57 protein-coding genes, 1 tRNA gene and 1 pseudogene (2 of these 59 cut by a window edge) are annotated in these 54979 nt (G+C 66.4%); 22 read left to right on the top strand and 37 right to left on the bottom strand.

What is annotated here, in order from left to right:
* Positions 1-674, top strand: the 3' portion of a protein-coding gene (locus tag QF040_RS26450) for a citrate synthase (RefSeq protein ID WP_429613471.1). Its footprint begins 496 nt before the window's first position; only the last 674 of its 1170 coding nucleotides appear in the window; its start codon lies beyond the left edge, outside the window; its stop codon occupies positions 672-674.
* A gap of 15 nt (positions 675-689) precedes the next feature.
* Here the strand turns inward: QF040_RS26450 and QF040_RS26445 are convergent, their stop codons facing one another.
* Entirely contained in the window at positions 690-1262 is a 573-nt protein-coding gene (locus QF040_RS26445) for a type 1 glutamine amidotransferase domain-containing protein (protein ID WP_429613470.1), read from the bottom strand.
* A gap of 420 nt (positions 1263-1682) precedes the next feature.
* On the opposite strand from QF040_RS26445, the gene QF040_RS26440 reads away from it, so the two are divergent.
* Positions 1683-2657 carry a tripartite tricarboxylate transporter substrate-binding protein gene (locus QF040_RS26440; protein WP_307612861.1) on the top strand — a complete coding sequence of 325 codons (975 nt, stop codon included), beginning with the start codon at positions 1683-1685 and terminating at the stop codon, positions 2655-2657.
* Between the two features lie 252 nt (positions 2658-2909).
* On the opposite strand, the gene QF040_RS26435 is transcribed toward QF040_RS26440, so the two are convergent.
* A complete protein-coding gene (locus QF040_RS26435; RefSeq protein ID WP_429613469.1) occupies positions 2910-5018 on the bottom strand; it encodes a PQQ-dependent dehydrogenase, methanol/ethanol family in 2109 nt (702 codons plus the stop codon).
* 133 nt (positions 5019-5151) lie between these two features.
* Between QF040_RS26435 and QF040_RS26430 the strand changes: the two genes are divergently transcribed.
* Entirely contained in the window at positions 5152-6411 is a 1260-nt protein-coding gene (locus tag QF040_RS26430; protein WP_429613468.1) for a helix-turn-helix domain-containing protein, read from the top strand.
* Positions 6412-6450: 39 nt separating this feature from the next.
* Here QF040_RS26430 and QF040_RS26425 read toward each other — a convergent pair whose 3' ends face one another.
* The gene (locus tag QF040_RS26425) at positions 6451-7209 is read right to left on the bottom strand and encodes an IclR family transcriptional regulator (RefSeq protein WP_429613467.1); all 759 of its coding nucleotides are present in this window, start codon (positions 7207-7209) and stop codon (positions 6451-6453) included.
* Positions 7210-7425: 216 nt separating this feature from the next.
* Here QF040_RS26425 and QF040_RS26420 point away from each other — a divergent pair, with 216 nt between their 5' ends.
* The 4 genes from QF040_RS26420 to QF040_RS26405 all read left to right on the top strand — a co-directional run bounded on the left by QF040_RS26420 (position 7426) and on the right by QF040_RS26405 (position 11201).
* Entirely contained in the window at positions 7426-8697 is a 1272-nt protein-coding gene (locus QF040_RS26420) for a 3-isopropylmalate dehydratase large subunit (RefSeq protein WP_429613466.1), read from the top strand.
* Positions 8694-9200: a 3-isopropylmalate dehydratase gene (locus QF040_RS26415; RefSeq protein WP_429613465.1), complete on the top strand. Its 507-nt coding sequence runs from the start codon at positions 8694-8696 to the stop codon at positions 9198-9200. The genes QF040_RS26420 and QF040_RS26415 overlap by 4 nt, the downstream gene beginning before the upstream one ends.
* 68 nt (positions 9201-9268) lie before the next feature.
* Positions 9269-10150, top strand: a complete 882-nt coding sequence (locus QF040_RS26410; protein ID WP_429613464.1) for an isocitrate lyase/PEP mutase family protein — start codon at positions 9269-9271, stop codon at positions 10148-10150.
* Between the two features lie 49 nt (positions 10151-10199).
* Entirely contained in the window at positions 10200-11201 is a 1002-nt protein-coding gene (locus QF040_RS26405; RefSeq protein ID WP_429613463.1) for a Bug family tripartite tricarboxylate transporter substrate binding protein, read from the top strand.
* A 28-nt stretch (positions 11202-11229) separates the two neighbouring features.
* On the opposite strand, the pseudogene QF040_RS26400 reads toward QF040_RS26405, so the two are convergent.
* The 6 genes and pseudogenes from QF040_RS26400 to QF040_RS26375 form a co-directional block, all read right to left on the bottom strand.
* Positions 11230-13708, bottom strand: a pseudogene (locus QF040_RS26400) (glucose/quinate/shikimate family membrane-bound PQQ-dependent dehydrogenase).
* A gap of 70 nt (positions 13709-13778) precedes the next feature.
* Positions 13779-14936 carry an ROK family transcriptional regulator gene (locus QF040_RS26395; RefSeq protein ID WP_429613462.1) on the bottom strand — a complete coding sequence of 386 codons (1158 nt, stop codon included), beginning with the start codon at positions 14934-14936 and terminating at the stop codon, positions 13779-13781.
* A gap of 16 nt (positions 14937-14952) precedes the next feature.
* A complete protein-coding gene (locus QF040_RS26390; RefSeq protein ID WP_429613461.1) occupies positions 14953-15759 on the bottom strand; it encodes an ATP-binding cassette domain-containing protein in 807 nt (268 codons plus the stop codon).
* A 144-nt stretch (positions 15760-15903) separates the two neighbouring features.
* Positions 15904-17094 (bottom strand): sugar ABC transporter permease, encoded by a 1191-nt coding sequence (locus QF040_RS26385; protein ID WP_013544085.1) that lies wholly within the window; start codon positions 17092-17094, stop codon positions 15904-15906.
* 113 nt (positions 17095-17207) lie between these two features.
* Complete coding sequence (gene xylF / locus QF040_RS26380; RefSeq protein WP_306882083.1) at positions 17208-18230, bottom strand: D-xylose ABC transporter substrate-binding protein; 1023 nt, start codon at positions 18228-18230, stop codon at positions 17208-17210.
* A gap of 113 nt (positions 18231-18343) precedes the next feature.
* Entirely contained in the window at positions 18344-18967 is a 624-nt protein-coding gene (locus QF040_RS26375) for a CHAP domain-containing protein (protein WP_429613460.1), read from the bottom strand.
* 133 nt (positions 18968-19100) lie between these two features.
* Between QF040_RS26375 and QF040_RS26370 the strand changes: the two genes are divergently transcribed.
* Positions 19101-20123 (top strand): thiamine pyrophosphate-dependent dehydrogenase E1 component subunit alpha, encoded by a 1023-nt coding sequence (locus QF040_RS26370; RefSeq protein WP_429613459.1) that lies wholly within the window; start codon positions 19101-19103, stop codon positions 20121-20123.
* Positions 20114-21082 (top strand): alpha-ketoacid dehydrogenase subunit beta, encoded by a 969-nt coding sequence (locus QF040_RS26365; protein WP_429613458.1) that lies wholly within the window; start codon positions 20114-20116, stop codon positions 21080-21082. The genes QF040_RS26370 and QF040_RS26365 overlap by 10 nt, the downstream gene beginning before the upstream one ends.
* Positions 21083-21098: 16 nt before the next feature.
* On the opposite strand, the gene QF040_RS26360 is transcribed toward QF040_RS26365, so the two are convergent.
* Positions 21099-21869 carry an SDR family oxidoreductase gene (locus tag QF040_RS26360; RefSeq protein WP_307602932.1) on the bottom strand — a complete coding sequence of 257 codons (771 nt, stop codon included), beginning with the start codon at positions 21867-21869 and terminating at the stop codon, positions 21099-21101.
* A 123-nt stretch (positions 21870-21992) separates the two neighbouring features.
* Between QF040_RS26360 and QF040_RS26355 the strand changes: the two genes are divergently transcribed.
* Positions 21993-22919: a LysR family transcriptional regulator gene (locus QF040_RS26355; protein ID WP_306882088.1), complete on the top strand. Its 927-nt coding sequence runs from the start codon at positions 21993-21995 to the stop codon at positions 22917-22919.
* 64 nt (positions 22920-22983) lie between these two features.
* A complete protein-coding gene (locus QF040_RS26350; protein ID WP_429613457.1) occupies positions 22984-24003 on the top strand; it encodes a Bug family tripartite tricarboxylate transporter substrate binding protein in 1020 nt (339 codons plus the stop codon).
* Between the two features lie 12 nt (positions 24004-24015).
* Here the strand turns inward: QF040_RS26350 and QF040_RS26345 are convergent, their stop codons facing one another.
* On the bottom strand, positions 24016-24339 hold the full coding sequence (locus QF040_RS26345; RefSeq protein ID WP_013544093.1) for a DUF1840 domain-containing protein: 324 nt from the start codon (positions 24337-24339) through the stop codon (positions 24016-24018).
* A gap of 12 nt (positions 24340-24351) precedes the next feature.
* On the bottom strand, positions 24352-25626 hold the full coding sequence (locus QF040_RS26340) for a class I SAM-dependent methyltransferase (RefSeq protein ID WP_429613456.1): 1275 nt from the start codon (positions 25624-25626) through the stop codon (positions 24352-24354).
* Positions 25627-25753: 127 nt separating this feature from the next.
* Between QF040_RS26340 and QF040_RS26335 the strand changes: the two genes are divergently transcribed.
* From QF040_RS26335 to QF040_RS26310, 6 genes are read left to right on the top strand one after another with little or no spacing between them, the layout of a single operon-like run.
* Complete coding sequence (locus tag QF040_RS26335) at positions 25754-28138, top strand: bifunctional salicylyl-CoA 5-hydroxylase/oxidoreductase (protein WP_429613455.1); 2385 nt, start codon at positions 25754-25756, stop codon at positions 28136-28138.
* 1 nt (position 28139) lies between these two features.
* Positions 28140-28619 carry a MarR family winged helix-turn-helix transcriptional regulator gene (locus QF040_RS26330; RefSeq protein ID WP_013544096.1) on the top strand — a complete coding sequence of 160 codons (480 nt, stop codon included), beginning with the start codon at positions 28140-28142 and terminating at the stop codon, positions 28617-28619.
* Entirely contained in the window at positions 28616-29470 is an 855-nt protein-coding gene (locus QF040_RS26325; RefSeq protein WP_429613454.1) for an enoyl-CoA hydratase family protein, read from the top strand. The genes QF040_RS26330 and QF040_RS26325 overlap by 4 nt, the downstream gene beginning before the upstream one ends.
* A gap of 4 nt (positions 29471-29474) precedes the next feature.
* Positions 29475-30668 (top strand): acyl-CoA dehydrogenase family protein, encoded by a 1194-nt coding sequence (locus QF040_RS26320; RefSeq protein WP_429613453.1) that lies wholly within the window; start codon positions 29475-29477, stop codon positions 30666-30668.
* Positions 30669-30673: 5 nt separating this feature from the next.
* Complete coding sequence (locus QF040_RS26315) at positions 30674-32296, top strand: AMP-binding protein (protein WP_429613452.1); 1623 nt, start codon at positions 30674-30676, stop codon at positions 32294-32296.
* Positions 32293-32691, top strand: coding sequence for a RidA family protein (locus QF040_RS26310; protein WP_125950506.1), 399 nt, complete (start codon positions 32293-32295; stop codon positions 32689-32691). The genes QF040_RS26315 and QF040_RS26310 overlap by 4 nt, the downstream gene beginning before the upstream one ends.
* 20 nt (positions 32692-32711) lie before the next feature.
* Here the strand turns inward: QF040_RS26310 and QF040_RS26305 are convergent, their stop codons facing one another.
* Positions 32712-33689, bottom strand: coding sequence for a GlxA family transcriptional regulator (locus tag QF040_RS26305; protein ID WP_429613451.1), 978 nt, complete (start codon positions 33687-33689; stop codon positions 32712-32714).
* Positions 33690-33804: 115 nt separating this feature from the next.
* On the opposite strand from QF040_RS26305, the gene QF040_RS26300 reads away from it, so the two are divergent.
* Positions 33805-34452, top strand: a complete 648-nt coding sequence (locus QF040_RS26300) for an HD domain-containing protein (RefSeq protein ID WP_429613450.1) — start codon at positions 33805-33807, stop codon at positions 34450-34452.
* A gap of 110 nt (positions 34453-34562) precedes the next feature.
* Here QF040_RS26300 and QF040_RS26295 read toward each other — a convergent pair.
* The 18 genes from QF040_RS26295 to rplN all read right to left on the bottom strand — a co-directional run bounded on the left by QF040_RS26295 (position 34563) and on the right by rplN (position 43486).
* Positions 34563-34639, bottom strand: a tRNA-Met gene (locus QF040_RS26295).
* An 18-nt stretch (positions 34640-34657) separates the two neighbouring features.
* Complete coding sequence (gene rplQ, locus QF040_RS26290) at positions 34658-35056, bottom strand: 50S ribosomal protein L17 (protein ID WP_013544103.1); 399 nt, start codon at positions 35054-35056, stop codon at positions 34658-34660.
* Positions 35057-35145: 89 nt separating this feature from the next.
* Positions 35146-36135 carry a DNA-directed RNA polymerase subunit alpha gene (locus QF040_RS26285; RefSeq protein ID WP_009124827.1) on the bottom strand — a complete coding sequence of 330 codons (990 nt, stop codon included), beginning with the start codon at positions 36133-36135 and terminating at the stop codon, positions 35146-35148.
* Between the two features lie 139 nt (positions 36136-36274).
* Positions 36275-36898, bottom strand: coding sequence for a 30S ribosomal protein S4 (gene rpsD, locus QF040_RS26280; RefSeq protein ID WP_013544104.1), 624 nt, complete (start codon positions 36896-36898; stop codon positions 36275-36277).
* Positions 36899-37026: 128 nt separating this feature from the next.
* Entirely contained in the window at positions 37027-37431 is a 405-nt protein-coding gene (gene rpsK, locus QF040_RS26275; RefSeq protein WP_009124825.1) for a 30S ribosomal protein S11, read from the bottom strand.
* A gap of 12 nt (positions 37432-37443) precedes the next feature.
* Complete coding sequence (rpsM, locus tag QF040_RS26270; protein ID WP_013544105.1) at positions 37444-37809, bottom strand: 30S ribosomal protein S13; 366 nt, start codon at positions 37807-37809, stop codon at positions 37444-37446.
* A gap of 23 nt (positions 37810-37832) precedes the next feature.
* Complete coding sequence (gene rpmJ, locus QF040_RS26265) at positions 37833-37946, bottom strand: 50S ribosomal protein L36 (protein WP_013544106.1); 114 nt, start codon at positions 37944-37946, stop codon at positions 37833-37835.
* A gap of 75 nt (positions 37947-38021) precedes the next feature.
* The gene (secY, locus tag QF040_RS26260) at positions 38022-39335 is read right to left on the bottom strand and encodes a preprotein translocase subunit SecY (protein WP_013544107.1); all 1314 of its coding nucleotides are present in this window, start codon (positions 39333-39335) and stop codon (positions 38022-38024) included.
* Positions 39336-39362: 27 nt separating this feature from the next.
* Positions 39363-39794, bottom strand: coding sequence for a 50S ribosomal protein L15 (gene rplO, locus QF040_RS26255; protein ID WP_042577479.1), 432 nt, complete (start codon positions 39792-39794; stop codon positions 39363-39365).
* An 11-nt stretch (positions 39795-39805) separates the two neighbouring features.
* The gene (gene rpmD / locus QF040_RS26250) at positions 39806-39991 is read right to left on the bottom strand and encodes a 50S ribosomal protein L30 (protein ID WP_009124818.1); all 186 of its coding nucleotides are present in this window, start codon (positions 39989-39991) and stop codon (positions 39806-39808) included.
* 25 nt (positions 39992-40016) lie between these two features.
* Complete coding sequence (rpsE, locus tag QF040_RS26245; RefSeq protein ID WP_013544109.1) at positions 40017-40535, bottom strand: 30S ribosomal protein S5; 519 nt, start codon at positions 40533-40535, stop codon at positions 40017-40019.
* 18 nt (positions 40536-40553) lie between these two features.
* Entirely contained in the window at positions 40554-40919 is a 366-nt protein-coding gene (rplR, locus tag QF040_RS26240; RefSeq protein WP_041944073.1) for a 50S ribosomal protein L18, read from the bottom strand.
* 14 nt (positions 40920-40933) lie between these two features.
* On the bottom strand, positions 40934-41467 hold the full coding sequence (gene rplF, locus QF040_RS26235; RefSeq protein WP_429613449.1) for a 50S ribosomal protein L6: 534 nt from the start codon (positions 41465-41467) through the stop codon (positions 40934-40936).
* A 24-nt stretch (positions 41468-41491) separates the two neighbouring features.
* On the bottom strand, positions 41492-41887 hold the full coding sequence (gene rpsH, locus QF040_RS26230; protein ID WP_429613448.1) for a 30S ribosomal protein S8: 396 nt from the start codon (positions 41885-41887) through the stop codon (positions 41492-41494).
* 20 nt (positions 41888-41907) lie between these two features.
* Positions 41908-42213: a 30S ribosomal protein S14 gene (gene rpsN / locus QF040_RS26225; RefSeq protein WP_013544113.1), complete on the bottom strand. Its 306-nt coding sequence runs from the start codon at positions 42211-42213 to the stop codon at positions 41908-41910.
* Between the two features lie 7 nt (positions 42214-42220).
* Positions 42221-42760: a 50S ribosomal protein L5 gene (gene rplE / locus QF040_RS26220; RefSeq protein WP_013544114.1), complete on the bottom strand. Its 540-nt coding sequence runs from the start codon at positions 42758-42760 to the stop codon at positions 42221-42223.
* 11 nt (positions 42761-42771) lie between these two features.
* A complete protein-coding gene (gene rplX / locus QF040_RS26215) occupies positions 42772-43104 on the bottom strand; it encodes a 50S ribosomal protein L24 (RefSeq protein WP_013544115.1) in 333 nt (110 codons plus the stop codon).
* Positions 43105-43117: 13 nt separating this feature from the next.
* Positions 43118-43486, bottom strand: a complete 369-nt coding sequence (rplN, locus tag QF040_RS26210) for a 50S ribosomal protein L14 (RefSeq protein ID WP_013544116.1) — start codon at positions 43484-43486, stop codon at positions 43118-43120.
* Between the two features lie 272 nt (positions 43487-43758).
* On the opposite strand from rplN, the gene QF040_RS26205 reads away from it, so the two are divergent.
* Both QF040_RS26205 and proC read left to right on the top strand, forming a co-directional pair.
* A complete protein-coding gene (locus QF040_RS26205; RefSeq protein WP_429614697.1) occupies positions 43759-44871 on the top strand; it encodes an esterase-like activity of phytase family protein in 1113 nt (370 codons plus the stop codon).
* Positions 44868-45725, top strand: coding sequence for a pyrroline-5-carboxylate reductase (gene proC, locus QF040_RS26200; RefSeq protein WP_429613447.1), 858 nt, complete (start codon positions 44868-44870; stop codon positions 45723-45725). The genes QF040_RS26205 and proC overlap by 4 nt, the downstream gene beginning before the upstream one ends.
* 6 nt (positions 45726-45731) lie before the next feature.
* On the opposite strand, the gene QF040_RS26195 is transcribed toward proC, so the two are convergent.
* The 5 genes from QF040_RS26195 to QF040_RS26175 form a co-directional block, all read right to left on the bottom strand.
* Positions 45732-46199: a MaoC/PaaZ C-terminal domain-containing protein gene (locus QF040_RS26195; RefSeq protein WP_429613446.1), complete on the bottom strand. Its 468-nt coding sequence runs from the start codon at positions 46197-46199 to the stop codon at positions 45732-45734.
* Positions 46200-46210: 11 nt separating this feature from the next.
* Positions 46211-47071 carry a 4-hydroxybenzoate octaprenyltransferase gene (gene ubiA / locus QF040_RS26190; protein WP_429613445.1) on the bottom strand — a complete coding sequence of 287 codons (861 nt, stop codon included), beginning with the start codon at positions 47069-47071 and terminating at the stop codon, positions 46211-46213.
* 81 nt (positions 47072-47152) lie between these two features.
* Positions 47153-47734: a Dps family protein gene (locus tag QF040_RS26185; RefSeq protein WP_429613444.1), complete on the bottom strand. Its 582-nt coding sequence runs from the start codon at positions 47732-47734 to the stop codon at positions 47153-47155.
* A gap of 142 nt (positions 47735-47876) precedes the next feature.
* Entirely contained in the window at positions 47877-48842 is a 966-nt protein-coding gene (locus QF040_RS26180; protein ID WP_013544122.1) for a LysR substrate-binding domain-containing protein, read from the bottom strand.
* An 84-nt stretch (positions 48843-48926) separates the two neighbouring features.
* Positions 48927-49664 carry a hypothetical protein gene (locus QF040_RS26175; RefSeq protein ID WP_429613443.1) on the bottom strand — a complete coding sequence of 246 codons (738 nt, stop codon included), beginning with the start codon at positions 49662-49664 and terminating at the stop codon, positions 48927-48929.
* A 40-nt stretch (positions 49665-49704) separates the two neighbouring features.
* On the opposite strand from QF040_RS26175, the gene QF040_RS26170 reads away from it, so the two are divergent.
* The gene (locus QF040_RS26170; RefSeq protein ID WP_429613442.1) at positions 49705-51078 is read left to right on the top strand and encodes a chloride channel protein; all 1374 of its coding nucleotides are present in this window, start codon (positions 49705-49707) and stop codon (positions 51076-51078) included.
* Positions 51079-51345: 267 nt separating this feature from the next.
* Here the strand turns inward: QF040_RS26170 and QF040_RS26165 are convergent, their stop codons facing one another.
* Positions 51346-54390 carry an autotransporter outer membrane beta-barrel domain-containing protein gene (locus QF040_RS26165; RefSeq protein ID WP_429613441.1) on the bottom strand — a complete coding sequence of 1015 codons (3045 nt, stop codon included), beginning with the start codon at positions 54388-54390 and terminating at the stop codon, positions 51346-51348.
* A 334-nt stretch (positions 54391-54724) separates the two neighbouring features.
* On the opposite strand from QF040_RS26165, the gene QF040_RS26160 reads away from it, so the two are divergent.
* Positions 54725-54979: the 5' end (the start) of a LysE family translocator gene (locus QF040_RS26160; protein WP_429613440.1), read on the top strand. Its footprint extends 378 nt past the window's final position; 255 of the gene's 633 nt are visible here — the first part of the coding sequence; its start codon is at positions 54725-54727; its stop codon lies off the right edge, out of view.

Below are 54979 nucleotides of genomic sequence, written 5' to 3'. Positions count from 1 at the left end.
AGACCGAAGCCGCGGATGTGATCGGCACGCTCGCCGATGCGCTGCTCGGTCCGTCGACTTCTCCTAAAGCGGCGCACCTGCATACGCGGCTCGCTGCCGCCTGGCGCCGGCCGCGCGCAGCCGATGTGCTGCGCCGCGCACTGGTGCTGATGGCCGACCACGAACTCAACGCATCGACTTTCGCCGCGCGCGTGACGGCCTCCACGGGTGCATCGCTCGCGGCCTGCCTGCTCACGGGCTTGTCTACGCTGACCGGCCCTTTGCACGGTGGTGCGGCGGCCGCCGTGCAGGCCCTGATGCGCAGCGTCTCGACGCTCGGCAGCGAAGCCGCGGTGCGCGAATGGCTGGCGCATGACCGCCCGCTCGCGGCCTTCGGGCATCCGCTCTATCCGGCGGGCGATGCGCGCTGCGCCGCGTTGCTCGAGGTCATCGAACTGCCGCCGGCTTTCGCCGAACTGCGCGCCACCGGCGAGAAGCTGTTGGGCGAAGCGGCGAACATCGACTTCGCGTTGGCCGCCATGGCGACAGTGCACAAGCTGCCGGCCGATGCGCCGCTGATGCTGTTCGCGCTGGCGCGCACGGTCGGCTGGACGGCGCACGTGCTGGAGCAGCAGGCCACGGGACAACTGATCCGGCCGCGCGCCCGCTACACGGGACCCGACATCGCGCGCTGAACCTGCGCATTGGCTCTAGTGCAGGGCCGCCTCGTAGGCCAGCTCGAACATCTTCGTCATCTCGCGATTGAAGGCCGGCAGGTCGTCGGGCTTGCGGCTGGTCACGAGGTTGCTGTCGACCACGACCTCCTTGTCACTCCACTGCGCGCCCGCGTTCTGCAGGTCGGCGCGCAGGGAGGGCCACGAGGTCATCTTGCGGCCCTTGACGCCGCCCGCGTCGATCAGGGTCCACGGGCCGTGGCAGATCGCGGCAATCGGCTTGTCCGCCTCGAGGAAGGCGCGTACGAAGGCCACGGCCTGCTCGTCGATGCGCAAGGTGTCCGGGTTGACGACGCCGCCGGGCAGCAGCAGCGCATCGAAGTCTTCGGCCTTCGCGCCCTTGAGCGGCACATCGACCTCGAAGGTGTCGGCCGGATCGTGGTGGTTCCAGCCGCGCACGCTGCCGTCCATGGGGGACACGATCTGCGTGTGCGCGCCGGCACGGTCGAGCGCCTCGCGCGGCTCGGTCATCTCGACCTGCTCGAAGCCGTCCGCAACGAGGATGGCGACCTTCATTCCGTCGAGGGACGAGGTGGTGATGGTGGGCATGAATGTGCTCCTTGTGAGTGAGTGGGTGGGTGGATGAATTTCGGGTCAATGAATCTCACCCTAGGGCGCTCGCACGTCCCTCGCATCGGCATGCGCCGGGTCCGCCTGTCGGACAGTTCGACGGGCGGCAACCTTCTCTTACGGCGCTTTACCGCACGCCCGTATTTGCGTCGCCGCCGCGCCGCGCCATGCAGGCGATGACGACCTACTGTGCGAGCACACAGGCGATGAAGCCGGCCGCCCGTCCATGCGCGCGATGCCCCGGGAGCCGAGCGCCGGCAGCCCCGAAGAGGGGGCGCCCACGCCGAACGCAAAGGGGCGGATTTCGTCACGGGCCTAAGGGCTATTCGGTATAGGTCAGGCGGTGGTCAGCCTATAAGATCGCGGCCGATTTTCAAACTCAACCGCCCCGGAGACTTCATGAAGAAATTGCTTGCCCTTACCGCGATCGCCGCCGCCGCCGTCGGCGCTCACGCCCAGGATTTCCCCGCAGGCAAGACCGTCACCCTGGTGGTGCCTTTCGCAGCCGGCGGCCCGACCGACCGCGTTGCGCGCGACCTGGCAGAAGCCATGCAGAAGACGCTCGGCACCACCATCGTGGTGGACAACACCGCCGGTGCCGGCAGCTCCATCGGCACCGCCAAGGTGGCGCGCGCCAACCCCGACGGCTACACGCTGCTCCTGAACCACATCGGCATGTCCACGATGCCGGCGCTCTATCGCAAGCTCCCGTTCAATGTCGAGACCGATTTCGAATACCTCGGCATGGTCAACGAAGTGCCGATGACGCTGATCGGCAAGCCCGGCCTGCCCGCCAACAACTACAAGGAACTGACGGCCTGGATCGATGCCAACAAGGGCAAGATCAACCTGGGCAACGCCGGCCTGGGCGCCGCCTCGCACCTGTGCGGCCTCCTGTTCCAGAGCGCGATCAAGGTCGAGATGACGCCGGTTCCCTACAAGGGCACGGCCCCCGCCATCGCCGACCTGCTGGGCGGCCAGATCGACCTCTTGTGCGACCAGACCACCAACACCACCTCGCAGATCGAGGCCAAGAAGGTCAAGGCTTACGCCGTGACCACCGCCAAGCGCCTGACGACGCCGGCGCTGAAGGACCTGCCTACGCTGTCCGAATCGGGCCTGAAGGACTTCGAGGTGTCGATCTGGCACGGCATGTACGCCCCCAAGGGCACGCCGGCACCGGTGCTCAAGAAGTTGAACGAAGCCATCACGGCCGCCATGAAGGACCCGGGCTTCATCAAGCGCGAAGAAGCGCTGGGCGCGGTGATCACCACCGACAAGCGCACCCAGCCGGCCGAGCACAAGAAGTTCGTCTCGGCTGAAATCGCCAAGTGGGGGCCGATCATCAAGGCGGCTGGCGTATACGCCGACTGACCTGTTGCTCGCCCCCAGGCTGCGCGCACTTCGTGTCGCTACGCCAACCCCCTACCGGGGGCAACACCGGAGGCCCGGCAAAGCCGGTTCCTCGGTGGCACTGAACTCGCCCCCAGGCTGCGCGCACTTCGTGTCGCTACGCCAACCCCCTACCGGGGGCAACACCGGAGGCCCGGCAAAGCCGGTTCCTCGGTGTTTCCGGAATGGAATCATTGAAGCCGCGAGTCCCTGTGACCCGCGGCTTTTCTTTTTTCACTTCGGCCGGACCGCGTCCGCCGTCCCCTGAATGAACGCCTTGATGCTCTCGATGTCCTCCCCCGAGAGCTTGCCGGTGAAGTCGGGCATGCCGCGCGCCATGGCGGGGCCCTTCAGGATGAACTTGTCCAGGTTCTCGATGTAGGCCGAATCCATGTAGCCGAGGTTGGGGATGTTGCCGCCGCGGTCCACGCCCGGCACGCCGTGGCAGAAGACGCAGTTGCTCACGTAGAGCAGGGTGCCGGCCTGCACCTTGGCGGGGTCGTACTTCACGCCTTGCACCAGCTTGCTCATGCGGTACTGCACGAAGTCCGGCATCTTGGCGGTGCCGCCGACCGCGAAGGTGTAGACCGTGCCCGGCCCCTGCTTCTCGGTGGCGCGCTGCGCAAGGCCGTACACGCCGCCCCAGCCCACGGCCACCGACACGTACTGCTTGCCATCCACCATGTAGGTCGACGGTGCCGCGACCACGCCGGTGCCGGTGGGCGTTTCCCACAGCTTCTCGCCGGTCTTGGCGTTGTAGGCCAGGAGGCGCCCGTCGGCCGTGCCCTGGAACACGAGGTTGCCCGCGGTGGTGAGCGTGCCGCCGTTCCAGGGCGAGGCGTAGTCCACACCCCAGGCTTCCTTCTGCGCGACCGGGTCCCAGGCGACGAGGCGGCCGAAGGGCTTGCTCTTGGGCGGCTCGGCGTTGGCGAACATGCCGGTGTTCCAGCCCAGCGCCGCATGCGGACGACCCGGGGCGTTCTGGTCGAACTTCCAGTCCTTGTCGTCCATGAGGTTGAGCGGCACGTGCTGCGCCGGCAGGTAGGCCAGGCCGGTCTGCGGGTTGAACGACATCGGGTGCCAGTTGTGCGCGCCGAAGGGGCCGGGGATGCTGTCGCCGGGCTTCTCGTTCTGCCGCGCGGCAGCGATCTCGATGGGCCGGCCGTTCTTGTCGTAGCCGGAAGCCCAGTTCACCTCGACGAAATTCTTTGCCGAGATGAACTTGCCATTCGTGCGGTCGATGACGAAGAAGAAGCCGTTCTTCGGCGCATGCAGCAGCACCTTGCGCGACTTGCCGCCGAGCTTGACGTTGGCCAGGATCATCGACTGCGTGGAGGTGTAGTCCCAGTTGTCGCCGGGCGTCTCCTGGTAGTGCCACACGTACTTGCCGGTGTCGGGGTCGAGCGCGACCACCGAGCCGAGGTACAGGTTGTCGCCGCCCTTGGGGCTGCGCGCCTTGTGCGCCCAGGGCGATCCGTTGCCGGTGCCCACGTACATCAGATTGAGTTCGGGGTCGAAGGCGAAGCTGTCCCACGCGGTGCCGCCGCCGCCGGCCTCCCAGTACTTGCCGCTCGGGTCCCAGGTCTTGGCGGCGCGCGCCATGGATTCGTCCTCGAAGGGTTTGGCCGGATCGCCCGGCACCACGAACCAGCGCCACTTCTGGTCGCCGGTCTTCGCGTCGTAGGCGGTGACGTAGCCGCGCACGCCGTACTCCGCACCGCCGTTGCCGATGATGACCTTGCCCTTGAAGACGCGGGGCGCGCCGGTGATGGTGTAGCTGCCCTTCTGGCCTTCGATGGTGTTCTTCTCCCACACCTTCTGTCCCGTGGCCGCATCGAGCGCGATGAGCCGACCGTCGTAGGCGGCGACGTAGACACGGCCTTCGTGCAGCGCCACGCCGCGGTTCACCACGTCGCAGCAGCCCCTGAAGCCTTTCGATTTATCGACCTGCGGATCGAAGGTCCAGAGCTTCTGCCCGGTACGCGTGTCGATCGCATGCACCACGCTCCACGAAGCGGTGACGTACATGATGCCGTCGACCACCAGCGGCGTGGCTTCCACCCCGCGCGTGGATTCGAGGTCGTACGACCAGACCAGCCCGAGCTGCTTCACGTTGCCCGCGTTCACCTGGTCGAGCCTGCTGAAGCGCGACTCGGCGTAGTCGAGGCCGACGCTGGGCCAGTCGGGTGTTTTCTGCGCCGCGTTGGCGCGCACGAAGTTGCCGTCGACCTTCTTCACCGCGGTGGCGGCACGGTCCTGCGGACTCTGGGCCGTCGCCATCGATGCGCCCAGGCACAACAATGCGCCGGCCAGCAGATGCAGCCCGGTGGTGGTTTTCTTCATCGTGAGTCTCCTTGTGCTGCAAGGATCGTTTGCGCGGCGCCGGCCTTCATCTTCGGGATTTCCCCAATCGAGCCTTGTTCCATTGCGGAACACATTCGCTGTGGTCCCCGAATCCAGGGAGGCATCGAGCACCATGGCTCACGACATGTTCGACAGGCTGGGCACCGCGGATGCGCCGCGCCAGCTCTTCACCAGCACGCCCGCGGAGCGCGTGGCGCTCGCGCGGCGGCAGTTCTTCGAGGAAGGCGTGCGGCCCTCGGGCCTCATCGGCGAGGCGGTGCTGCAGTCATGGATGCGCTGCACCCGCACCCATGCCGACCGCCAGCGCATCGTGCCCTTCGATGCCGTCACGCCCAGCCGCCTGCACGCCACGCTCGCGCGCAACCGCGAGCTGCTCGATGTGGCGCGGCAGGAGCTCGGACAGATGGAGCACGCGCTCGCCGGCACCGACTGCCGCGTGATCCTCACCGACCGCGAAGGCGTGGTGGTGCACGTCACGCACCAACCCGCCGCGGCGCACCAGCCGGTGCTGCGCAAGACCGCGCGCGTGGGCGTGAACATCTCCGAGCGCATCGTGGGCACCACCGCGCCCGGCATCGTCGCGAGCACCGGACAGGCCTGCACGGTCGATGGTGCGGAGCACTACTTCGACGTGCTGCGCGAGATGCAGTGCGCCGCCGCGCCGATCCGCGACGTGACGGGTCGCCTCGCCGGCGTGCTCGACCTCACGGTGGAGGCGCGGCGCTTCGGTTTCGATGCGGCATCGATGGTGTCGCTGTATGCGACGACGATCGAGAACCGCTTGCTGCAGGCGCAGTCGCGCGACCACCTCATCCTGCGTTTCCAGGCGAGCCCGACGCTGCTTGGCACGCCGATGGAGGCGCTCGCCGGCGTCGCGCCGGACGGCACGATCGCGTGGCTCAACAACGCGGGCGCGCGCTTGCTCGGGCGCTTGCCCGAGGCGGCGGACGAGCGCGATGTGGAATGCCTGCTGGGCCACGACCTCGCGAGCCTGCTGCGGCTGGGGCGCCGCGAATCCGCGCAGCCGCTGCGGCTTGCGAGCGGCCTGGGCGTGTGGGTGCAGGCGCATCTGAAGGGCGCGGACGGCGTGGACTTCAAGCATGCGGTGGCGATGCCCGCCCTGCATGCGTCGACGCCCATCGCACACACGGTCGGTGGGTTCGATGCGATCGATGCGGCCACTGCCGACGAACACTGCACGAGCGCCATCGACGACGAGCAGGCGCCGCAGACCGGAACATTGCGCGAACACAGCCGCAAGCTGATCGAAGAGACGCTCGCGGCGCACGGCGGCAACGTGTCGCAGGCGGCGCGTCAGCTCAACGTGTCGCGCGGCACGCTCTATCGACGCATGCGGGGTTGGGGCTCCTGACGTTCCGGTCAGGCGGGCAGGCGAAAGCAGGCCGGCCGGTCAATCGCTGTCACGGCCCGATGACGGGGCCGCCGACTTGGCCTCGAGCAGCACGCAGATCGCACGCACCTGCTGGTGGATGATCTGGGCCACCTCGGCGCGCCGCGCCGGTCCCATACGGCTGGAGATGGCCGCCACGCTCACCGCCGCGACCGGGTTGTCGGGCGGAAACGCCACGCCGATGGCCGCCGCGCCAGGCGTGGCCGCGCTGTCCAGAAATGAATAGCCCTGCGCGCGCGTCTGCGCGATGGCCTCGCGAAGGAAGCCCGGCTCGAAGGCGCCGAACTTGGCATAGCGGGCCTCGTTGGCCGCGACGATCAGCTCGGCCTCCGCCTCCGGCAGCGCGCTCAGGATCGCCAGGCCGCCGGCGCCCACGCCCATGGGACGGCGAATGCCCACATCGAGCGTCAGCGCCTTGATCGGGTAGGCGCCCAGCGCCCGGCTGGTGCAGATGGACTCGGGCCCTCGCCGCTCGCTCAGGTAGACCGTGTCCTGCGTGAGGTCGGCGATGGTGCGCAGCGCCTCGTCGCACAGCTCGCTCAATTGATAGTGCGGCTGGGCCAGCATGCCCAGCTCGTACAGGAGCGGCCCCAGGTGGTACTTGCGGGTGAGCAGGTCGCGCACCAGGAGCCCCTCCACCTCCAGCCGCTGCAGCATGCGAAAGCACGTGGACATGGGCAGGCCGCTCAGGCTCACGACGTCGGCGATGCGCATGCCGCGCCGGCCGCGAGAAGCGACGACGCGCAGCATGCCCACCACGCGCTCGATGCTCTGGGTGCCCGAGCGTGCGCCGTTCTCGGAAGGCGGCGGGGACGCGGGAGTGGCAGTCTTCGCAACAGGGGCTCGGCGTTTAGTTTCCACAATGCGGCAGTAATTCGGGTTGTTCCCCAAGAGCGGAGGAATTCGCTCGAATGTAATAGGTATCTGAACCCACCGAACTCCCATATCGTGGAAATGAAGAAGATGCCCCAGACGATGACAGAGAAGATCCTCGCCCGCGCAGCAGGCAGGTCCAGCGTGGCACCCGGCGAAGAGATCACCGCCCGGCCGGACTTCGTGATCGCCTACGACTTTCCCGGCTACACCGACGTGTTCTTCAAGGAAACGCGCGAGGACTTCGGGATCGAGAAGGTCGCGCGCCCCGAGCGCTTCGTGCTGTTCATCGACCACATGGTCCCGGCCACCGCCCCGAAGGAAGAAGAGCTGCACAAGATCACCCGCGCCTGGGGCAAGGAACAAGGCGTGCCGGTGCACGAACGCGAGGGCATCGGCCACCAGGTGGCTGCCGAACTGGGCTACGCCACGCCGGGCGCCTTTGCCGTTCACTTCGACGGCCATGTGAGCCAGCTGGGGGCCTTCGGCACCTTCGCCTTCGGTGCGCGAAAAGGCGTGCTCGAGTCCTTCGTGACCGAGACGCTCACCCTGACCGTGCCCGCGACCGTGAAGGTCGAACTGACGGGGGCGCTGCAGCCCGGCGTGATGGCGCGCGACGTGTTCCACCACATGGTCCGCGTGATGGGACCGGCCTCCTGCTGCTTCAAGGTGGTGGAGCTGTGCGGGCCGGTGATCGACGCGATGAGCATCGAAGGACGCCAGACCATCTGCGGCCAGGCCATGTTCCTCGGCGCAACCACCATGCTCATCGCGCCCGATGCGAAGACGCTGGCCTATGTGCAGGGGCGCTCCAAGATCGCGCTGGACCCGGTGTACCCCGATGCCGACGCGCACTACGACCAGGTGGTGACGATCGATGTCTCGGCGCTCGAGCCCATCGTCGTGGTGCCGCCGAGCCCCGCCAACACGCGGGACCTGAAGGACTTCACCGGCGTGGAGGTGCACACCGGCTACCTCGGCTCGTGCGCGAGCGGCCGGCTCGAGGACCTGCGCATCGCGGCCGAGGTGCTGCGCGGGCGGCATATCCAACCGGGCTTCCAGTTGCACGTCGTGCCCACGTCGAAGGCCATCATGGCGGCCGCCGCGCGCGAAGGACTGATCGAGGTGCTGGTCGAAGCGGGCGCCTTCATCAGTTCGCCCAGCTGCGACTATTGCTTCGGCCGCATCGCCACCATGACCGACGGCCAACGCGCCGTGTCTACCGGCACGCTGAACACACCGGGGCGCATGGGCAGCGTGGATTCGGAGATCTACATCTGCAATGCCGCGGTGGTGGCGGCCTCCGCGCTGGAAGGCCGCATCGCCGATCCGCGCCCATATCTCGCGCAAGCCGCCGCAGGAGCCCTCGCATGAGCCTCGAAAACCTGCGCGGGCGCGTGGCCTGGGTCTTCGAGGAAGACGACTACGACATCGACCTCATCGTCGGCGTGCGCAACATCAAGATCACCGACGTGAAGGAGCTGGCCGCGCTGGCCATGGCCGACTACACCCCGGGCTTCGCGGCCAGCGTGCGCAAAGGCGACCTGCTGGTCGGCGGCCACAACTTCGGCTACGGCCATCCTCACTACCCGGCGATGCGCGCGATGCGGCACCTGGGCATCTCCGCGGTGATCGCCGAATCGTTCTCGCCCGGGTTTTTCCGCGGCGAGACGAGCATGGGCTTTCCGCTCGTGAGTTGCCCCGGCATCCGCGCTGCCACGGCGCGCGGCGACGAGCTCACGGTCGACTGGGCCACGAGCGAAGTGAAGAACCTGCGCTCTGGCCAGATGCTGGCGCTGCAGCCTTTCTCCGATTCCGAGCGCGGCATGCTGGACGCGGGCGGGCTCATTCCGTATCTGAAGCGCCGCACGGCCTGACCTTTTCTGCAAGCCCATGGCGCAGCGCCCATGCCGGGCCGCGGCGCACTTTTTTCAGGAGACAAACGATGACCTCATCTCGCCAGGCGCTGCGCCAGCGCATCACCCACGGCCCCACCCTCTGGTGCGGCGGCGCGCAGGACGCGCTGTCGGCACTGCTGGTGGACCAGTCGGATTTCGACGGCATCTTCAGCACGGGCTTCGGCATCTCGGCCGCGCTGCTGGGCCAGCCCGACATGGAGCTGTACACGCTCAGCGAAAACGTGGCCACTGTGAACCGCATGGCCAACGTCGTTCGCAAGCCCATCTTCGTGGACGCGGACACAGGCTACGGCAGCGTGCTCAACGTGGGCCGGGCGGTGCGCGAGTTCGAGAAGGCCGGCGCCGCGGCCCTGCAGCTGGAAGACCAGGTCAGCCCCAAGCGCTGCCCCGCCGCCACGCCGACGTCCACGCTGGTGTCGATCGACGACGCGCTCGCGCGCATCAAGGCCGCGCTCGATGCGCGCACCGACCCGGACCTGCTGATCGTCGCGCGCACCGACGCGCAGGACCCCGGCGAGGCGCTGGAGCGCGCCGCCCGTTACGCGGAGGCCGGCGCCGACCTGATCCAGCCCATCTCGCGCACGTTCAACAGCTACCAACAGCTCGTGCAGCTGCGCGAAGCCTGCGGCCGACGGCTCTCGCTGATGCTGATGGCCGGCACCTGGATGACCGCGCTGACACGCGAGCAGATCGAGAGCGTGGCGGCGATCGCCAGCTATCCGATCGCGGGCCTGCTGACCACCGTGCACACGGTGCAGGCCAACCTGCGCGAGCTGGCGCGCCGCCGCTCGGGCGATTTCGCCGACCTGCCATTCGCGCAGACGCCGATGGCCGACTTCAAGGACCTCATCGGCTGGCACGCGCTCGAAGAACGACAGGCCCGGTACGAGACCGGCGGCGCCCGCTAGCGCGGCCCTTTCGTTCCCGTCCCCTCAAAGAAAAACCAGGAGCAACAACGTGCGTACTCTTACCCTCATCGGCCGCGTCGTCGCGGCAGGAACATTGGCCTTGGGCCTGGGCACTTTCGCCATGGCGCAAGGCGACGCCGGCGCCTATCCGACCAAGCCGATCCGGCTGGTGGTTCCCTATCCCCCGGGCGGCGCGACCGACGTGGCCGCTCGCATGCTGAGCCCGCGCCTGCAGGAGGAGCTGGGGCAGACCGTGGTGGTCGAGAACCGGCCCGGCGCGGGCGGCAACATCGCCATGATCAACGTGGCGCAGAGCGCGGCCGATGGCCACACGCTGGCGGTGACACTCACGGGCATGCTGTCGATCAACCCGGTCATCTACAAGAAGGCGGGCTTTCAGGCCACGGACTTCGTGCCGGTCTCGCGTGTTTCGCTCGCGCCGCTGCTGCTGGTGGTGCCCGAGAAGTCGCCGTACAAGAACGTGCAGGAGCTGCTGGCCGCGGGCAAGAAGGCCGGCAAGGGCGGCATGCCCTACGGGTCGGCCGGCGCGGGCGGGCTGTCGCACCTGGCGTCGGAAGCCTTCAACGCCAATGCCGACGGCAACTTCACGCACGTGCCCTACAAGGGCGGCGCGCCGTTGGTGCAGGCGCTGATGGCCAACGAAGTGACCTGGGGCCTGCTGGGCACGGGCGACGTTCGCAGCTTCATCCAGTCGGGCAAGCTCAAGGCCATCGGCCAGCTGCGCAACGGCCGCTCCGAACTGTGGCCCGACGTGCCGACGCTCACCGAGCAGGGCGTGCCGGGCGGGGTGGACTTCGATGTCTGGTTCGGCGTGGTGGCGCCCGCCAAGACGCCCGCGCCGGTGGTGAAGCTGCTCGGCGAGAAGATCGCCAGGATCACCGCCGAGCCGGCCTTCCGCAAACGGCTCAATGAACTGGGCGGCGTGGCGCCGGCGACGGGCAACACGCCCGAAGCCTTTGCAGAGGTGCTCAAGCGCGAGCTGGCGGTACTGCCCAAGGCGGCGCAGGAGGCGGGGTTGCAGCTCGATTGAACCGCGGCCGAAAGTCGGTCCGCGCCCGTCACTTGGACTTGGGCAGCGCATAGGCGATCACATGGTCCCCGGTGCGCGTGCCGAGCGAGCCATGTCCGCCGGCCGCCACCAGCACGAATTGCCGCCCGTCGCTCCCGCGGTAGGTCATCGGCGTCGCCTGCCCACCCGCGGGCAGCCGGCTGCGCCACAGCTCCTTGCCGTTGCCGACGTCGTACCCGCGTACGTACTGGTCGAGCGTGCCCGAGAGGAAAGCCACGCCCCCCGCAGTCATCACCGGCCCGCCCAGGTTCGGCACCCCCATCGCAAAGGGCAGCGGCAGAGGCGAGCTGTCGCGCACCGTGCCGTTCTTGTGCATCCAGATGACCTTGCCGCTGCGCAGGTCCGCCCCCGCCACATGCCCCCACGGCGGCGCCTGGCACGGCAACCCCAGCACCGAGGTGAACGCGCTGAGCTTGATCGCGAACGGCGCGCCGAAGTTCTCGTTGAGCGCGGGCAGGCTGTCGTTCGGCCGGCTCTTGCCCTGCACGTACAGCGTGGTGTCGTCCGCGCGCGGCACCAGTTGCGACACGAAGGCCAGCGACGCCGGCGTGGTGAAGGCGATCTGCCGCTGCGGATCGACCGCGATGCTCCCCCAGTTGAAGACGCCGAAGTTGCCCGGGTAAATGAGCGAACCCTGTGTCGACGGCGGCGTGAAGCGGCCCTCGTAGCGCAGCCGGTGGGAAAGCGATGCGGCAGGCGAGCTGGTCGAAGATCGTGCCGCCCCACATGTCGGACGGCTTCAGCGCGGGCGGATCGAACGAGAGCCCCGACACCGGCTGCGTCGGCGCGGTGCGGTCGCCGGTGGCGGCGCCCTGCGGCGCGAGCCGCTCGTTCACCGGCACGATGGGCCGGCCGTTGCGCCGGTCGAGCACGAAGAGCTCGCCCTGCTTGGTCGGCTGCACGAGCGCGGGAATGGTCTCGCTGCCCACGCGCAGATCGATGAGGCTGGGTTGCGAAGGCACGTCGTAGTCCCAGAGGTCGTGATGCACCGTCTGGAAGCTCCAGCGCACGCGGCCGGTCGCCAGATCGAGCGCCACCACCGACGACGAATAACGCTCCGCGCCCTCGGTGCGCTTGCCGCCCCACTGGTCCGGCGGCTGGTTGCCCGTGGGCACGTAGACCAGCCCCAGCGCCTCGTCCACGCTGGAGATGGACCAGCTGTTGGGCGAGTTGACGGTGTAGGTGCGGTCGGCCGCGATGGGCGCTGTCTCGTCGGGGTTGCCCGAATCCCAGTTCCACACGAGCGCGCCGGTGTTCACGTCGAAGGCGCGGATCACGCCCGAGGTTTCCTTGGTCGAGACGTTGTCGAGCACGGTGCCGCCCACCACGATGAGCGAGCGCGTCACGACGACGGGCGAGGTCGAGTAGTAGGAGCCCACCTTGACGTTGGGCATGTTCTTCCAGAGATCGATCTGGCCGCTGCCGCCGCCGAAGGCCATGCAGGGCTTGCCGCTTTCGGGGCTGAGCGCGATCACGCGGCCATCGGCGGTGGGCATGAAGAGCTTGGCGTCGCACTCGCCTGCCGGTGCTGAAGGCGTCGGCGATGGCGACGGCGTCGGTGTGACGCCCTGCGCCGTGCTGCCGGCGTAGTACGAGAGGCCGCGGCAGGTCAGGTGCTGCAGCGCGAGCGATTTCTGAATGTCGGGCGTGTAGCGCCAGATCTGCTCGCCCGTGGTGGCGTTGAGCGCGATCACAGCCTGGTGCGGCGTGCAGAGAAAGAGCCGCTCGCCGATCTTGAGCGGCGTGACTTCGAAGGTCGTCTCTTCCGGATCGCCGGGCTGGCCGCGCACGTCGCCGGTGCGGAAGTGCCAGGCCTCTTCGAGCTGCCCGACGTTGGCCGGGGTGATCTGGTCGAGCGCCGAATAACGCTGGCCGAAGCCGGTGCCGCCGTAGGCGGTCCAGTCGTCCTTCGGCGGAGGCGGGCTGGCGAGCGCGGCGGCAGCAGTTGCACTGCTCGATGCATTCGATGCATCGGGCAACGGCGCGATGCCTTCGATGCGGCCGGGCTCGCGCGTCCACGAGAACACCGCCGCCAGCAGGAACGCCGCGAGCACCACGCCGAGCACGGCGCGCGTGCGGCCGATGCCGGTTGCATCGCGCCGCGCGAGCGCACGCGCCACCCATGGCGAAAGCAGAAACAGGCCGATCACGAAGAACACATCGCCGCGCGCGGCCAGCGGCCACCAGTCGAAGCCCACTTCCCACAACGCCCACACCAGCGTGAGCAACACCACCGCCGCATAGAACAGCAACCCGATGCCGCCGCCACGTTTGAGCAGCAAAGCGGAGGCGATGAGCCCGAGCCCCGCCACGAGGTAGTACCACGAGCCGCCGAGCGCGATGAGCCATGCGCCCGCGACCACGAGCGCGAGGCCCGCGAGACCGAGGACCACGGCGACAACGACAAGCAATGTGGAGGGCGACGAGGACTCGGCGGGCTGGGTGAACTGGGCGGAGGAACGCGTCATGCTGGGACTCCTGGAGGCGGAATCCTCAAACGGTAGAGCATCGATCGCGCGGCGCGCGTAGGCCGAAGGCTCAGGCGGTGGCTAGAACGCGCTCGGCGCGCGCGCGACGCGTTCTCGCATCGGGTTGCAGCGGCCTTAAGTATTCGTGCAACGCCAGCGCCGCGGCGCCGACCGCGGGCGCGAGCTCTTCATAGCGCGCGATGCGCAGCCCGGGAGCCGGCATGCCCGCGCCATCGGCATGGCGCTTCACGGCCTCGAACGCGGCCAGCACGAAGCCGCGATGCGCCGCGCACGACTTGCCGCCCAGCACGATGGCGCGTGGATTGAAAGTCACCCACAGGTTCTGCAGCAGCACGCCGAAGAAGGCCGCGGCGCGCTGCATGTCCACGCCCTCGCGCTCCAGCGTGCGCGAACCGAAGAAGGCTTCGGCGCAGCCGCGCCGTCCGCACGAGCACAGCGGCCCGTCGAGTTCGAGGATCGTGTGGCCGATCTCGCCGGCCATGCCCTGCGCGCCGGTGAAGAGGCGGTCGTTCAGCACCACGCCCGCGCCCACGCCCACGTCGCAGCTCACGAAGATCAGCGGGTCTTCGCCCTCGCCCGCGGCGAATTCGTATTCGCCGAGCACGGCCGCATCGGCATCGTTCTGCAGTTGCACCGTGACACCCGGCAGGCCCGCGGCGGCGAGCGATTTTTCGAGCGCGGGCAACAGGCTCACGTTGCGCCAGCCGAGGTTGGGTGCGAAGCGCACGACGCCGGTGCAGTCGTCCACCGCGCCCGGCACGCACACGCCGATGCTCGAGAGGCTGAGGCCCAGCGCGTCGAGTTGCTTGTGTGCGGCCGAGGCCATGCGCGCGACCTGCGCGCACACGCCGGCGGGCGAGCCGTCTGTCAGCGCGTGGGTGTTGGAGTACAGCACCTCGCCCTGCAGCGAGACGCACACGAGCCGCACGGTCTCGACCGCGATTTCCACGCCCATCAATGCGCGCACGCCGACGTTGATCTGCAGCGGCGTCGAGGGCCGGCCGAGCCCGTCGTTCACGGCCGCATCGGACTCCTTGAGCCAGCCTTCGTCGAGCAGTTCGCGCACCAAGAGGCTCACGGTGGATTTCGTGAGGCCGCTCTCGATGGCCAGGCGCGCACGCGACAACCCCGGCTGCGCACGCAGCAGCCGCAGCAGCACGCTGCGGTTCATGCGCTTGAGCAACTGCTGGTCGCCGATGGTCTTCATGTCGCGCGGTGCGTCGTCAGACAGTTGCCGCGGCGGCGGTCGCGGCGTGGTGGGCCTGCTCCCTGCCTTCGGGCCGCTTGCCCGCGATGATCATGCCGAGCACCTCGTCTTCGGTGACGTCCTGGGTGCGGTAGGTGCCCACGAGCTTGCCGTTCTTCATCACCGCGAGGCGATCGCTCAGAGAGAACACGTCGGGCATGTCGTGCGTGATGAGGAAGATGCCCACGCCATCGGCCTTGAGCTGCTTCACGAGGCCGCCGACCATCGCGGTTTCTTCGGGGCCGAGCGCGGCGCAGGGCTCGTCCATGATGAGGATGCGTGCATTGAAATACAGCGCGCGCGAGATCGCCACCACCTGCCGCTGGCCGCCCGAGAGGCGGCGTACCGGCACGCGGATGTTGGTGAAGTTCTTGTTCAGGCGATGGAACACTTTGCGCGCCTGCACTTCCATGAAGTGGTCGTCCAGCGTGTTCCAGCGCGTCATCTTCTCGCGGCCGAGAAAGAGGTTGGACACCGAGTCGAGGTTGTCGGCGAGCGCGAGCGTCTGGTAGATGGTCTCGATGCCTTGCGCCTGCGCTTCGGCGGGCGTGCGGATGTTGACCTTCTCGCCCGCGATCAGCGTGTCGCCCGAGTCGATGGGGTAGGCGCCCGCGAGCATCTTCATGAGCGTCGATTTGCCCGCGCCGTTGTGGCCGAGCAGCGCGACCACTTCGCCGGGGTAGAGGTTCACGCTCACGCCGTCCACGGCCTTCACGCCGCCGAAGGCCTTGCGGATCTCGCGCAGTTCGACGAGGGGTTTCGTCGTGTCCGGGGGGGTGCTCATTGCGACTCTTTCCTACGGTTGGCCTGCGCAGCGAGGCCTGTTCGGGAGCTCCCGCGGAACCGGCTTTGCCGGGCCGCAGGGTGCGCCCCCTTGAGGGGGGATGCGGCTACACGAAGTGAGCAAGAAACGGGGGTGGGCTTCACTTCAGTTCTCCCCGAACTTGCGGCGGTAGAGCACGTCGAACACGACCGCCACGATCAGCACCTGGCCGATGATGACCATGCGCTTGCCGATCGGCACATCGAGCAGCAGCATGCCGCTGTCGAGCGACTGCATGATGAGCGCGCCCAGCACCGAGCCGAAGATCGAGCCGCTGCCGCCCGCGAGCGCCGTGCCGCCGATGACGGCTGCCGCGATCACGTAGAGCTCCATGCCGGTGCCCAATGAATTGGTGCCGGCGTTGAGCCGCGCGATCGACACGATGGCCGCGATGGTGACCAGCACCGCCAGCAGCGCGAACAGCATCAGCGTGACGCGCTTGACCGGAATGCCGACCAGCGCCGCCGCATCGGGATTGCCGCCCATCGCGAACACGTAGCGGCCGAAGCGCGTGCGGTGCACGATGAACGACAGCACGATGGCCACCACCGCCCAGATCAGCACCGGAATCGGAATGCCCTGCGGCTCCGACTTCGACGAGATCTGGTAGTTGTTCATGACCGCGGCGAAGCCGAAGACCACCGCCACCGGCACGGCCGTGATGAGCACGTCGAGCCACAGCGGCTCGGTGGGCATGTCGTAGCGCTGGCGTGCGCGGCGCTTCTGCACCATGCGGCCGAAGAGCACGAGCGCCACCAGCGCCGCGATCACCCAGCTCGCCGTGGTGCCGATGCCGCCGTCGTAGCCGCCGCCCAGGCGCTGGAAGAACTCGTCGTTGACCGGCTGCGTCTTGCCGTCGGCCACGAGAAAGGCCGCGCCGCGGAACGACATGAGCCCGCCGAGCGTGACCACGAACGAGGGCACGCCGAGCACCGCGGTGAGCCAGCCTTGATAGATCGACACCAGGAGCGCCACCGCCAGGCCCGCGAGGCAGGCCGTGGGCCACGACCAACCCGAGGTGTATTGCAGGTACGCGATGAGCACGCCCACGAAACCCATCACCGAACCGACCGACAGGTCGATGTGGCGCGCCACGATGATCAGCACCATCACGGTGGAGACGATGCCCACCACGGCGGTCTGCTGCGCGACGTTGTAGAGATTCTCGGGCGAGAGAAACACGCCGCCCGACATGACGCTGAAGGCCACCGCCATGACGACCAGCAGCACGCACATCAGGATCAGGCGCAGGTCGACGCCCGTGCGGCGCCACCATCCAGGAGTTTCATTGCTCATTTTCTGGGTACCCCCTCAAAGCGGATGCGCGACCGCGTCCCGGCCGGGCCTTGCGGGCCCGGCCTGACGCATGCATCGCGCGGATTGACTGACGACTGGCTGGCTTGGCTTGCTTACTTGCAGGCCGCGGGTGCGCTGGCGGCGGGGACGCCCTTGCAGAGCTCGTCCTTCTTGATCCAGCCGGCCTTCACGACGACATCGAGGTTGTCGCGCGTGACGGGCACCGGCGTGAGCAGGCGGGACGAGAGCGCGACCTTCTTCGGGCCCGAGTTCCACTGCGCGGCCTTCTCGACCGGCTTGCCCTGCGACAGCGCGATGGCCGCGGAGGCGGCTTCGCGGCCGAGCTCGCGCGAGTCCTTGAAGATGGTGGCGGTCTGCGTGCCCAGCGCGATGCGGTTGAGCGCCGCGAAGTCCGCGTCCTGGCCCGACACCGGCACGCCGCGCAGGCCCTTGGCCGTGAGCGCCGCGACCGCGCCGCCGGCGGTGCCGTCGTTGGCAGCCACCACCGCATCGACCTTGTTGGCGTTCTTGGTGAGGATCTGCTCCATGTTCTTCTGCGCGACCTCGGGCTTCCAGCCTTCGGTGTATTCGTCGCCGACGATCTTGATGTCGCCCTTCTTGATGGAGGCATCGAGCACTTCCTGCTGTCCTGCGCGGAGGAAATCGGCGTTCGGGTCGCTCGGCGAGCCCTTGATGATCACGTAGTTGCCCTTGGGCTTGACCTTGAGCACCTCGCGCGCTTCCATGCGGCCGACCTCGACGTTGTCGAAGGTGATGTAGAAGACGCCGGGCGCTTCGATGAGGCGGTCGTACGCGACCACGGGCACCTTCTGGCGCGTGGCCTTGGTGATGGCGGGCAGGATCGCGTCCTTGTCCATCGCCAGCACGATGAGCGCCTTGGCGCCCTTGGACATCAGGCCCTCGATGTCGCCCAGTTGCTTCTCGGGCGAGCCGCCCGCGTCGGCGCTGATGTACTTGGCGCCGAGCTTTTCGAGTTGCGCCTTGATGGCGGCCTCGTCGGTCTTCCAGCGCTCTTCCTGGAAGTTGGACCAGCTCACGCCGACCACGGTCTGGGCCAGTGCGCTCACGGCGGTGAGGCCGAAGGCCATGGCGGCCAAAGTTTGTTTGAGTTGCATCGGTGTCTCTCCTGCCGTGTAAGAAATTAGTTAGTTTGAAAGGCGAACTAACTATCCCATCGCTGCCGGAAGATTGGCATCGGGGAATTCCCCGAGCGCCTGAACGCAACGAATCAGAGCGGAACGGGCGTCGGTGAAAGGGCTGCGGCCACCCGGAGCCAGCCCAGTGCGCTGCCCGCCACCGTCCAGCGGCCGTCGACGGCCTCCAAGGCAAAGCGGGCTCGGCTGCCGGAAAACGGGCCGGGGTTCTGCTGGACGATCTCGACCTCGCGCTCGCTGACCGCGGCAACGATGGCGACGTGGCCGTACGGATTGAAGAGCGTGGGCGGGAACACGATGAGGTCGTCGACCTGCGGCTTCTCGGGTCCGGCATTGCGGTACTGCACGAGCGCCCGCTTCGGGTTCAGCGCGCCCTGCGCCGTGTTGGCGTCGAAGAAGTCCTTGGCGTTGCCGAAGGCGTCCGGCATGCGGTGGTTGAAGCGCTCGAAGTAGTAGCGCTTCACGAACTCCACGCATTGGTACTTGATGCCCAGGTTGTAGCCGTCGCGCGAGAGTGCGCGGCCCTCGGAGTTGTTGACGCCGCCGTTGTAGTAGACCTTCACGCCGTTGAACTCGTCGACCACCGCGCCCACCTCCTGGCCGGGGTTGAGATTCGTGTAGGTCACGACGCGGTAGCCGGCGGCGGCCAGCACGGCGGCGCCGGCGAGGCAAAGAAGAAGGGTTCGCAGACGAATCATGGGCTGGAGGTTAACGCCCGACGATAGGGGCGCCGCACCGGCGCGGCCAGTGCCGAAGGTCACCCCCGCGAATGCCTCGCCGCCTGTCCTCGGGCATGATCGCGGGCACAAAAAGACTGGAGACGAGACACCGATGGACCCGAGCATTTCCCCCGGCGCCGGCGAGGCGCTGTATCGCACGATGGTGCGCATCCGCGCATTCGAGAACGCCGCCGAAACAGCAAGCCAGGGCGGCGTGAGCGCCTACGGCCAGCAGGCCGGCGCCGCCGCCAAGGTGCGCGGCCCGCTGCACCTGTCGACCGGACAGGAGGCCGTGCCCGCGGGCGTGTGCGCGCACCTGCGCACCAACGACTACCTCACCTCCACGCACCGCGGCCACGGCCACACGCTGGCCAAGGGCGCGGACCTCACGCGGATGATGTGCGAGCTCTTCGGCAAGGCCACGGGTTTCAACGGCGGCAAGGGCGGCTCGATGCACATCGCGGATTTCTCGGTCGGCATGCTGGGCGCCAACGGCGTGGTGGCGGCGGGCTTGCCGATCGCGGTAGGTGCGGCGCATGCGCAGAAGCTGCTGAAGAAAAGCGACGACATCACGGTCTGCTTCTTCGGCGATGGCGCCATCAACCGCGGTCCCTTTCTGGAAGCGCTGAACTGGGCGCGCGTTTATGAGCTGCCGGTGCTCTTCGTCTGCGAAGACAACCGCTGGAGCGCCACCACCGCGAGCGGACCGATGACGGCGGGCGACGGCGCCTCGGCGCGCGCCATGTCGATGGACATCGCGGCCACGCAGGTCGATGGCAACGACGTGTTCGCGGTGCACGAAGCCGCCGCGCGGCTCGTGAAGGAAGTGCGCAGTGGCGCCGGCCCGCGCCTGCTGCATGCGCTGACGTATCGCGTGAAGGGCCACGTGTCGGTCGATCTCGCGGCTTATCGCGATCCGGCAGAACTGGCCGCGGCGCTCGAAACCGATCCGATCGCCCGTACGCGCGGTCACCTGCTCTCGGCCGGCGTGAGCGCGGCCACGCTCGATGCCATCGAGAACGCGGCGCGCGACGAAGTCGACACCGCGCTGGCCATCGCCGATGCAGCACCCTGGCCCGATGCCAGCGCCGCATTCACCGACGTGCAGACCATCGGAGCAGGCCAATGGCATTGAAGAAGAAGGAACTGAGTTACTCCGAAGCCGCCGTGCTCGCCGTGCAGCGCGAGATGGAAGCCGATGCGCGCGTGGTCGTGCTCGGCGAGGACGTGGGCCGCGGCGGCATCTTCGGCCAGTACAAGGGACTGCAGCAAACCTTCGGCGCCGAACGCGTGATCGACACGCCGATCAGCGAGGCCGCGATCATGGGCGCCGGCGTGGGCATGGCGCTCGCGGGGCTGCGCCCTGTGGTCGAGATGCGCGTGGTCGATTTCGCGCTCTGCGGCATGGACGAGCTGGTGAACCAGGCCGCCAAGAACCGCTTCATGTTCGGCGGCCAGGGCCGCGTGCCGCTGGTGGCGCGCATGCCGGGCGGCATCTGGGACGCGTCGGCCGCGCAGCATTCGCAATCGCTCGAGGCCTGGTTCGCGCACCTGCCGGGCGTGGTGGTGGTGAGCCCGTCGACGCCGCAGGACAACTACGGCTTGCTGCGCGCCGCGCTGCAGTGCGGCGACCCGGTGGTCTACATCGAACACAAGACGCTGTGGGGGTTGCGCGGCGAAGTGGACGAAGACATCGCCGTGCCGCTCGGCAAGGCGGCGCGCGTGCGCGAGGGCGATGCGCTCACGCTCGTGAGCTGGAGCCGGCAGATGCAGGCTTGTGCCGCAGCCTGCGATGCACTCGCGGCCGAAGGCATCGCGGTGGACCTGATCGACCTGCGCACGTTGTGGCCGTGGGATCGCGAGACGGTGCTTTCGTCGTGCGCGCGCACCGGGCGGTTGCTGGTCGTGCACGAAGCCGTGCAGGCCGCGGGCTTCGGCGCGGAGATCGCGGCCAGCGCCGCGGAGGCCACGGGCTGCCGCATCGCGCGGCTCGGCGCGCCGCGCATTCCGGTCGGCTATGCGCCGGTGCTGGAGGCGCAGTCGCGCATCGGCGCGGAGGCCATCGCGGCCGCCGCGAAGAAGCTGCTGGACTGAGTCTGCGCGTCCGGCGTCAGGCTGCGAAGCCGCCGTCGACGTTCAGGCTCGCACCGGTCACGAAGGCCGCTTCGGGGCTGGCGAGGTACGCCACCATGCTCGCGATTTCATCGGGGTGGCCGTGGCGAGGCAGCGCCATCAGGCCGTGCATCGCGGCGGCGTTGGGGCCGTCGACCGGGTTCATGTCGGTGTTGACCGGGCCGGGCTGCACGTTGTTGACGGTGATGCCGCGCGGGCCGAGGTCGCGTGAAAGCCCTTGCACCAGGCCCTTCAACGCCGACTTGCTCATCGCATAGGCCGCGCCGCCGGGCCAAGGCATGCGCTCGGCGTTGGTGCTGCCGATGTTGATGATGCGGCCGCCCTCGCCCATGTGGCGCGAGGCTGCCTTCGCTGCGACGAACACGGCGCGCACGTTGACGTCGAGCGTCTTGTCGAAGTCTTCGAGCGAGAAGTCGTCCAGCGCGCCGCCGAGGAACACGCCGGCGTTGTTCACCAGGATGTCGATCTTGCCGAGCGTGCGGGCCGCTTCGTCGATGCCGGCGGTGAGGGCCGCGGCGTCGGCGCTGTCGATCTTGAGCGCGAGCGCGCGGCCGCCTTCGGACTGGATGCTGCGCACCAGTTCGTCGGCCGGTGCGGCGGAACTCGCGTAGCTGAAGGCCACGGCGGCGCCGTCGCGCACGAGGCGGCGCACGATGGCCGCGCCGATGCCGCGCGAACCGCCGGTGACGAAGGCGACCTTGCCGGCCAGGACAGAAGAAGAGGAGGAAGAAGAAGTGGTGGAAGCCATGATTTTTCCGTTCATTGAGTGGAGGAATGACTTCAGTGTCGGGATTCCACTCCTTCTCCGGTAGCCATCAATCGGCGCAATCAAATTCAACCCAAAGTTGAAGATGAGGTCGAAAATGAACGCATGGAACCGCTCAATCACCTCGAATCCTTCGTGCAAAGCGCCGAGAGCGGCAGCTTCTCGGCCGCCGCGCGGCGCCTCGGGCTCACGCCGGCGGCGGTCAGCAAGAACGTCGCGCGGCTCGAAGCGCGGCTGGGCGTGCGCCTCTTCCAGCGCAGCACGCGCCGGCTCACGCTGACCGAGGGCGGGGAGCGCTTCCTGGCGCAGATCGGCGGACCGCTCGCCACGCTGCAGGAGGCGGTGGCGGGCCTGGCCAAGGACGACGGCCAGCCCGCCGGCACGCTGAAAGTGAGCATGGGCCAGGCCTTCGGGCGCGAGCACGTGCTGCCGATGATGGGCGACTTTCTCGCGCGCTATCCGTCGATCCTTCCCGACTGGCACTTCGACAACCAGCAGGTGGACCTGGTCGGCGAGGGCTTCGATGCGGCCATCGGCGGCGGCATCGATCTGTCGCCCGGCGTTGTGGCGCGCGAGCTGTCGCGCATCCACGTGGTCGCCGTGGCTTCGCCGGCCTACATGGCCGGACGCGCGCTACCAGCGCAGCCCGCCGACCTGGCGGGCTTCGACGCGCTGCTGCGGCGCTCCTCGCCCACCGGCCGACTGCGCAGCTGGACGCTGCAGCACGCGGGCGGCCAGCAGGCCACGGTGGAGTTGCCGCGGCCGCGCGCGATCTTCAACGACCCCGAGGCCATTGCCCACGCCGCGCTGCTGGGACTGGGCGTGGCGATGCTGCCGATGCCTTTCGTCGAGCGGGGCCTTCGCAGCGGCGAGCTGGTGCGGCTGCTGCCCGAATGGCACTTCGACGCGGGCGTGGTGTGGCTCTACTACCCGAGCAAGAAGCTGTTGCCGCCCAAGACGCGCGTGTTCGTCGACTTCGTGCTGGAGCGCTTTCGCCGCGAGCGCTTCGCCGAGCGGATGCAGGTGGCCTGAACGGGTCGGTTCCCGGGGTTTTCACTCGCGGCGGCGGGGCCGGTTCGCCTGTAAAAAGGCGCGCATGAACTTATCTTTCAAAACGAATCGCCGGGCCGCGCTGACGGCGTCGGCCGCCGCTGCTGCCATTGCATTGATGGCGCCCGCCGCATGGGCCCAGGGCACCTGGCCGACCAAGCCGGTGCGCATCGTCGTGCCCTTCGCGGCCGGCGGCACCACCGACATCCTGGCGCGCGCGGTCGCGCCCGAGCTCTCCAAGGCCTTCGGCCAGCAGTTCATCGTGGACAACCGCGCGGGCGCGGGCGGCAATGTGGGCGCCGAGCTCGTGGCGCGCGCGCCGAACGACGGCTACACGCTGCTGATGGGCACGGTGGGTACGCACGGCATCAACCGGGCGCTCTACCCCAAGCTGCCCTTCGATCCGATCAAGGACTTCGCGCCGATCACGCTGGTGGCGGCCGTGCCGAACGTGATGGAAATGAACGCCGACAAGGCCAAGGCGCTGAACATCCACAACGTGCAGGACTTCATCAAGTACGCCAAGGCCAACCCCGGCAAGCTGAACATGGCATCGAGCGGCAGCGGCACCTCGATCCACCTGGCGGGCGAACTCTTCAAGAGCATGACGGGCACGTTCATGGCGCACATCCCGTACAAGGGCTCGGGCCCGGCGTTGCTGGACATGGTGGGCGGCAACGCCGACGTGATGTTCGACAACCTGCCCTCGTCGATGGCGCAGATCAAGGGCGGCAAGCTCACCGCGCTGGCGGTGACCAGCGCGCAGCGCTCGCCGGCGCTGCCGGATCTTCCGACGGTGGAAGAAGCGGGCGGCCCGACGCTCAAGGGATTCGAGGCGAGTTCATGGTTCGGCCTCCTGGCGCCGGCCGGCACCTCGCCCGAGATCGTGAACCGGATTCAGCAGGAAGTGGCCAAATCGCTCGGCACGCCCGCCATCAAGGAAAAGATGCTCGCGCAGGGTGCGATCCCGAGCGGCAATTCGCCGGCCGACTTCACGAAGCTCATTGCGAGCGAGCACGTGAAGTGGGCGAAAGTCGTCAAGGACTCCGGCGCGAAGGTGGACTGACGACGACCTGCTTCAGGTGCTCCAGGTCACGTCCTTGTTGTCGGCCTGCGAGTCCTTGAGCATGTGAAGCAGGGGGGCTGCACGCTGGTGCAGTCCGACATGCTGCTTCTCGGCCTCGCTGGTGTGGCCTTCGACGGCGTAGTCGTCGTTGTTGTGGCTGTTGCTGCCCTCGCGCGCCAGTGCGGCCTCGAGCGCGGCGATGGCCGCAGGAATCTGCTCGACCGTGATGATGCCTTGCGGCGCCGGGGACTTGCCGACGATGTCGAGCAGCTGGCGCGCATGGACTTCGAGCATCACGAAATCAGGAGCGGCCCGGGACTTGAAACGATAGAGCATGGTTGTGTTCACTCACTTGTTGTAGATGTAGTCACGGGCAAAAGGGTACACCGATTGCGCGCCGCGCAAGACGCCTGCGCGCCCTACATCGCCGTCAGGCTTTGTCGACAACATCTGATGCAAGGAGATCCATCCCTGCTCGAAACTCATGGCCGAGCCCGCAAGGTACAGGCGGTAGGCGCGCAGCACGCGCTCGGCGTTCTCGGCCTGGCGGCCGCCGCTGCGCTGCAGCACCTCGCGCGCCGCATCGAGCTGCGCCTCGAGCGCATCGGACCAGGCCCAGAGCGTGCGCGCATAGTGCGGGCGCAGGCTCTCGGTGTCGACCATCTCCAAGCCTGCGGCCGCGGTCTCGCGCAGCACGTGCGTCACGTGCAGCAGCTCGCCGCCGGGGAAGATGTACTTCTCGATGAAATCGCCCATGCCCGCGCCGAGCTGCCGGTAGTTGAGCTCGCCCGAGGTGATGCCGTGGTTCATGACCAGGCCGCCGGGCTTCAGGAGCGCATGGATCTTGCGGAAGTAGGTCGGCATGTTGGCCGCACCCACATGCTCGAACATGCCGACCGAGGAGATCTTGTCGAAGGGCTGATCGGCCGAGAGCTCGCGGTAGTCGCGCAGCTCGACACGCACGCGGCCCTGTAGACCCTTCTCTTCGATGAGGCGCTGCACGTAAGCATGCTGGTTCTTCGACAGCGTGATGCCGGTCGCATCGACGCCGTAGTGCTCGGCCGCCCACAGGAGGAGCGCGCCCCAGCCGGAGCCGATGTCGAGATAGCGCTCGCCCGGCTGCAGCATGAGCTTCTTGCAGATGTGGTCGAGCTTGGCTTCCTGCGCCTCGGCCAACGTGAGCTCGGGCGTGCGGAAGTAGGCGCATGAATAGACCCGGCGCGCATCGAGCCAGAGCGCGTAGAAGTCATCGGAGACGTCGTAGTGGAACTCGATCTGCGCCGCATCCTTGCGCAGCGAATGCGAGCCGTGCGACTTGGCCCGGTGCTGCAGGCGGCTCCACCAGCCGGTGTCGGTTTCGGCCGGGTTGCCGGGGAGCATGCCGACGGTGGCGTCGATCAGGTCGCGCATGGCGCCTTCGATCTGCACCTTGCCCTCGACGTACGCCTCGCCGATGGCCCCCACCTGCCGGGCGGCCAGCTTGGCCAGCACCGTCCACTCCTTGAAGGCCAGCGTGACGCGGGCCCCCGCCTGGGCTACGCGCCGGCCATCCGGCAGCTCCAGCGCGATGGGGACAGGCAGCGAAGCCAGCTGCGACTCGATCTTGGGTATCAAGTGTTGCATGGGGCCGATGGTATTGATTTTTGCAAGTGTTTGCATCCCTGCCGCGCGGTCCCGCCGCAGGGCCATCGCGGGGGGCGTTATCAAACCCGGATTGACAGCAAATCGTTTATGCCTAAACTATTCAATCATGAACAGCCTCAGCCCGCTTCAATCCGCTCCCGCCTCGGACCTCCAGCGCATCCTGTGCATCGGCGGCGGTCCGGCGGGCTTGTATTTCGCGCTGTTGATGAAGGCGCGCAACCCCGCATTGCAGATCACGGTGGTGGAGCGCAACCGGCCCTTCGACACCTTCGGCTGGGGCGTGGTACTGAGCGATCAGACGCTGGGCAACCTCAAGGCGGCCGATGCCGAGACCGCGGCGCTGATCGGCAACGAATTCCATCACTGGGACGACATCCAGGTCTTCTTCAAGGGCCGCCAGGTGCGCTCGGGCGGCCACGGCTTCTGCGGCATCGGGCGCAAGCGACTGCTCAATATCCTGCAGGAGCGCTGCCTCGCATTGGGTGTGGACCTCGTGTTCGAGACCGACGCCACCGACGACCAAGCCATCGCCGCGCAGTACAAGGCCGACCTGGTCATCGCAAGCGACGGCCTCAACAGCCGCATCCGCCAGCGCTACGCCGATGTGTTCAAGCCCGATGTGGATCTGCGCAACTGCCGCTTCGTGTGGCTCGGCACGCACCAGACCTTCGACGCCTTCACCTTCGCCTTCGAGCAAACCGAGCACGGCTGGTTCCAGGCGCATGCCTACCAGTTCGACGACAAGACCTCCACCTTCATCGTCGAGACGCCCGAAGCGGTGTGGAAGGCCCACGGCCTCGACCAGATGGAACAGCCCGAGGCCGTCGCCTTCTGCGAAAAGCTGTTCGCCAAGTACCTCGGTGGCCACTCGCTCATCAGCAACGCCACGCACCTGCGCGGCTCGGCCAACTGGATCCGTTTTCCGCGCGTGGTGTGCGAACGCTGGACGCACCGCATCGACGTCGAAGGCCGCTCGGTGCCCGTGGTGCTGATGGGCGACGCGGCGCACACGGCGCACTTCTCGATCGGCTCGGGCACCAAGCTCGCGCTCGAAGATGCCATCGACCTCGCGAACGAATTCGAACAGGGCGGCACTGTCGACCATGTGCTCGAAGGCTATGAGGCACGCCGCAGCGTCGAGGTGCTGAAGATCCAGAACGCCGCGCGCAACTCGACCGAATGGTTCGAGAATGTGCCGCGCTACACCGGCATGCAGATCGAGCAGTTCGCCTACTCGCTGCTCACCCGCTCCCAGCGCATCAGCCACGAGAACCTGCGCGTGCGCGACACGCAATGGCTCGGCGGCTACGAGCAATGGCTCGCGGGCGGCAAGGCGATGGCGCCGATGCTCATGCCCTACAAGGTGCGCGGGCTCACGCTGAAGAACCGCATCCTGGTTTCGCCGATGGCCACCTACAGCGCGGTCGATGGCGTGCCGCAAGACTTCCTGCTGGTGCACCTGGGCGCGCGCGCACTCGGCGGCGCCGCGATGGTGTTCGTCGAAATGACGAGCCCGACGCCCGAGGGCCGCATCACGCCGGCCTGCACCGGTCTCTACAACGACACGCAACAAGCCGCCTTCAAGCGCATCGTCGATTTCGTGCACAGCCAGTCGAGCGCGAAGATCGCGATGCAGCTCGGCCACAGCGGCCCCAAGGGCTCGACGCGCGTCGGCTGGGAAGGCACCGACGAGCCGCTCGAAGACGGCAACTGGCCGGTGCTCGGCGCCAGCGCGCTGCCCTATGGCGAGCAGAACCAGTTGCCCGCCGCCATCACGCGCGCCGAAATGGACACGCTGCGCGACCAGTTCGTCGATTCGACCCGCCGCGCCGTCGAATGCGGCTTCGACTGGCTCGAGCTGCATTGCGCGCACGGCTACCTGCTGTCAGCCTTCATCAGCCCGCTCACCAACCAGCGCACCGACGAATACGGCGGCGGCATCGAAGCGCGCTGCCGCTATCCACTCGAAGTGTTCCGCGCGATGCGCGCCGTGTGGCCGGAAGACAAGCCGATGAGCGTGCGCATCTCCGCGCATGACTGGGCGCCCGGCGGCAACACCGATGCCGATGCGGTCGTCGTCGCGCGTCTCTTCAAGGAGGCCGGCGCCGATTTCATCGACGTGTCGTCGGGCCAGACCACGCGCGCCGCCAAGCCGGTCTATGGCCGCATGTACCAGACGCCGTTCTCCGACCGCATCCGCAACGAGGTCGGCATCGCGACCATCGCGGTAGGTGCGATCACCGATGCGGACCAGGCCAACAGCATCATTGCCGCCGGTCGCGCCGACCTGTGCGCCATCGCTCGTCCGCATCTGGCGGACCCGGCCTGGACGCTGCACGAAGCGGCCAAGCTGCAGAGCCGTGATGTCGATTGGCCCAAGCAGTACCTGAGCGGCCGCGACCAGATGTACCGCGAGATCGCGAAGCAGCAGCAACTGGCCGCGGCCGCGAACGCTGCGGTGGCGACGCAGAACACCGAGGAGACGCACTGACATGGACCTCGAAGCGCGCGCGCACAGCGAACACCCCGAAGCCTTGCGGCTCTGGCTGCGGTTGCTCACCTGCACCCAGCTCATCGAGAAGCAGGTGCGCAACGAATTGCGCTCCCAGTTCGCGACCACGCTGCCGCGCTTCGACCTGATGTCGCAACTCGAGCGCTCGCCCGAGGGCCTCAAGATGAACGAGCTCTCGCGCCGGATGATGGTGACGGGCGGCAACGTCACCGGCATCACCGACCAGCTCGTGACCGAGGGACTGGTCGAGCGCATCAACGTCGAAGGCGACCGGCGCGCCTGGCGCGTACGCCTCACGGCGCGCGGTCGCAAGCTCTTCAACGACATGGCGCAACAGCACGAAGACTGGATCGTCGGGGCCTTCGCGGGCCTCAGCGGCAAAGAGATCACGCAACTGCACAAGCTGCTCGGCAAGGTCAAGCAGCACTCACACAACCAATCGATGGCGGAGACCGAATGAAGCACTACATCGGCGCAGGCAATCCCATGCGCGCGCAATTCGAAGCGAAGGCAGCCTACAAGGCCGAGCACTTCGCATGGAGCTATGACGCCGGCGTCGGCACCGTCACGCTGAACCGCCCCGAGCGCAAGAACCCGCTCACCTTCGACTCGTACGCCGAGCTGCGCGACCTGTTCCGCGCGTTGAACTACGCGACCGACGTGAAGGCCATCGTCGTCACGGGCGCGGGCGGCAACTTCTGCTCGGGCGGCGACGTGCACGAGATCATCGGTCCGCTCACCGGCATGCGCATGCCCGAGCTGCTGGAGTTCACGCGCATGACCGGCGACCTGGTGAAGGCGATCCGCGCGTGCCCGCAGCCGATCGTGGGTGCCATCGACGGCGTGTGCGCCGGCGCCGGCGCGATGATCGCGCTGGCCTGCGACCTGCGCTACGGCTCGCCCGCCACGCGCACCGCGTTCCTCTTCACCCGCGTGGGCCTGGCCGGCGCGGACATGGGCGCATGCGCACTGCTGCCGCGCGTGATCGGCCAGGGCCGCGCATCGGAACTGCTCTTCACCGGCCGCGCAATGACGGCGCAGGAAGGCCACGCCTGGGGCTTCTTCAATGCGCTGCACGAAAGCGATGCACTGCTCGAAGCCGCCACCAAGATGGCGCGCGAACTGGCCGAAGGCCCGAGCTTCGCGCACGGCATGACCAAGACGATGCTCGCGCAGGAATGGTCGATGACCATCGACCAGGCGATCGAGGCCGAAGCGCAGGCGCAGGCGATCTGCATGCAGACCGAAGACTTCAAGCGCGCCTACGAAGCCTTCGCCGCCAAGCGCAAGCCCGTGTTCGGTGGGGACTGAAGCCATGATGACGAAGATCCCCGCACCGCCTTCGACCGCGCACCTTGCGCTGCCGTTCTTCGATGAGGCGCATCGCGCGCTTGCACGCGACCTGTTGCCCTGGTGTGCAGCACAAGAGATCGACGAGCACGACGACCGCGCGGCCTGCCGCGAATGGGTGCGTCGTCTCGGCGACGGCGGCTGGCTGCGCTATGCCGTGCCCGGCAGCGCGGGCGGTGCGCTGGAGCGGCTCGATTCGCGCGCGCTGGTGCTGCTGCGCGAGACGCTCGGCTATCACTCGCCGCTGGCCGACTTCGCCTTTGCGATGCAGGGGCTGGGCAGCGGTGCGATCACGCTCGCGGGTACGCCCGAGCAGCAATCGCAATACCTCACCGCCGTTGGCAATGGCGACAAGATCGCGGCGTTTGCGCTGAGCGAACCCGATGCGGGCTCGGACGTGGCCGCGATGGCCATGCGCGCCGAGCCGACGACCGACGGCTGGCTGCTGAACGGCCAGAAGACCTGGATCAGCAACGGCGGCATCGCCGACTTCTATTGCGTGTTCGCGAAGACCGATCCGACCGGCGGCACGCGCGGCATCACGGTGTTCATCGTCGATGCGACCACGCCCGGCCTCGACACTTCCGAGCACATCGACGTGATGGCGCCGCACCCGCTCGCCACTCTGCGCTTCGAGAACTGCGTCGTGCCGCGCACCGCGCAGCTCGGCGAACTCAACGGTGGCTTCAAGCTCGCGATGCGCACGCTCGACATCTTCCGTGCATCGGTTGCGGCCGCGGCGCTCGGCATGGGCCGCCGCGCACTCGCCGAAGCCATCGCGCATGCGAAGGGCCGCCGCATGTTCGGACAGACGCTCGCCGACTTCCAGCTCACGCAGGCCAAGCTCGGCGAGATGGCCGCGCTGATCGACAGCGCCGCATTGCTCACCTACCGCGCCGCATGGATGCGCGACGACGCCGAGCAACGCGGCGCAGCGGCAGTCGGCGATGTGTCGGCCGCGGCAGCGATGGCCAAGATGTGCGCCACCGAAAACGCGAGCCGCGTGATCGACATGGCACTGCAGATGCACGGCGGCCTCGGCGTGAAGGTTGGCACGAAGATTGAAAGCCTCTACCGCGACATCCGCTCGCTGCGCATCTACGAAGGCGCGACGGAAGTTCAACAACTGATCATTGGCAAATCCGTTCTGCGGGGATAAATACCGTGTCTGCCCAAGTCGACCGCTTCGTTCACGACCGCCTGCCGCCCGCCGAGCAGTTGCCGGTCTTTCGCTATGACCTGCCCGAGCTGCAGCTGCCCGACCAGCTGAACCTCGTGGAGGAGTTGCTGGACAAGGCGGATGCGAAGGGCTTCGGCGACAAGCCGATGCTGCGCTCGCCGGCCGGCACGCTCACGTACAAACAGGCCGCGGTCGAAGTCAATCGCATCGCGCAGGTGCTGACCGAAGACCTCGGGCTCGTGCCCGGCAACCGCGTGCTGCTGCGCGGCGGCAACTCGGTGGCGATGGCGCTCGCGTGGCTCGCGGTGGTGAAGGCCGGCTTGATCGCGGTGGCGACGATGCCGTTGCTGCGCGCGAAGGAACTCGGCGAGATCATCGAGAAGGCGCGTCCTGTGGCCGCGCTGTGCGACGGCCGGCTGCTCGACGAATTGGCGATTGCGCAGAAAGAGCATCCGGTGCTTGCGACGGTGATCGCATTCAACAAGCCCGACGCTGCGGACTCGCTCTCCGCGCGCGCCGCCGGCAAGAGCGGCGTGTTCGTTGCATGCCCCACGGCAGCCGACGACATCGCATTGCTCGCGTTCACATCGGGCACTACAGGCAAGCCAAAGGCCCCTGTCACCACGCACCGCGATGTGCTCGCGATGTGCGAGACCTGGCCACGCCATGTACTGAAGGCGCGCAGCGACGACATCGTGGTGGGTTCGCCGCCACTGGCCTTCACCTTCGGGCTTGGCGGCTTGCTCGTCTTCCCGATGTGGGCTGGCGCCTCGGTGTATTTCGCAGATGCGCCGTTCACGCCCGAAGGGTTGGTGAAGCTCATCAACGAGATCGGCGCGACCATTTGCTACACGGCGCCCACGTTCTACCGCCAGATGGCGCCGTTCGTGAAGCAGCACGGCATGCCGGGCCTGCGCATCAGCGTGAGCGCGGGCGAAGCGCTGCCCGATGCGACGCGCCAGCTCTGGAAGGAAGCCACCGGCATCGAGATGCTCGACGGCATCGGCGGCACCGAGGTGTTCCACATCTACATCTCCGCCGCGGGCGACGACGTGCGCAAGGGCGCGGTCGGCAAGGCGGTGCCCGGCTTCACCGCGAAGGTGGTGGACGACAAGGGCAACGAAGTGCCGCACGGCACGGTTGGCAAGCTCGCGCTGCAAGGGCCGGTCGGCTGCCGCTATCTGGACGATCCGCGCCAGGCCGACTACGTGAAGAACGGCTGGAACTACCCCGGCGATTCGTTCGTGCAGGACGACGACGGCTACTTCTTCTATCAGGCGCGCGCCGACGACATGATCATCACGGCCGGCTACAACGTCGGCGGTCCGGAAGTCGAGGACGCGCTGCTCAAGCACCCCGCGGTGGCCGAGTGCGGCGTGATCGGCAAGCCCGATGCCGACCGCGGGATGATCGTGAAAGCCTTCTGCGTGCTCAAGCCCGGCAACGAAGGGGATGCGGCCCTCGTGAAGGCGCTGCAGGACCATGTGAAGGCCACCATCGCGCCTTTCAAATACCCGCGGGAAATCGAGTTCGTGACGGTGCTTCCGCGCACCGAGACCGGCAAGCTCCAGCGATTCAAACTGAGACAACTCAACAGCACACCATGATCAACAAACTCCTGCAGCCCGAGGGCTGGTTGCCTCCCAAAGGCTATGCGAACGGTGTCGCCGCGCGCGGCACCATGCTGTTCATCGGCGGCCAGATCGGCTGGAATGCGCAGCAGCAGTTCGAGTCGGACGACTTCATCGACCAGTGCGGCCTGGCGCTGCGCAACATCGCCGAGGTGCTGCGCGCGGGCGGCGCGGGTCCGGAGCACATGGTGCGCATGACCTGGTACGTGACGGACCGCGACGAATACAGCCGCCGGTTGGCCGAGCTGGGCCCGGTCTATCGCGATGCGATGGGACGCAACTTTCCCGCGATGACCTGCGTGCAGGTGGCGGCGCTGGTCGAGCACCGCGCGAAGGTCGAGATCGAGGTCACGGCGGTCATTCCGGACTGATCGCTTTCTTCGCCATGCCGTCAGCCGACGGCGTGCGCATAGCGCTTGCGGTACTCCGCCGGCGTGATGCCGACCTGGCGCTGGAACGCGCGCCGCAACGTGTCCGCATCGGCAAATCCGCATTGGGCCGCCACCTGCTTCGGTGCGGCGTCTCCGGCCTCGAGCAGGCGGCGCGCGGCGGAAACGCGAATGCCTTCGACCCAGGCCGCGGGCGTCGCCCCGACCTCTTGCGTGAACAGCCGCGCGAAGTGGCGAGGGCTCAGGCTCATGCGTCCGGCCAGGTGGGCGACGCTGTGGTCTTCCGCGGGGTTCGCCGCGATCCAGCGCTGCACTTCCTGCAAGGCTGATCGGCCGGTTGGCGCGGCTTCGCCCTTGCGGCTGAACTGCATCTGGCCGCCCGGGCGCTTGAAGAACATCACGAGCTGGGCGGCGACCTTCATGGCGATTTCACGGCCCAGGTCTTCTTCGACGAGTGCGAGCGACAGGTCGAGGCCCGCGGTCACGCCGGCAGCAGTGCGCAGGCGGCCGTCGCGCACGTGGATGGCATCGGCATCGACTTGCACCGCGGGGAAGGCCTGGGCGAGCTGGTCGGCCACCGCCCAGTGCGTCGTGACCCGCCTGCCGTTGAGCAATCCCGCCTGCGCCAGCGCGAAAGCACCGCTGCAGACCGAGCCGAAACGGCGCGCCTTGGGCGTGAGCTTGCGCAGCCATGCAGTGACATCGAGATTGGTCGCCGCTGTCGCGGCATGCGGCGTGCCGGCCACCAGGAGCGTGTGGATCGGCTCGTCCCCCATGTCTTCGCCGATGACGGCGTCAGGCATGAGCCGCACACCCGATGAACTGCGGATCGCGCCCGGCTGGCTCGCGATGACGCGCAGCCGGTAGGCCTCGGCGCGCGCCTGAACGTTCGCCTCGGCGAACACATCGAGCGGGCCGGAGACATCCAGCAACTGGACGCCGGGCATGGCGAGGATCGCGATGGTCTTCGTGGTGCGCATGGTTGTTTTCTGTGTCTCTTTCGACGCCGCAATGGCAGAAATTGCCGCCTCACGTCTGTTGAAGACACTGTAGCCGACTCCTAAAGTTGTTCCGACACTCACAGGAGAAATCCACATGGCTTTGACGACGACGATCGAAGGGGTCCGCATCCCCGACAGCAAGCTTGCACGCGAGATCACCGAGGTGGTCCGGGACACTGCGCCCTCGCTGCTGTTTCATCACTCCAGCCGGGTCTATTACTTCGGCGCGCTGGCCGGCAAGCGCCGCGGTCTGAGCTTCGATCCGGAATTGCTTTATGCGGGCGCGATGTTCCATGACATGGGGCTGGTGCAGGCGCACAGCAGCGCGGGCGAGCGCTTCGAAGTCGATGGGGCGAATGTGGCGCGGGATTTCCTGCGCGGGCACGGGATCTCGCAACAGGATGTCGACCTGGTCTGGACGGCAATCGCGCTGCACACGACGCCGGGGATTCCGCAGCACATGCACCCGATCGTGGCGCTGGTGACGGCCGGTGTCGAAATGGACGTCCTCGGACTGACCTACCCGGAGTACAGCGAGGCCGAGCGTACACAGGTCGTGCATGCGCACCCTCGGACCGAGCACTTCAAGGAAGACATCATCCAAGCCTTCTACGACGGCATCAAATACAAGCCGGATACCACGTTCGGCAACGTGAAGGCCGACGTGATCGCGGACAAGGAGCCGCACTTTCACCGCGGCAATTTCTGCAGCGTGATTCGATGCTCGGCCTGGCACGGATGAGAAATCGCGGAAATCCGAGAAATAAAAAAGCCCTCATTGCGAGGGCTTGACTCATTCAATTCACCGACCCAAGAAAAAAGGCCCTTTGAATTTCAAAGGGCCTTTTAAATTGGTTGCGCGAGCAAGATTTGAACTTGCGACCTTTGGGTTATGAGCCCAACGAGCTACCAGGCTGCTCCATCGCGCGGCAAGATGGAATTATACCTTATTCAGCAGCGCCTTGCTCGGCATCTGCTTCTTTAATTTCAGGACGGTCGACCAGCTCGACCAGAGCCATCGGTGCGTTGTCGCCCACGCGGAAACCCATTTTCAGGATGCGCGTGTAGCCGCCCGGACGTGCCGCGAAACGCGGGCCCAGATCGGCGAAGAGCTTGACGACGCTGTCGCGGTCGCGCAGGCGGTCGAAGGCCAGGCGCTTGTTGGCGAGCGTGGGCTTCTTGGCCAGCGTGATCATCGGTTCGATGACGCGGCGCAGTTCCTTGGCCTTGGGGACCGTGGTCTTGATGACTTCATGCTCGATGAGCGAATTCATCATGTTCTGCAGCATCGCAAGGCGGTGCGAGCTGGTGCGGTTGAGTTTGCGAAGTCCGTGTCCGTGACGCATGGTGCTTTTCCTTTACTTTATTAAACAGGCAGCCGTATCAGGTACTGCCCGGGCACGAGCCCTCATGGGCTCAATTCAAAAAACAAAAATCAACGCTTGTCGAGACCGGCCGGCGGCCAGCTTTCAAGCTTCATACCCAAGGTCAGGCCGCGCGAAGCGAGGACTTCCTTGATTTCGTTGAGCGACTTGCGACCCAGGTTCGGGGTCTTGAGCAGCTCGTTTTCAGTGCGCTGGATCAGGTCACCGATGTAGTAGATGTTCTCGGCCTTCAGGCAGTTCGCCGAACGCACGGTGAGCTCGAGCTCGTCGACAGGGCGCAGCAGGATCGGGTCGAATTGCTGTGCGCTGCGCGGTGCCGGTGCATCGAATGCAGCCAGTTCGCCGCCTTCGAGTTGTGCGAACACTGCCAGCTGCTCGACCAGGATTTTAGCCGAGGCGCGAACCGCATCTTCAGCGGTGATGGCACCGTTGGTTTCGATCTCGACCAGGAGCTTGTCCAGGTCGGTACGCTGTTCGACGCGGGCGCTTTCGACCGTGTAGCTCACGCGCTTGACGGGCGAGAACGACGCGTCGAGGACGATGCGGCCGATCGACTTGGTCGGCTCGTCGGCGTAGCGGCGCATCGTGCCGGGCACGTAGCCGCGACCCTTTTCGACCTTGATCTGCATGTCGAGCTTGCCGCCTTGCGACAGGTGCGCGATCACGTGGTCGGGGTTGATGATCTCGACGTCGTGCGGGGTCTGGATGTCCGATGCGAGGACCGGGCCTTCGCCGTCCTTGCGCAGGCTCAGCGTGACTTCGTCGCGGTTGTGGAGCTTGAACACCACGCCCTTGAGGTTCAGAAGAATGTTGACGACATCTTCCTGCACGCCGTCGATCGACGAGTACTCATGCAGAACGCCAGCGATCGTGACTTCGGTGGCCGAGTAGCCGACCATGGACGACAGCAGAACGCGACGCAGCGCGTTGCCGAGCGTGTGGCCGTAGCCGCGCTCGAAAGGCTCGAGCGTCACCTTGGCCTTGTTGGCGGCAAGTTGCTCGACCTGGATGGTCTTGGGTTTCAGCAGGGTGGTTTGCATGCAGACTTCCTCTCAATACCCCCGGCTCGTTACACCGGTAAGGCTGGTGAAGCACCTGACCCGCAGCAAAGCACGGGGCAGGAACGTGAACAACAAAAACTTGTTTCCCACACACGCCAGGCGTGCGGGAACAAAAAAATCAACGCGAATAGAGTTCGACGATCAGCGATTCGTTGATGTCGGCTGCGAATTCGTCGCGATCGGGCACCTTCTTGAACGTGCCTTCGGCCTTGTCGGCGTTCACTTCGACCCAAGCCGGAATACCGACTTGTTGGGCCAGCTGGAGCGCTTCGGCAATGCGGGTCTGCTTCTTCGACTTGTCGCGCACGGCGATCACGTCGCCGGTCTTGACCAGGTATGACGGGATGTTGACCGACTGGCCGTTCACCGTGATCGCCTTGTGCGACACGAGTTGGCGTGCTTCAGCGCGGGTCGAGCCGAAGCCCATGCGGTAGACGACGTTGTCCAGGCGCGATTCGAGGATGAACAGCAGGTTGGCGCCGGTGTTGCCACGGCGGCGGTCGGCTTCTTCGAAGTAGCGGCGGAATTGCTTTTCCAGCACGCCGTACATGCGCTTGACCTTCTGCTTTTCACGCAGTTGCAGACCGTAGTCCGACGTGCGCTGACCCGAAGTACGACCGTGCTGGCCGGGCTTGGAATCGAACTTGGCCTTGTCTTGAATGGAGCGACGGGCGCTCTTCAGGAACAGGTCGGTGCCTTCACGGCGGGAAAGTTTGGCCTTGGGGCCGAGGTAGCGTGCCACGAGTATTCCTTTGTGTATCTGCCGCAGTTGCCTGCGGGAGCCATCGGCGAGACGCTGATGGCGGTGGGCTTAGTTAAAAAACAAATGCGCAGCCGCTCGAAAGCTGGCTGCGCCTTGCGGACTGACGATCAGATGCGGCGACGCTTCTGGGGACGGCAGCCGTTATGCGGAACGGGCGTCACGTCGGCAATGGAATTGATCCGGATGCCGAGCGCAGCCAGTGCGCGCACCGACGATTCGCGACCGGGGCCGGGGCCCTTGATCTCGACGTCGAGGTTCTTGATGCCTTGTTCGACAGCAGCACGGCCGGCCACTTCGGAAGCGACCTGCGCAGCGAACGGGGTCGACTTGCGCGAGCCCTTGAAGCCCTGGCCACCCGACGAAGCCCACGACAGGGCGTTGCCCTGGCGATCGGTGATCGTGATGATGGTGTTGTTGAACGAGGCATGCACGTGGGCGATACCGTCCGCAACGTTCTTGCGAACCTTCTTGCGAACGCGCTGTGCGGCGTTGTTTGCAGGTGCTTTAGCCATGCTGGTCTATCCTTATTTCTTCAGGGACTGCGCAGCCTTGCGCGGACCCTTGCGGGTGCGGGCATTGGTGCGCGTGCGCTGGCCGCGCATCGGCAGGCCGCGACGGTGACGGAAGCCGCGATAGCAGCCGATGTCCATCAAACGCTTGATGTTCATCGTCGTCTCGCGACGCAGATCGCCTTCGATCGTGAACAGAGCGATCTGATCGCGGATCTTCTCGAGATCGGCGTCGGTCAGATCCTTGATCTTCTTCGAATATTCGATGCCGCTCGCTTCGCAGATTTGACGGGCGCGGGTGCGACCGATACCGAAAATGGCGGTCAGGCCGATTTCAGCGTGCTTGTGCGGCGGAATGTTGATGCCAGCAATACGTGCCATGTGCGTCCTCTAATACTCTTCAATCAACCCTGGCGCTGCTTGTGGCGCGGGTCGGTGCAAATCACACGCACCACACCTTTACGGCGGATGACCTTGCAATTACGGCAGATGGTTTTGACCGAAGCCGAAACTCTCATTTCATTCTCCTAAAACTGTTTAACGTGGCGGTACACCGCCCACACCCAATATTCTCAATACTGAAACTCACGGCCCTACGATGTCTTGAAGTTCGCCTTCTTCAGCAGCGATTCGTACTGCTGGGACATCATGTAGTTTTGCACCTGGGCCATGAAGTCCATCGTGACGACCACGATGATCAGCAGGGAGGTACCACCGAAGTAGAACGGTACGTTGTACTTCAGGATCAGGAACTCGGGCAGCAGGCAGACGAAGGTGATGTACACCGCGCCGGCCAACGTCAGGCGAACCAGAATCTTGTCGATATAGCGAGCGGTCTGGTCACCCGGGCGAATGCCAGGAATGAATGCACCACTCTTCTTCAGGTTGTCGGCCGTTTCCTTGCTGTTGAACACGAGTGCCGTGTAGAAGAAGCAGAAGAAAACGATCGCTGCAGCGTACAGCAGCACGTAGATCGGCTCGCCCGGACGCAGTGCGTTGGCGATGTCCTTGATCCAGCGGAAGCCACCTTCACCGGTACTGAACCAGCCAACCACCGTTGCGGGCAGCAGGATGATCGACGAAGCGAAGATCGGCGGAATCACACCGGCCATGTTCAGCTTCAAGGGCAGGTGCGACGACTGGCCGCCATAGACCTTGTTGCCAACCTGGCGCCGTGCATAGTTCACGAGGATCTTGCGCTGGCCGCGTTCGACGAACACCACGAAGTAGGTCACCAGGACCACCACCGCGATGATGAAGAGCGCAACGATCGGATTCATCGCGCCGGTGGTCACCAGCGAACCCAGACCTGCCACGGCACTCGGCAAACCTGCCGCGATGCCTGCGAAGATCAGGATCGAGATGCCGTTGCCCAAGCCGCGTTCGGTGATCTGCTCGCCGAGCCACATCAGGAACATCGAACCTGCCGTCAGGCTCACCATGGCGGTCAGGCGGAAGCCGAAACCGGGGGCGATCACCAGACCAGCCGACGATTCGAGGGCCACTGCGATGCTGAACGACTGGAACAGAGCCAGACCGAGCGCGCCATAGCGCGTGTACTGCGTGATCTTGCGGCGGCCGGCCTCGCCTTCCTTCTTCAATTGCTCGAAGGTCGGAAGCACGTAGGTCATCAACTGCATGATGATCGACGCCGAGATGTACGGCATGATCCCCAACGCGAACACGGTGAAGCGCGACAGCGCCCCGCCCGAGAACATGTTGAACAGGCTCAGAATGCCGCCCTGCTGGCCCTGGAACAACGCTGCCAACTGGTCCGGGTTGATACCCGGCACAGGAATGTGCGCGCCAATCCGGTAGACCACGAGCGCGAGCAGCAAAAAGACGAGCCGACGACGGAGGTCGCCGAACTTGCCTGTTTTTGCGATCGTTGCCGCGTTAGTTGCCACGAAGAACTTCTTTCAGTCCGATGGTGATCAGGCGACGCTGCCGCCGGCCGCTTCGATCGCAGCCTTGGCGCCAGCCGTTGCACCCACGCCCGTCAGCTTGACGGCCTTGGTGAGTTCACCGGTCTTGACGATCTTGACGACCTTCGCGAGCTGGCCCACGAGGCCAGCTTGCTTCAGTGCCAGGACATCCACTTCGGCCAGACCGAGCTGCTCGAGGGCAGTCAGCGTGACTTCGGCGTTGAACTTCAGCAGGTGCGACTTGAAACCACGCTTGGGCAGGCGACGTTGCAGCGGCATTTGGCCGCCTTCGAAACCAACCTTGTGGAAGCCACCAGCGCGCGACTTCTGGCCCTTGTGACCGCGACCTGCGGTCTTGCCGATGCCCGAGCCGATACCGCGGCCAACGCGGCGCTTGGCGTGCTTGGCGCCGGCTGCCGGCTTGATGCCATTGAGTTCCATATCAGTCTCTCTTACAGAACTTTGACCAGATAACTGATCTTGTTGATCATGCCGCGCACCGCCGGGGTGTCTTGCAGCTCGCTCACGCTGTTGAGCTTGCGCAGGCCGAGGCCACGCACGGTCGCGCGATGCGATTCCTTGGTGCCAATCGGGCTCTTGACCAATTGCACCTTGAGGGTTTGTTGTTGCGTCGTCATTTGAATGCTTCTTTCAGGCTTGCGCTTAAGCGAAGATTTCTTCGACGGTCAGGCCACGCTTGGCAGCCACTGCGGACGCGGTCGTCGAGTTCTTCAACCCGTCGAGCGTGGCGCGAACCATGTTGTAGGGGTTCGACGAACCATGGCTCTTGGCCACGATGTCGGTGATGCCCATGACTTCGAACACGGCGCGCATCGGGCCGCCGGCGATGATGCCGGTACCCTTCGGGGCGGGGATCATGACAACCGAAGCGGCGCCATGGTGACCCGTCACGCGGTGATGCAGCGTGCCGTTCTTGATCGAGATCTTGGCCAGGTTGCGACGGGCTTCTTCCATTGCCTTCTGCACTGCAGCAGGCACTTCCTTCGACTTGCCCTTGCCCATGCCGACGCGGCCTTCGCCGTCGCCCACCACGGTGAGTGCTGCGAAACCGAGGATACGACCACCCTTCACCACCTTGGTGACGCGGTTGATCGCGATCATCTTCTCGCGCAAACCGTCTTCAGGGCCTTCGTTCTGCGTTCTTGCTTGAATCTTTGCCATTTTGAATCTCGTGTCCGGTTAGAACTGCAGACCGGCTTCGCGAGCCGCCTCGGCCAGCGCCTTGACGCGGCCGTGGTACGCAAAACCTGCGCGGTCGAAGGCGACCTTCTCGACGCCGGCAGCCTTCGCCTTTTCAGCGATGCGCTTGCCGACGGCGGTGGCTGCAGCGGCGTTGCCGCCCTTGCCCGAACCGCCGAGCGAGGTACGCATTTCGGCTTCTGCCGTCGATGCGGTTGCAATCACCTTGGTGCCGTCGTCGGAGATGACGGTGGCATAGATGTGCAGGTTGGTGCGGTTCACCGTCAGACGGGCCACGCCCTGCGTCGCGATGCGGATGCGGGTCTGGCGCGAGCGGCGAAGACGCTGTGCTTTTTTGGTCAACATCATTTTGCTGCCCCTTACTTCTTCTTGGTCTCTTTGATCACGATCTTCTCGTCCGAATAACGGATGCCCTTGCCCTTGTAAGGCTCAGGCGGACGAACAGCGCGGATCTCAGCGGCGATTTGACCAACGCGCTGACGGTCAGCACCCTTGATCACGATTTCGGTCGGGGTCGCGGTGGCCACCGTGATGCCTTGCGGCATGTCGATGTTGACCGGGTGCGAATAACCGACTTGCAGGTTCAACTTGTTGTTGGACGCTGCGGCCTTGTAGCCGACGCCGACCAGGTTGAGCTTCTTCTCGAAGCCCTTGGTCACGCCAACCACCATGTTGTTCACCAGCTGACGGATCGTGCCGCTCATCGCATTCGCTTCACGCGATTCGTTGGCAGGTTCGAAGTTCAGCTTGCCGTCATTGCTGACGACATTGACCAGGGGGTTGCGTGCAAGGTTGAGCGTGCCGCCCGTGCCCTTGACGCTGATCTGGTCTTCCTTGATCGACACATCCACGCCTGCGGGGATGGTGATCGGCATTTTTCCTACTCGGGACATTTCAGTGACTCCTCGATGTCTCGGTTAGGCGACGTAGCACAGAACTTCGCCGCCGACACCGGTGGCGCGCGCCTTGCGGTCGGTCATCACGCCCCGGGGGGTCGTGACGATCGCAACGCCGAGGCCGTTCTGGACTTGCGGAATGGAAGCACTGGCCTTGTAGACACGCAGGCCAGGACGGCTCACGCGCTCGATGCGCTCGATGACCGGACGGCCAGCGTAGTACTTCAGGACGATTTCAAGTTCGCTCTTGCCGGCTTCGGTCTTGACCTGGAAGCCGTCGATGTAGCCCTCGTCCTTCAGGACTTGTGCGATCGCGATCTTCACCTTGGAAGACGGGACCGACACGGTGGGCTTCGCCACCATCTGCGCGTTACGGATACGCGTCAGCAGGTCGGCAATGGGATCACTCATGCTCATGTTGTTTGCTCCTGCCTGGCTTACCAGCTGGCCTTGGTGACACCGGGGATGTCGCCATTGAAAGCCAGTTCGCGGATCTTGGCGCGGGCCAGACCGAATTGACGGAAGGTGCCACGCGGACGACCAGTGATGGCGCAACGGTTGCGCTGACGGGTCGGGTTCGCGTTGCGCGGAAGCTTTTGCAGGCCCAGGCGAGCAGCTGCGCGTTCTTCGTCGCTCTTCTTCAGGTCGTTGGAAGCCGCCTTCAGTTCTGCGTGCTTCGCAGCGAACTTGGCAACCAGCTTGTCACGCTTGAGTTCGCGTTGGATCAAAGATTGTTTAGCCATGCTCGCCTCAGTTCTTGAACGGGAAACGGAAACCAGCGAGAAGCGCCTTGGCTTCTTCGTCGGTCTTGGCCGTCGTCGTGATGCTGATATTGAGACCGCGCAGGGCATCGACCTTGTCGTACTCGATCTCAGGGAAAATGATCTGTTCCTTGACGCCGATGTTGTAGTTGCCACGGCCATCGAACGCACGGCCGGAGATGCCGCGGAAGTCGCGAACACGCGGCAGCGCGATGGTCACGAAACGGTCCAGGAACTCATACATCTGCACGCCACGCAGCGTGACCATGCAGCCGATCGGCTGGTTTTCGCGGATCTTGAAACCGGCGATAGCCTTCTTCGACTTGGTGACCACGGGCTTTTGGCCGGCGATCTTGGTCAGGTCGGCGACAGCGTTGTCGAGAACCTTCTTGTCGGCGACTGCTTCACCCACACCCATGTTCAGGGTGATCTTGGTGAGGCGGGGGACCTGCATCGGCGACTTGTAGCCGAACTTTTCCGTCAGGTCTTTCGCGATCTTTTCGCGATAGTGTTGTTGGAGACGTGCCATGTGAGTACCTCTTAGGCGAACTTGATTTCGTCGCCGCTGGACTTGAAGACGCGAACAGCCACGCGCTTGCCGTCAGCACCCTGGGTGACCTTGATGCCCACGCGATCGGCCTTGCCGGTCGCGGCATTGAAGATCGCCACGTTGGATTGGTGAATGGGCATGGACTTCTCGACGATGCCACCGGTCGTACCCTTGAGCGGGTTCGGCTTGGTGTGCTTCTTCACGAGGTTCAGGCCTTCGATGACGACGTGCGAGTCGTCCTTGCGAAGCGAGACGGTGCCGCGCTTGCCCTTGTCACGACCGGCCAACACGATGACCTGGTCGCCTTTGCGAATCTTGTTCATGGCGTTGTTGTCCTTACAGAACTTCAGGTGCCAGCGACACGATCTTCATGAACTTTTCGGTGCGCAGCTCGCGCGTCACCGGTCCGAAGATGCGGGTGCCGATAGGCTCCAGCTTGGCGTTGAGCAACACGGCTGCGTTGCTGTCGAATTTCACGAGCGAGCCGTCAGCGCGACGGATGCCCTTGGCGGTACGGACCACCACTGCACTGTAGATCTCGCCCTTCTTGACGCGACCACGTGGAGCGGCTTCCTTGATGCTGACCTTGATGACGTCGCCCACGCTGGCATAACGCCGCTTGGAGCCACCGAGCACCTTGATACACAGGACGGATTTCGCGCCCGTGTTGTCGGCCACTTCGAGCCGGGATTCAGTTTGGATCATTTCTTGATATTCCCAACTTGTACCGATGAGCCTCCAGGAGGGAGACACCGCGGTCAGTCTTGGGCCCGTCGTTGGCACCTCGAACCACTCGAGGCACTTCCGCTTTGGGCTGAAAGCTTCGCCTTTTGGAAGCGAAGCCCGCGATTATTGCAGGCACTTCTGCCGATGTCAACCGACTCATTACACCATCACGTGCTGGCACTAGACTTCGAGGCGTGCGCGCCACTGCCAAAACCCCTTTTTCGCCCCCGTTCCCCGCCCGCCGCAGCCTCCTGAGAGGCACGGTTGCCGCGCTGGCGCTGGGTCTCACCGGATGCGGAAGCGCGACGCCGATTCCGGACACGGGGCGCCTGCGGCGAATCGCCGAGGCCCGCTGGGCGCACAGGCTGCATATAGAAGACACCACAGTGGGCGGCCTCTCGGGCATCGACTACGACAGCTCACGAGGTGAGTACATGCTTATCAGCGATGACAGGTCAGACCTGGCTCCCGTCCGCTACTACACGGCTCGCTGGCCGCAGCCGCAGGTTGCTCAGCCGGAGCCAGCGGGCGTTGTTCAACTGCAACGCCCCGGGGGCGGCCCTTGGCCCGACCGCCGCCACGCAGTGAGCGGGCTCCCGGTCCCCGACCCCGAAGCCATCCGCCTGCGCCCCTCCGCCGGCACTTTGCTCTGGACCAGCGAAGGCGACATTGCCCGCGGTTTCGGCCCCGCACTGTATGAATCGGCACGCGACGGCCGCTTCTTGCGCGAATTCGCCCTGCCCGCCATGTTCACGCCCGATCCCACTCAGCGCCGTGGCCCGCGCGACAACCTGACTTTCGAAGGCATCGCCCTCACGCCCGACGGCCGTTTCGCCTGGCTCTCGATGGAAAACGCGCTGATCCAGGACGGCCCCATTCCCACCATCGGTACGCCCGGCGGCCCCTGCCGCTTCACCCAGGTCGACCTGGAGACGGGCCAAGCCACCCGCCAGTTCGCCTACGTCCCCGATGCCATTCCCTTGCGTCCCCTGATCCCCGGCAGCTACGCAGACAACGGCGTGAGCGAAGCGCTGATGCTCGATGCGCACCGCATGTTGGTGCTCGAGCGCGCGTACGCCGCCGGCACCGGCAATTCGCTGCGCCTCTACGAGATCGACACCCGCGCCGCCAGCGATGTGCTCCAGGTCGACGCACTCGCGCCAGGCAACCACAAGCCCGTCACCAAAACCCTGGTGGCCGACTTCGCCGCGCTCGGCCTGTCCCGCCTCGACAACACCGAGGGCATGTGCTGGGGCCCGCCGCTGCCCAACGGCAACCGCCTGCTGGTGGTCGTGAGCGACGACAATTTCAATCCGCTGCAAGTGACCCAGTTCGCCGCCTTCGAATACATCGACCGACCATGACCATCGCCGTGACCTTCCTGCCCCGCACCGCCCCCGCGCCGCTGCCGCCCATCGCCTTCATCGGCGGCGGCAATATGGCGAGCGCCATCATCGGCGGACTGATCCAGCAAGGCACCCCGGCCGCCGCGTTCGAGGTGGTCGAGCCCTTCGAGGCGGCACGCACGAAGCTCGCCCAGTCCTTCGGTATCACCGCGCAGGCCGAGGCCAGCGAGGCGCTCTCGCGCTGCGCCGTCGTGGTGTGGGCCGTCAAGCCGCAGACCTTCGCCGACGCCGCCAAGCCGGTGCGCGCATTCGCCGAGGACGCGCTGCACCTGAGCGTGGCCGCGGGCATTCCGTCGGACAGCATCGCCCGCTGGCTGGGCACCGAGCGCGTGGTGCGCGCCATGCCCAACACGCCCGCGCTGGTCGGCCAGGGCATGACCGGCCTGTTCGCGCGGCCGGATGTCACCGGCGCCGATCGCGCCCTCGTCAGCCAGCTGCTGACGCCCACGGGGGAGCTGCTCTGGGTCGATGCCGAACCTGCGCTCGACGCGGTCACCGCCATGTCCGGCTCGGGGCCGGCCTACGTGTTCTATTTCATCGAGGCGATGACCGAGGCCGGCGTCGAGATGGGGCTGTCGCCCGACCAGGCGCAGCGCCTGGCCATCGGCACCTTCACCGGCGCCTCGGCGTTGGCACACAGCGCGACCGAACCGCCTTCGGTGCTGCGCGAGCGCGTGACCTCCAAGGGCGGCACGACCTATGCGGCGATCACCTCGCTGGAAAGCGCGGACGTGAAGGCGCAGTTCAAGACCGCCATTCGCGCCGCGCAGAAGCGGGCCGCCGAGCTGGGCGAGGAATTCGGGCGCGGTTGAAGCGGGTCAGCCGGGGAGCGCGCGCGGCCCGAGGAAGAACAGCCACTCGGCCGCCAGCGTGACGGTGCCGTCCTCGAGTTCGAGCAGCACCTCTTCCTTCAGCAGGAAACCGTCTTCGCCCTTGGGCGTCGCGCCGAGGATGCGTACGCGTGCCCGGAAGCGCGCACCCACCGGCATCGGCCTGACGAAGCGCAGGCGATCGAAGCCGTAGTTCAGCGCGTGGTTCGAATCGAAGGGCAGCAGCGTGCGCATCGCTTCGCCGGTCAGCCGGATCAGGTGCGCGACCTGGAAGAAGCCCGGCACGATCGTGCCGCCGTAATCCGTCTCGCGGGCCGCGCGCTCCGGATCAAGGTGAATCCACTCACCTTCGCCATCGCCCGACAGCACCGCGTACCGGTCGACCATCTCCTGCGTGATGACGTGCCATTCGGACAGGCCCTCCTGGCCGATCTTCTGCGTCAGGCGATCAAGCATGCGCGGCTCCTTCAACGAATGACGTAGCCGGCAACAACGCCGGCGAACACCGTGAAACCCAGCCAGTGGTTCAGCCGGAAGGCTTTGAAGCAGCCATCGCGGGTCCGATCGCGAATCAGTCGCCAGTGCCAGAGCGCCTGCCCCGCGGCGATGGCGATGCCCGCGAAGAACAACACGCCCAGCGACCGGCTGGCACCGGCCCACGCCCAGACCGCCAGGAAGATCGCGTAGCTCAGCATCACCGCAGCCACGTCGAAGCGGCCGAAGGTGATGGCGGAGGTCTTCATGCCGATCTTCAGGTCGTCGTCGCGGTCGACCATCGCGTACTCGGTGTCGTAGGCCAGCACCCAGAACAGGTTGCCGGCGAGCAGCCACGCGGCGAACACAGGCACCGTCGCCTGCACCGCGGCAAAGGCCATCGGAATGCCGAAGCTGAAGGCAATGCCCAGCACCGCCTGCGGGATCGACACGAAGCGCTTGGCGAAGGGATAGATCAGCGTGATGGCCAGCGCCGCGAACGACCACAGCACCGTCACCCGGTTGGTGGTGAGCACCAGCCCGAAGGCCATCAACGCCAGCACGGCGCCGAGCGCGAGCGCTTCCTTGACCGAGATCGCGCCGCTGGTCACGGGCCGCTGGGCGGTGCGCTTCACATGGCGGTCGAAGTCGCGGTCAGCCACATCGTTGACGCAGCAGCCCGCGCTGCGCATGAGGAAAGTGCCGAGCGTGAACACCACGACCAAATGCCAACCCGGCCAGCCGTCGGCCGCGAACCAGAGCGCGCCCAGCGTGGGCCAGAGCAGCAACAGCCAGCCGGCAGGGCGGTTCCAGCGGATCAGATCAAGGTAGAGCGCGAGACGGCGTGCGAGCATGCGACAAAAAGGCGGACGAAAAAAGAGCGGCCATTGTGCCGCTCCAGCTTTCGCTTCCCGGATTCCGGGATGCCTGCCGACTCAGTCCTCGAGCAGCGAGCGCAGCATCCAGGCAGTTTGATCGTGCACCGTGCAGCGCGCAGTCAGCATGTCGGCGGTCGGGTCGTCACCGGCCTCTTCCGCAACGGGAATGAATTCGCGCGCGATGCGCGAAACCGTCTCGTGGCCCTTGACCAGGATGCGCACCATCTCCATCGCCTTCGGCGGGGTCTGCGGCACGTCGGGCACGGTGGAGATCTTGCTGAACTCGGCGTACGAACCCGGCGCGTAGTGGCCGAGGGCGCGGATGCGTTCGGCGAGCACGTCGGTCGCGGTCCAGAGTTCGGTGTACTGGCCCATGAACATCGCGTGCAGCGAGTTGAAGTGCGGACCCGTCACGTTCCAGTGGAAGTTGTGGGTCGTGAGGTACAGCGTGTAGGTGTCGGCCAGCACGCGGCTCAGGCCCTCGGCGATGGCCGCGCGGTCCTGGCGCTCGATGCCGATGTTGATGATCGGCGCGTTGCGGCTGCCGGACTCCTGCGCGACGGTCGCGCCGCCCTTCTTGGGCACCTTGCCCGAGGAGGGGGTTGATGCTGGCTTGGTTTTCTTTGGAGCTTTGGCCATGGCGAATGGTCTTTCTTCAAGTTGGGAGGACTGGACGATTTTCGAAGCCGGCGCGCGGCTTCGCAACAGCGTCACTCTATCCCAGCGATGAAGGATTCAAAACAGCACCCGCGTAGGCCGAGGCCGCCAATCGCCTTCCCTTTCAGGAGAGGCGCTTGACGCCTGGCAGCTCGCACGCATAGATCGCATTGCGCAGCGCCGCGATCGCCTCGTAGCGCGTGAAGGTGCGGCGCCACGCGAGCACCACGCGGCGCGTGGGCGGATCACGGTCGTTCGCATCGCGCACCGGCAGGTAGCGCACCATCTGGTCGGACTCCTTCTTGCCCTTGCCCTTGGGCTTGAGCGCCTCGGCCGGCACCGACAGGCGCGGCACCAGCGTCACGCCCATGCCCGAGGCCACCATGTGCTTGATGGTTTCGAGCGACGAGCCCTCGAAGCTCTTGCGGATGCCTTCGGCATTGCTGGAGAAGCGCGCGAACTCGGGGCACACCTCGAGCACATGGTCGCGAAAGCAGTGGCCGGTGCCCAGCAGCAGCATGGTCTCGCTCTGCAGCTCTTCGGAGGTGATCGATTCGCGTCCGGCGAACTTGTGATTGACCGGCAGCGCAGCCATGAAGGGCTCGTCGTACAGCGGCGCCATCGCAAGACCGGTGTCGGGAAAAGGCTCGGCCATCACGGCGCAGTCGATCTCGCCGGCGCGCAGCATCTCCAGGAGCTTGGCGGTGAAGTTCTCCTGCAGCACCAGCGGCATCTGCGGCGTGCGCGCGATCACCTGGCGCACCAGGTCGGGCAAGAGGTACGGGCCGATGGTGTAGATCACGCCCAGGTTCAGTGGGCCGGCCAGCGGGTCCTTGCCGCGCTTGGCGATCTCCTTGATGCTGGCTGCCTGGTCGAGCACGCTTTGCGCCTGCTGCACGATCTGCTCGCCGAGCGGCGTGACGGTCACTTCGCCTGCGCTGCGCTCGAAGAGCTTGACCTCGAGCTCGTCCTCGAGCTTCTTGATGGCCACAGAGAGGGTCGGTTGGGAGACGTAGCAGGCCTCGGCCGCCTTGCCGAAGTGCCGTTCGCGGGCTACTGCGACGATGTATTTGAGTTCTGTGAGAGTCATAGCTTGCGTCAATTATGCGCAAGCATTCGTGACCCGGCGTTGTCAGGGGGTACGGCCCACCCTCGCATGCGGGCCGCCTCGATGCTAGGAGCGAGACAGCGCAGCCAGCTTCTTTTTCGCGCTTTGCAGCAGGCCGAGCCGCTCGACGGGCAACTGCGCCTTGGTGTCTTTAGGCGCAATGATCTCGAACGTCGAAGCGGCGCCCAGTTTCGCGGCGAGTGCGTCTCGATCTGTCAGGCCATTGAACCTCGCCATCGAAATCACGTGCACCTGCAAATGCCGATGAAGGGTCTTGGACAGCTTCTGGCAGGCCGCCGTCATCGCAGCCTGGTCGGGCACCACTGCGCCATGCACGATCAGGACCTCGATGACGTTGTCCTCGTCCTCTCCCAGGATGAAGGCGCGCACGATCGAGTCCTTGAACTTCGCGCGCAGCATGGCGCGGATCGGCTCGGCCGCGGCGAACGACTTCAGCGCGATGCTGCGCAGTTCGCGATAGAAGATGAACGAGCGGTCCGCCTTGACGGCCTCGGGCTGATCCGCCGGCACCTTCTGCCTTGCAAGGATGCCGCTCGTGACGAGATGCTGCAGCGTCTGGTCGACCACGTCCGGCGCCTGCTTCGTGCGTTGGGCCAGCTCACTCGCCGAGAACGCGCGATCGGGGTCTGCGTAGACGACCCGCAGGAGCTGTTGCACGGCGGGGGACAAGAGAAAATCTGCAGCACTCACGGGCGTTCCGATTTGTTGGTTTTTCTGGAAGGCCCGGATTATGAAGTTGGCGCCCTGAAGCGCGCCCAGATCGGGACTTGTCAGCGAGGCCATCGTTTCCGTTCAGAGGGCCGTGCGTAAACTGACCCTGCATATGAATCACGAACCGAACTTTCTTGAGCATCTGCGCGCCGAACTGTCGAGCGGGCGCATCTGGCTCGACCGTGCCATCGTGCTGGGCTACGCCATCGCGGCCGGGCTGTTCGTGGTGGGGTTCACGCTGGCCAGCGATTGGGTCTTCGGCGGTTTCCAGCGCTTCTACCGCGCATGGCCGTGGGCGGTGCTGGTCACCACCCCGATGATCACGGCCGGCATCGTCTGGTTCACGCTGCGTTTCTTTCCCGGCGCGAGCGGCTCGGGCATTCCACAGATCAAGGCGGCGCTGCACCCCGCGCTGCCCGACGAACGGCGCTTCATGTTCGCCTCGCTGCGGCTCACGGTCGCCAAGATCGGCCTCGGCGTGGCCGGCTTTGCAGCCGGGCTGTCGATTGGCCGCGAAGGCCCCTCGGTGCAGGTGGCGGCCGGCGTGATGCAGCACGCGCGCCGCTGGCTCTCGCCCAACACCACCATCGACGGCCGCGCGCTGCTGGTGGCGGGCGGCGCGGCGGGCATCGCGGCCGCCTTCAATGCACCGCTGGCGGGTGTGGTGTTTGCCATCGAGGAGCTGTCGGGCCGGCTCGAAGCGCGCTCCTCCGGCCTCATCATCACGGCCATCGTGCTCGCGGGCCTGGTGGCCGTCTCGGCCTTCGGCAACACCAGCTACTTCGGCGTGATCCGCGTGCCACGCCTGGGTTGGGACGCGATGGGCCCCGGCCTGCTGGTCACGCTGCTGGCAGGCGCGGCAGGCGGCCTCTTCGCCCGGCTGCTGATCGCCTCGCTCACGCGCGCGCCCGAGCGGCTCAATCGCTGGCGCGCCCGGTTTCCCGTGCGCTTCGCGGCCCTCGGCGGGCTGGCGGTGGCGGTGATCGGACTGGTCACGGGCGGCGTCACCTTCGGTGCCGGCTCGGAAGCCGTCAAGCAGATGCTGCAGGGCCACGACGAGCTCACGCCGCTGTACACCGTGCTCAAGTTCGTCGCCACCTGGCTCACTGCCTGGTGCGGCGTGCCGGGCGGCATCTTCGCGCCATCGCTGTCCATCGGCGCGGGCATCGGCGATGCCGTGGCGCACCTGGCCAGCAGCGACCTGGGGCCCGCACTGATCGCGCTGGGCATGGCGGGCTTTCTGGCCGCGGTGACGCAGGCGCCGCTCACCGCCTTCATCATCGTGATGGAGATGGTCGACGGCCACGCGATGGTGCTGAGCCTGATGGCCGCGGCGATGCTGGCCAGCCTGATCTCCCGCATGATCAGCCGTCCGCTCTATGACACGCTGGCCGAGCACATGGTCGGCAAGGCGATCGCTACATCGGAGCCGGTGCAGGCGTCGCCGTCGTCATCGTCGCCAGCGGCCGGCCCCTCATCGTCTTGACGAGCGACGGCACTTAGTTAGGGCTGCATCCCTTCACGCTGCAGTTCGTTCCAGCACGCGCTTCAACGCATCCTGGTTGAGTACTGTCGTGGCGTTGTATTCGAGGGCAATGGCGCCGGCAGGCATGCACACCGACAACGTCGCGATCTGCATCAAGCGCCGGCGCCCGCTGCCGGTGGCGGCGTCCATCCTGATCGAACACCTGGCTTCCGGACCGACGGTGCTGGGCGACTGACTGACAGAGCGCAGGCCCACGCGCCTGCCCGCTCACCACTTCACGCGCATGCCCACGCTGGCGTTGATGCCGCTCTTCACGCGCGCGTCGCCGCCCGAGGCGAAGAGCTTGCCCACTTCCGCGTACAGGCTGGTCCGCTCGCCGACGGCCAAGGTGGCGCCGCCTGCGAACTCGGTGCTGGTGCCGCCGGTGCGCGTGCCGATGTCGGTCCAGCCCGCGGGGCCGATGAAGCGCGCCACGTCTGTGCCGCTGGAGGTGCGATAGACGTTCAGCCGCGCGTACGGCTGAAGCAGGCCGGCCCCGGTGGCGATCTGTCCCTTGACCCGCACGCCGGCGCGAACCGTCCAGCCGCTGTCGGTGTCCTGCGAAATGCGGGCGCCGGAGAGCGATACGTCGTCGAGGTTCAGGCGCTGATGCACCAGCTGCAACTGCGGCTCGATCTTCCAGTCGCTGCCGAGCGCGAAGCTCTGACCCACCTCCAGCGACAGCAGCGTGCTCTTGCCCTTGCCGGAAGCCGAAGGCGAACTGTCGAGAGGCCCTGCCGTGTAGCGGTGACGGCCACCTTGCAGCACCGCATCGGCGTAGAAACCGCCGTCGCTCGTGAAGCCGCCATACAGGCCGAGGTAGTCGCTGCGCAGGTCGTTGCTGCCGACGGCGAGGTCGAACACGCCGCGTGCGAAGCCGCGGGTGCGGGCATCGCCTTCGAGCCGGCCGACGTACACGCCGGCGCGCCAGTTGCGGTTGGCCCACAGGTCGGTACCGGCCTGCAGACCCGTGAGTTGCCCCTCGCTCCTCGGGCTCACGGTGCCTTGCTGGCTGATCTTCAGGTTCGTGCTGATGACGCGGCCCCAAGCGCTGCGCAGCGGCGCGCCGCTCTCGTCGCCCGCATCGTTGCGGCCGACCCGGGCGTCTTCGTCGCCCATGCGCGCGCGCGAACTGCCCAGCATGGCGAGGTTGCCCTGGCGCAGTTGCTCGGGCAATGCGGCGAGCATCGGGACCTCGGTGCGGTAGGTGGGAATTTGCGATCCCAAAGACGGCGCCGCCGAGCGCAGATACCAGTTTTCACCTGCGCCATTGACGTCGGCCGCGTACAGCCGGTACTCGTAGGCGCCCGCATCCACATGGCCGCCCGCGACCGCGAAGGCATCCTTGGTCGTCTGCGCCGTCGTCGTTGCACCATTGATCGCGCTGATGAGTTCGACGCCGTTGCCGATGGTCATGGCGCCGAGGCTGCCGAAGTTGGCGATCTGCACCAACGTGCGGCCGCTGGCGCTCGCACCCGCGCCATCGAAGATCAGCCGGTCGCTCGCAGGGCTGCCGACTCCCGGGACGATGCCCATCCGCAACGTGCCGTTGTTGCCCACGTAGGCGCCGGTGATGGTGAGCGTCGTTCCCGGCGCAGCGCCAACCAGCGAGACCACGCCGCTGTTCGCGAGCGAGGGCAGCTTCTGGCTGAAGCCCGCGAGGTCGAGCGTGCCGCCCGCGCCCACGCTGTGCGCCGATGCGCCGCTGAAGGCGTTGACCGCGCCGGCCCTGAGCGTGCCGCCGTTCACCGCGGTGCTGCCCGTGTAGCTGTTCTGGCCGCTCAGGGTCAGCGTGCCGGCGCCGAGCTTCTCCAGGCTGCCTTGGTAGACGCGCGTGCTGCGCGCGGCTTCACGCGCCACGCCGGTGGCGTATTCGCTGCGGTCCGCATCGCTCGCGCCGCCGGGCAGGCCCGCGGTCCAGCCGCGCGTCTGCCTGGTCGTTTCCCAGGCGGCGGCCTCGGCGGCGTCTTCCGCACGGCGCGCCCGGATCGCGACATCGGAGATGTCGTTCGACCAGGTGTCGCTCTGCCCCTGCGTGTTGACCGCGAACGGCCCGATGAACTGGCCCGGCCCGTTCATCGCGCGCCGCAGGCTCGGCGTGCCCCAGCCGTTGACCACGTCCGGCACCTTCACCTGCTGGCCCGCCTCGGGGTTGGCCATCGTGCCGGTGCCGGCCGCATCGACGATGGTCGCGTTCTGGGTCGCGGTGGTCTTCAGCACGGTGAGCACCTGCTCGTTGGTCATGTAGCTGAAGCGCTCCATGATGAGCGCGAGCGCACCCGAGGCGTGCGGCGCGGCCATCGACGTGCCCGACAAGGACGCATAGCCGCCGGCCAGCACGGTGCCGTTGATCAGGTGGCCCGGCGCCGTGACGCAAGTCCACTTCGCCACACCGCATTTGTTGTAGCGCTGCGTGCCCGGCACGTTGATGGAGCCGTCGGCGTTGAAGCTCTGCCCGATGGCGCTCAGCGCGGAAACCCCGAGCCAGTTCTTTTCAAGCTCGGGATTGAAGTACGGCGCCGCCGCCCGCGGGCTCGGGTTGAGCCAGCCGCCGTTGCCGGCGCTGAACACCATCAGCGTGCCCGTCTTCGCGGCATCGAACGCGCCCTGGATCCAGGTGTTGTTGGCCACGTAGTAGCCGTTGGCGGTGTGCAGCTGCGCGAGGGTGTTGTACTGCTCGCCGGCCGGCGGGCTGCCCCAGCTCGTGCTGATGATGCGCACGCCCTGCGCGTTGGCCGCGCGGTAGGCATCGGCGATGTGCTGATTGTCGACGGTGATGACCGCCGAGTCGCCGGGCAGCGGCCGCCCGAAGTTGGCGCCGTCGGTCTTGGCCGTGTTGGCGACGAAGAGGTCCGCGTTGAAAGCCACGCCATGCATGTTCTGCACGGCCGCGCCGCCATCGCGGCTCGCGGCGATGGTGCCGCCGACGTGCGTGCCGTGACGGTCGTTGTAGGCACCGTCGTAGGCGCCGGGAATCGCGCCCACCAGCACGCCGTGATAGCGCGAAACCGGGAACTCGGGGTGCGAGGCGTCGTAGCCCGAATCGACCTCGCCGATCCTGATGCCCGCGCCGCTGACGCCCGCCGCGTAGGCGTACTCGGTGCCCATCGCGACGAGGCCCCAATCGCGCATGAATTCGGCGGTGCGCCAACTGGCTGGCGCGCCGATCATTCCGGGGTCTCCGGCATAGGTCTGGATGGCCCATGCCTGGTGCGTGGCCAGGCCGGCGAGGGCCATGGCGAGTGCGAGTCTGTTCATCCTCTTGGAAGTCATGGCGACTGTCCTCCGTGCAGTGTGTTGTTGGAATATTCAGCGTGCGAATCGCTCTTCGAAACGCGTGCATGACACGCGCAAGAACCTGTGCAAGACGCGGACCAGTAGCGAAAAAGTCTGAAGAAAAATGCGGCATCGCACAGCCCACCAAAGCCGTGCGGAAAAGCATCGCGGCGCAGTCTAGAAAACAAGTCGTGCGACAAGAACCCCGCGTAAATACCGTGGCGCTAATGCAGCTTTGTTGCATCTGCAGGCTTTCGTCGTACACATCCGCGGGGCTGCGGATAATGGCGAACCTTCGTCATCGCAGTTATCTGCGTAGCAGGATGCAACCATGAGCTTGTCCACGTACCTGTTGTTCCTTCCGGCCTGCTTTGCCATCAACATGGCCTTCGGCCCCAACAACCTGCTGTCCGTCACCAACGGTGCGCGGCACGGCGTCTCGCCCGCGGTGATCGCGGCCAGCGGGCGCCTCGTGGCCTTCGCGCTCATGATCGCCGTCGCGGGCCTGGGCATGGGCGCGGTGCTGGTGGCCTCGGAGCTGGCCTTCGATGTCATCAAGTACATCGGCGCGGCGTACCTCGTGTGG

The sequence above is a fragment of the Variovorax sp. W2I14 genome, from assembly GCF_050435205.1.
Lineage (GTDB): Bacteria > Pseudomonadota > Gammaproteobacteria > Burkholderiales > Burkholderiaceae_C > Variovorax > Variovorax paradoxus_C.
Note: the sequence above shows the minus strand (reverse complement) of the source record. Positions and strands in the feature narration are given on the sequence as shown.

What these genes read in the sequence shown, in the direction of transcription:
- rpsK (WP_009124825.1), bottom strand. Translation starts at nt 37,431, where the DNA reads ATGGCTAAAGCACCTGCAAACAACGCCGCACAGCGCGTTCGCAAGAAG.
- QF040_RS26445 (WP_429613470.1), bottom strand. Translation starts at nt 1,262, where the DNA reads ATGCCCACCATCACCACCTCGTCCCTCGACGGAATGAAGGTCGCCATC.
- QF040_RS26320 (WP_429613453.1), top strand. Translation starts at nt 29,475, where the DNA reads ATGATGACGAAGATCCCCGCACCGCCTTCGACCGCGCACCTTGCGCTG.
- QF040_RS26395 (WP_429613462.1), bottom strand. Translation starts at nt 14,936, where the DNA reads ATGAAGACCATCGGCGACCAGCAGTTGCTCAAGCGCATGAACCGCAGC.
- QF040_RS26430 (WP_429613468.1), top strand. Translation starts at nt 5,152, where the DNA reads ATGGCTCACGACATGTTCGACAGGCTGGGCACCGCGGATGCGCCGCGC.
- rpsH (WP_429613448.1), bottom strand. Translation starts at nt 41,887, where the DNA reads ATGAGCATGAGTGATCCCATTGCCGACCTGCTGACGCGTATCCGTAAC.
- QF040_RS26170 (WP_429613442.1), top strand. Translation starts at nt 49,705, where the DNA reads ATGAATCACGAACCGAACTTTCTTGAGCATCTGCGCGCCGAACTGTCG.
- QF040_RS26385 (WP_013544085.1), bottom strand. Translation starts at nt 17,094, where the DNA reads ATGAGCAATGAAACTCCTGGATGGTGGCGCCGCACGGGCGTCGACCTG.
- QF040_RS26330 (WP_013544096.1), top strand. Translation starts at nt 28,140, where the DNA reads ATGGACCTCGAAGCGCGCGCGCACAGCGAACACCCCGAAGCCTTGCGG.
- xylF (WP_306882083.1), bottom strand. Translation starts at nt 18,230, where the DNA reads ATGCAACTCAAACAAACTTTGGCCGCCATGGCCTTCGGCCTCACCGCC.
- QF040_RS26165 (WP_429613441.1), bottom strand. Translation starts at nt 54,390, where the DNA reads ATGACTTCCAAGAGGATGAACAGACTCGCACTCGCCATGGCCCTCGCC.
- QF040_RS26335 (WP_429613455.1), top strand. Translation starts at nt 25,754, where the DNA reads ATGAACAGCCTCAGCCCGCTTCAATCCGCTCCCGCCTCGGACCTCCAG.
- ubiA (WP_429613445.1), bottom strand. Translation starts at nt 47,071, where the DNA reads ATGCTCGCACGCCGTCTCGCGCTCTACCTTGATCTGATCCGCTGGAAC.
- QF040_RS26305 (WP_429613451.1), bottom strand. Translation starts at nt 33,689, where the DNA reads ATGCGCACCACGAAGACCATCGCGATCCTCGCCATGCCCGGCGTCCAG.
- QF040_RS26360 (WP_307602932.1), bottom strand. Translation starts at nt 21,869, where the DNA reads ATGGCTTCCACCACTTCTTCTTCCTCCTCTTCTTCTGTCCTGGCCGGC.
- rplF (WP_429613449.1), bottom strand. Translation starts at nt 41,467, where the DNA reads ATGTCCCGAGTAGGAAAAATGCCGATCACCATCCCCGCAGGCGTGGAT.
- QF040_RS26350 (WP_429613457.1), top strand. Translation starts at nt 22,984, where the DNA reads ATGAACTTATCTTTCAAAACGAATCGCCGGGCCGCGCTGACGGCGTCG.
- rplO (WP_042577479.1), bottom strand. Translation starts at nt 39,794, where the DNA reads ATGGAACTCAATGGCATCAAGCCGGCAGCCGGCGCCAAGCACGCCAAG.
- QF040_RS26300 (WP_429613450.1), top strand. Translation starts at nt 33,805, where the DNA reads ATGGCTTTGACGACGACGATCGAAGGGGTCCGCATCCCCGACAGCAAG.
- QF040_RS26370 (WP_429613459.1), top strand. Translation starts at nt 19,101, where the DNA reads ATGGACCCGAGCATTTCCCCCGGCGCCGGCGAGGCGCTGTATCGCACG.
- proC (WP_429613447.1), top strand. Translation starts at nt 44,868, where the DNA reads ATGACCATCGCCGTGACCTTCCTGCCCCGCACCGCCCCCGCGCCGCTG.
- rpsN (WP_013544113.1), bottom strand. Translation starts at nt 42,213, where the DNA reads ATGGCTAAACAATCTTTGATCCAACGCGAACTCAAGCGTGACAAGCTG.
- QF040_RS26355 (WP_306882088.1), top strand. Translation starts at nt 21,993, where the DNA reads ATGGAACCGCTCAATCACCTCGAATCCTTCGTGCAAAGCGCCGAGAGC.
- QF040_RS26325 (WP_429613454.1), top strand. Translation starts at nt 28,616, where the DNA reads ATGAAGCACTACATCGGCGCAGGCAATCCCATGCGCGCGCAATTCGAA.
- rplX (WP_013544115.1), bottom strand. Translation starts at nt 43,104, where the DNA reads ATGAACAAGATTCGCAAAGGCGACCAGGTCATCGTGTTGGCCGGTCGT.
- QF040_RS26340 (WP_429613456.1), bottom strand. Translation starts at nt 25,626, where the DNA reads ATGCAACACTTGATACCCAAGATCGAGTCGCAGCTGGCTTCGCTGCCT.
- QF040_RS26180 (WP_013544122.1), bottom strand. Translation starts at nt 48,842, where the DNA reads ATGACTCTCACAGAACTCAAATACATCGTCGCAGTAGCCCGCGAACGG.
- rplE (WP_013544114.1), bottom strand. Translation starts at nt 42,760, where the DNA reads ATGGCACGTCTCCAACAACACTATCGCGAAAAGATCGCGAAAGACCTG.
- QF040_RS26175 (WP_429613443.1), bottom strand. Translation starts at nt 49,664, where the DNA reads ATGGCCTCGCTGACAAGTCCCGATCTGGGCGCGCTTCAGGGCGCCAAC.
- QF040_RS26435 (WP_429613469.1), bottom strand. Translation starts at nt 5,018, where the DNA reads ATGAAGAAAACCACCACCGGGCTGCATCTGCTGGCCGGCGCATTGTTG.
- QF040_RS26390 (WP_429613461.1), bottom strand. Translation starts at nt 15,759, where the DNA reads ATGAGCACCCCCCCGGACACGACGAAACCCCTCGTCGAACTGCGCGAG.
- QF040_RS26345 (WP_013544093.1), bottom strand. Translation starts at nt 24,339, where the DNA reads ATGCTCTATCGTTTCAAGTCCCGGGCCGCTCCTGATTTCGTGATGCTC.
- QF040_RS26410 (WP_429613464.1), top strand. Translation starts at nt 9,269, where the DNA reads ATGACCTCATCTCGCCAGGCGCTGCGCCAGCGCATCACCCACGGCCCC.
- rplQ (WP_013544103.1), bottom strand. Translation starts at nt 35,056, where the DNA reads ATGCGTCACGGACACGGACTTCGCAAACTCAACCGCACCAGCTCGCAC.
- QF040_RS26195 (WP_429613446.1), bottom strand. Translation starts at nt 46,199, where the DNA reads ATGCTTGATCGCCTGACGCAGAAGATCGGCCAGGAGGGCCTGTCCGAA.
- QF040_RS26310 (WP_125950506.1), top strand. Translation starts at nt 32,293, where the DNA reads ATGATCAACAAACTCCTGCAGCCCGAGGGCTGGTTGCCTCCCAAAGGC.
- rpsE (WP_013544109.1), bottom strand. Translation starts at nt 40,535, where the DNA reads ATGGCAAAGATTCAAGCAAGAACGCAGAACGAAGGCCCTGAAGACGGT.
- QF040_RS26365 (WP_429613458.1), top strand. Translation starts at nt 20,114, where the DNA reads ATGGCATTGAAGAAGAAGGAACTGAGTTACTCCGAAGCCGCCGTGCTC.
- QF040_RS26420 (WP_429613466.1), top strand. Translation starts at nt 7,426, where the DNA reads ATGACAGAGAAGATCCTCGCCCGCGCAGCAGGCAGGTCCAGCGTGGCA.
- rplR (WP_041944073.1), bottom strand. Translation starts at nt 40,919, where the DNA reads ATGTTGACCAAAAAAGCACAGCGTCTTCGCCGCTCGCGCCAGACCCGC.
- QF040_RS26185 (WP_429613444.1), bottom strand. Translation starts at nt 47,734, where the DNA reads ATGGCCAAAGCTCCAAAGAAAACCAAGCCAGCATCAACCCCCTCCTCG.
- rpmJ (WP_013544106.1), bottom strand. Translation starts at nt 37,946, where the DNA reads ATGAGAGTTTCGGCTTCGGTCAAAACCATCTGCCGTAATTGCAAGGTC.
- QF040_RS26375 (WP_429613460.1), bottom strand. Translation starts at nt 18,967, where the DNA reads ATGATTCGTCTGCGAACCCTTCTTCTTTGCCTCGCCGGCGCCGCCGTG.
- QF040_RS26440 (WP_307612861.1), top strand. Translation starts at nt 1,683, where the DNA reads ATGAAGAAATTGCTTGCCCTTACCGCGATCGCCGCCGCCGCCGTCGGC.
- rpmD (WP_009124818.1), bottom strand. Translation starts at nt 39,991, where the DNA reads ATGACGACGCAACAACAAACCCTCAAGGTGCAATTGGTCAAGAGCCCG.
- QF040_RS26285 (WP_009124827.1), bottom strand. Translation starts at nt 36,135, where the DNA reads ATGCAAACCACCCTGCTGAAACCCAAGACCATCCAGGTCGAGCAACTT.
- rpsM (WP_013544105.1), bottom strand. Translation starts at nt 37,809, where the DNA reads ATGGCACGTATTGCTGGCATCAACATTCCGCCGCACAAGCACGCTGAA.
- QF040_RS26415 (WP_429613465.1), top strand. Translation starts at nt 8,694, where the DNA reads ATGAGCCTCGAAAACCTGCGCGGGCGCGTGGCCTGGGTCTTCGAGGAA.
- rplN (WP_013544116.1), bottom strand. Translation starts at nt 43,486, where the DNA reads ATGATCCAAACTGAATCCCGGCTCGAAGTGGCCGACAACACGGGCGCG.